Source organism: Saccharicrinis sp. GN24d3 (genome assembly GCF_052400645.1).
GTDB lineage: Bacteria > Bacteroidota > Bacteroidia > Bacteroidales > Marinilabiliaceae > Saccharicrinis.
In genome coordinates this window covers 1-50326 of sequence record NZ_JBQTGI010000028.1, presented here as the reverse complement: position 1 = coordinate 50326, position 50326 = coordinate 1, and the positions used below count along the sequence as shown (strand labels likewise).

The following is a 50326-nucleotide window of genomic DNA, read 5'->3' as shown; positions in this document are numbered from 1 at the left end:
GGGTTAACCTCGATAAATATTTTTAGATTATTTTCCCGAAGCCACGCCCGGGGTTTTCCCACAGCCGGGGAACGCCCCGCACCTCCATAAGGTTACGGATTGGCCGGACCGGGCCATGCCTCCCGGGTATTTTTTCGCAACAGGCTGACAGGATGCGCCTTGCGGCCTCCGCAAGGGGAATGCCCCTGGGAGCGGAACGGTGGAAAAAAGAAATTTGGATACTGAAAGATCGCTGTTTTAATTTTCGGAAATTAGAAGAGCCCCTATTTGCTTTGTGACTCTATCTTCTACATTCACCTTGTTTTTTAAATATTCTTCAACAGATCTTCTCCAGGCTTTTACCGTGTTCTTGGATTCTATATAATAATCGAAGGCTTCATTGGCAATATCCTCGGTATGTACGCCAAAACACCGGAACACATTCCGAAAATCTTTTACTGAAATATTAGTATGCTTGTACTGATCGTATATTAAATCGATGAAGTCAATTAGCTCTCCTTCGCTATAGGAATGCCCCAACTTATCTTTTAAATAGGCGGTTGTTGAATTTAATGCAGGTTTTTCCGGATTTTGACGCTGACGATTTTCCTCCAAATGAATTAGTAATTGCAGTATTAAACTTAAATTTTCGCATGCATATGAATCCAGCACTATTTCATTTGTGGAAGTGATGCTGAATTTTATTCCTGCCCATTTCAGTTTTATGCTATTAACAAATGTCGCCTTATACTTTGTAGTTATTTTAATTGGAACGAACAAAGCGGGGAAAAGCGATTTCCAATATTTTTGAAATTTCAACTCTGTTTTTAGTTCTGAAACTTTTAAAGTAACCGGATAAACTAATTCAATACGCTCAATTGCTCGGACATCACCCAGAAATTGCTTTAAATATGTCTGGCATTCGTTTGGTGAAGCGCCTAACATATTTAAAAGATGATGAACCTCGATTTTAATTGAATGAACAGGTTTTTCCATAGGCCACCAATCATTAACAGCAGTTATGAATTTTCTTTGATTCGTTTAAATAGCTCCGACGCAAAAACAAAATCGTTTAATTGCTCTTCCTTGGCTACCAGAATATCATCTTTATTTCCCTCCCAAAGTTTCTGGCCTTGATATATATAGATTATTTTTTCGCCAATAGCCATCACGGAATTCATATCGTGTGTATTTACGATGGTTGTAATGCCATACTCTTTGGTGATTTCATAAATAAGTTCGTCAATAACAATAGCAGTCTTGGGATCCAGTCCCGAGTTGGGTTCGTCACAAAACAGGTATTTGGGATTTAAGGCTATGGCTCTGGCTATGGCCACACGCTTTTGCATTCCCCCGCTAATTTCAGATGGATAAAGATGGTTCACATTTTCGAGATTCACTCTATTTAAGCAGAAATTTACTCTGTCCAGCTTTTCTTCCGGGGAATCATTGGAAAACATATCCAACGGGAACTGCACATTTTCTTCCACAGTTAAAGAATCGAAGAGTGCTGAACCCTGAAAAAGCATCCCAATTTTTTTTCGAATTGACTTTTGTTCGCTTAGCGACATTTGGGAAAATACCTCGTCGCCATAAATAATCTGGCCCGAATCAATTTGATGCAGTCCGACAATTGATTTTAGCAATACTGTTTTTCCGTGACCACTCTGTCCGATAATCAGATTTGTCTGCCCTGCTTCGAACCTGGCCGAAATATCAAACAGTACCTGTTTTCCATTAAAGGCTTTATTTACATTCTTAACTTCTATCATGCCAATAGCAATTGTGTTAATAAAAGGTTGAATAATAAGATCTGGATACTACTAACAACAACAGCCCTTGTACTGGCTACCCCAACTTCAAGAGAACCGCCCTCGACATGATACCCTTGATAGGCAGAGATCGATGAAATTAAAAAAGCAAAAACAACTGATTTGATCATCGCATACACTACATGAAACGGAACAAAATCGAGCCTTGCTCCATAAATAAAATCTGCTGAAATAATTTCACCTGACAAAACGCCAGATAGCCATCCGCCTATGATTCCGACCCCCATACTAATGATGGTGATGAAGGGTATCATAATTACCATCCCTATTATTTTGGGAAGCACCAAATGACAGGAAGAATTAATGCCCATGATTTCAATGGCATCAATTTGCTCGGTTACCCGCATACTGCCAATCTCCGATGCTATATTGGAACCCACCTTTCCGGCTAGTATAAGACCCACAATGGTAGATGAGAATTCCAATACCACCGATTGTCGAGCAGCATAACCTATGGTATATTTAGGAATAAAAGCCGAATCTAAATTATAAGCCGTTTGCAGTGTAATTACAGCGCCCATAAATACAGAAATAATGGACACAATGCCCAGCGAGTTAACGCCCAAACTTTCCGCCTCTTTTATTGTCTGTTTCAGAAAAATACCAATTTTTTCGGGTCTGGCGAATACTCTTTTTAAAAATACGATATACCTTCCGAAATGAAATAGAAATCCCATATATTTTGATTTGCGATAAAAATACTAACTTAATTCAGGGTAAAAAAATTTTTAATTCTAAACCACAATGGTTTTTATTGTGGCGCTTTTTAGGTATTTTCACCAACATAATATAAATGCTATTGAAATATTAATAATAATATACGATGACTAACAACACCTACTGTGTAATTATGGCAGGCGGGATCGGCAGCCGTTTTTGGCCGATCAGCAGAGAGGAAACCCCTAAACAATTTCTTGACATTCTTGGAACCGGGAAAACCCTGATTCAGCAAACTTTTGACAGGTTTACCCCGATTTGTCCGGCAGAAAACTTTTTGGTGGTTACCAGTATTGAATATAAGAAAATTGTGCTTGAACAGCTGCCTGAACTCACGCCTGACCAAGTACTCACGGAACCTTACCGGAGAAACACTGCTCCTTGTATTGCCTACGCCAACGCATGGATAAAAAAACGCAACCCGGAAGCTTCTATCGTAGTGACTCCAGCCGATCATCTTATTCTAAAACCGGAAGAGTTTGTAAGGGTTATTTCAAAAGGCGTAGACTTTGTTCAGAATTTTGATGCACTGCTAACATTGGGCATTAAGCCTCACCGACCAGAAACCGGTTACGGATATATTCAAGTTAGTGATGATTCGCCTAGTGAACTTGGTGTTATTGAGCCCGTGAAGACTTTTACGGAAAAACCAAACTTGGAGTTGGCCAAAGTGTTTTTTGAAAGTGGGGAATTTTTCTGGAACTCGGGCATTTTTATTTGGACATTGAAAGCAATTGAGGTTGCTTTCAACACACATTTACCTGATGTAAAAATATTGTTTGATAGTATAGAGGACAAAATAGGCACTCAACATCAAGAGGAAGCCATTAAAGATATTTACCACGATTGCGATAACATTTCTATTGACTACGGTATTATGGAAAAAGCGAGCAATGTATTTGTACTTACAGCGGATTTCGGATGGAGTGATTTAGGTACATGGTCGTCGCTATATGAGCACTCGGCTAAAGATGACAACCTAAATGCGATAAACACGGGTAAAGTGCTTGCTTACAACTCTAAAAACTGCGTAGTAAACCTACCTGCCCATAAGATGGCAGTTATTCAAGGATTAGACAATTATATTATTGCCGAGTCACACGATTGCCTTTTGATATGCCCAAAATCAAACGAACAACAGATACGTCAGTTTTCGGCGGATATCATTGCCGAATACGGGCAAGAAAAAAAATAATCCCAGTAATATCAAAATATTATTAAACAAAAAAAGGAGTGCAATAGCACTCCTTTTTTATATGGTTCATTTTTTTGTTCTTCTTCATCCAAATTATTTACAACAAATATTACTTTTTGCTACCCTTCCGCGCCACATCCAATTATAATCCTTTACAATTGGGTCACACTAAACCGGGCATCGCCTGCGGCAACCGGGCGATTAACCCACATGAACATTCGTTATAAATCAATATATGAACATTGTAGGCTTTAAAACTCCCACAAGTCGTGTTCGAAATTGAAGATATCCATCTTAATTCTTTCCGATTCCAACATGGCTTCCATGCCAACCGCATACTGGTCGATTGTTCGGTTATTGTACACGTTTGACTCGCGAACAATGTAACTACCGAAATACCTTTTCATAAAAATATCGTCAAAAGTTCTGCGTTGGGCATCATTTTTTGTATTAAACACCTCGTTTCGAGCAAACAAATCTCTCGCTTGCGGGAAATAAATCCAGAACGTTTGTTTTTTGGCTATTTGCTCTTCCCCTCCACCGGAACTTTTTGAATACTCACGGATCGGACAAAGCCCAATGATACGAACATCCAACCTGGAATAATTTCTGTCGAAGAACCATACCTCTTTAACCAATATTTGTTTTACTTCTTCAGGTCTTAATTCACCAGCCACTACTTTTTCAACAAAGGTACCGTCATCCTGGCGTACTTCCATTGTATCACCTACAGCTCCCATTTCATACATTACCTGGTCTAGTGTCATTTCAACTTTAAACTCATCTTCATATTTAGTTGAGTATGCTGATAATCCCTCATACTGTATGCCGTGCATCAATAACTGAATTAAACTAAACCTGTTGTCCATGGTATTGATTGGATAGTACAGCGGCAAGTTAATTTTTTCTCTTAAATCCACAATCCTCCACACTTTTTTGGCCCACATTACATCGGCTTCTCTCACATGTGGATAAGGAATTGGTTTACGGTTTTGAACATGCTCCGGTGGATATATTCCATCCAGCACATTTTGGGCTTTCACAGCAGAATTACCTACCAAGGCCACCAACATAATTAATAAGAAGAACAACTTTTTCATTATCGTATTTTTATTTTATCTAACTCGTATCCGAATATTTTTTTAATCTAACACAAATGTTATTGTACCTAAATCGCGCGTTCCACTGGGCCCTTTGGCACGTATGCCTTCGATTGACACCTTAGAACCCCTGGCCATTCCCTTTATTAGTTCTAATTGCTGCGGAGTGAACTTGCTACTCTTAGAGGGTTCGTCCACAATATAACCACCTTTCAATACAGAAACGGTAAATCGTGTGACCTTATACTCCAATTCAAAATCGAAATCTTTCATTTCGGCAAAAACACCTGACTGAGCAAGCAATACGTTCTTGCGTATTTTACCACTTGATTTTCCCGCAACTTCCGGAACCGGGTCTGGCACCCTTTTTATCCTGAATTCCTGTTTGCCAATGAATTTTGTTTTCCCTTCAATTTCTGCACTTACACTAACCACAGACTCTTTACCGGCGGTACCCGGTTTCGGTTTCACAATATAATTGGTCCCATCACCTCGGCGTGTCACATTAGTCATGGTTATTCTTAACGCATTACTGGCAACTCCTGGTACAGAAATGGCTACCGGGTTATCCACTCCCTCATAAAAAACGTTCATTTTTGTGGGGGATATGACCGCACTTGGTTTTACCACCTGAAATTCTCCTTTTACAGGGTAAGGTATTTCTGTTGAACCATCCGGTGAAGGCATTTTTATAAAACCGGACCACTCATGCTCACCAACCGGTTTTTTAAGTTCAAGTATTCCTTTTCCTTTTTTGATATTACCCAGCTTATTACCGTTAATTTCAATCTTAGGAACAATGGTGGGGTCATATGCTGCCATGAAAAGCTCGGCCCTGTAGGTCTCGCCTTCCAGAATAGTTGTTTTGAAAGGTTTAACTACTTGCATCAATTGGTCAAACTTGTATGAATCTTTATCAATATCACTCATTAAATTTGCCACCATATCGGCTTCCGCATTTCTAATATCCCCTTGTATTTTACTTAGCATGGCCATAGAGGCTGCCAAAGGCACGTGCTCAAACTTGGTGGATTCCCAAGGTTTTTTTACGTCTTCTTCTTTTACATCTTCCGTATTAAAAACTTCTTTGTAGGCTTGGATATAAGTGGTATCCTTTTCGTCATTTTCGTCAAGCATACCCAGCAACAGATCCTTAAATTCACCCATTCTTTTTTTAAGCTCTTTACTCTTGGCACCTGCCTTCTCCACAATCATAACCTGAGCCGCAATGTCCTGGTTATCGATTCCGGTGTAATTCTCCGGTGTCGCTTCCGGGCCTGACACTTTTTGTGCCAAAATAACCTTAAGGCCCTGAATATGATTTACCAACGAATCGGAAGCTCCCTGTATTTCCCGTGCTTTATCCCATTCATCCTGCGCTTTGACTGGATTATTACTCCACGCTGACTCAAATTGGTTATAAAGCGCTTCGTTTTTACGCTCTACTGTTTCTCTTGTTTGGTTAAAACCTTCGTCCAGCGAAACAAATGCTAACAGTAACTCTCCAGACACGTTCAATGCGAGCATTGCTGTCAAAAAGAGGTACATCATACCTATCATTTTCTGCCGGGGGGTTTCGGGACAATTTCCGCCACTCATACTTTATTCTTCTAAAGATTAATATAAAAAGTAAATTAACGGCCTCCAACATTCATGGCACTCAACATATTTCCGTAGATCGTATTTAACTCCCCAACGGTTTTATTTAAGTTAGCCACCTGGTCCCTATAATTTTTAGCGCCCTCAACAGACTGCTTTAAATACTCGCTTATTTCGCCCAATCCGCTGTTCACATTATCGGTAGCTTCAACTTGGGCTTTAGATCCTTTTAACTGCATCTCATAAATTGAATTAATCGAAGCCAGGTTTCCGTTTAATGCCGATAACTGATCGTTATATTTTTTGTTGTTATCAGCGATTCCCCCCATTTCCTGTTCAATGCTATTTGACATCTTAGCATAGGTATCGATCAACTGCTTACCTGAATTTGACATGTCATTGGCTACTTTATTACCGGCTTCGGAAATGGCACTTGCAGTAGCACTATACGATTGTGTTAATGCTTTTGTTGACTCTTCGATGGCCTTTGCTGTTTTATCTTGTACGTTCCCGAACTTACCCACCGACTCTGATGCATTTTGTATATTTTGCAAGTAGCTTTGTGTTGCCAATGATGCATCACTTAAATCGGCTAGCTGAGATGAGGTAGAACTTAACTTTTTAATACCCTCCGATAGTTCTGTGACCGTCTTTTCATCAATGTTTCCTGTTTGGATAAGTGCCTGAAGCTCTCCCCCTCCACCACTTCCACCTTTGCCATGGTGAGTTGCATTAGGTTCAAGACCTACCAACTCGGGATATACCAGGCTCCAGTCCGGCATTTCATGAGGAGGTTCAAAAGCTGATAGCGAAAAAATTATAATCTCAGTACCCATACCAACCAGCAACATAAGCTCTGCTCCCGGGTAGTGCATTATTTTAAACAAAGCTCCTGCCAGAACGATTGCAGCACCAAAACCGTATACCTTGGCCATGATCTTTTTGTACGCCGGGCTTTCAACAAATTCGGTAATAGTCATAATTCAATTGTGTTAATCTGTTATTTTACTCAATAGTTTAAGGACATTTGTTTTCATCTTATATACTTAGTCCCCAATATAATCTCTAACGCAACGGAACCCGATAAACGATTTTGCCGAATCCTGGTATTCGTACGTCCTGGTACCGCACTGTAGGAAATAACCTACATCCTTCCATGATCCACCACGAATCACTTTTCTTTTCATTACGTGCGGATCGTCCGGTAAGGCGTTGTACTTGTAAGTTGGGTTAAAATCGTGAGTGAAACTATAAGCTGACTCATCAAAAGCGCTTGAGGTCCACTCTGCCACATTACCTGACATGTCGTATAAACCAAAATCGTTTGGCGCATACGAAGCAACCGCCATAGCTGTGTTACCACCATCATCGGCATAACGACCTCTTAAAGGTTTAAAGTTAGCCAGAAAACATCCTTTATCGTTACGCGTATACATTCCACCCCAAGGATACATTTGATTTTCCAATCCACCTCTTGAAGCGTATTCCCACTCCGTTTCTGTTGGAAGTCTGTATTCCATTACTTCCGGTTCTCCCTTACTCACAAGATAATTGTTCATAAAACGAGATCTCCAAATAGTAAATGCTGTAGCTTGTTGGTGCGTTATACCTACAACTGGATATTCAAAGAAACCAACGTGCCAGAAATACTTCTCGGTCCAGGGTTCGTTGAATGAATAGGTAAAGTCGGCTATCCAACATAATGTATCCGGATAAACATTCACATTATCTTTCATTATAAACGCAGAACGGTCCCTAATATTTTCCTCTTCGCCAAGCTGATTATAAACCGAGCCTTCATATTGCTTTGTTTCAAAGTTATAACGGTTGGTTTTTTTTGCGGCCTGTTGCATATCCACCCACTCGTACTCGTAGATTAATTTTCTTGAATCGATTTCCTTTCTACGGAAGAATCTTTCGTTTTCAGGCAAGAACATCTCGTCAAGAATCTCGGCATACTCTTCGTTATCCCACTCAATAGGTTCGTCCCAGTTTAAGAAAGGCGGGTCTATTTCGTTTCCGTACTCATCCTCCGCAATCACAAACTCATCGAACTGATCCCCCAAAAGCATTCTTGCTATCGAATCCCTGACCCAATTGATATACTGACGGTATTCGGTATTGGTAATTTCAGTTTCGTCCATCCAGAAAGAACGGATAGACACGGTTTTTGACTGCGCTGTTAACGACCAGGCAGCATCCTGATCGTTCGGGCCCATGTTAAAACTTCCCTGCGGAATAAATAACATTCCATACGGGTCCGGTTCATAAAAGGTACCCTTTTGAGCTACTCCGGTAAGTTCGCCTCCTCCGGAGTTACTGCATCCGCTTAAGATAGCGACTATAACGACACTAAGAGCTAGTACTTTCTTCATAATATTTAAGACTATCGGTATTTTAAATTTTTATTTGCCTACTATAAATATCTAACGCTTTTATAGCGTTTTGTTCGTTTGTCAAAATCAATATCCAAATTATATCCCACCATCAGCTCATGCGTTCCTCCGTAGCCCGTTGAAGCCATGGCCGATGTAGTTATGTCATAACTGTAACCAAACCTTACTCCGTTTTTCATTTCAATCCCCGCTAACAATACAATTGCATCTTGAAAACGATAGGTGATTCCTCCCCAATATCTTCTTTTATATCTCACCAATGTGTTTACATCTACCTGAAAACTTTTGCCATCCGTTTTGTAAAAAAGTGAAGGCAGCAATTCATACGATGTATCCTCAATTTTATGGTTATACCCTCCTAAGAGGTAAAATGTTCCAGTTGTTTTAAAATTAAATTCTTCCTTAAAGTTGGCTTCCGGGCTATTAAGGTGTGATAATGAGGCTCCCAGATAATATTTATTTTCTTTATAATATACGCCAATTCCCATATCAAAAGCCGAACCGCTAACATCTGCGGCCGGAACATTAGGATCACTCGGGTTATAGTAGTCACCTTCAATAGCATCCAGTGTCCACAACGCTTTTAGACTTTGATTTAACAAACCAAAATTTAAGCCGACCGATAATGTTCCTTTATCCAATTCAAACTTTAAGGCATAATTCAAATTCATGGTAAGGTTGGTGAAATTTCCGATTTCATCGTTGATGAAATTTAAACCTATCCCGGAATTTAAATTAAAAAACTTGACCGGCATGTCACCGCTAAAAACCGTTGTTTTTATGGCTAGGTTTCCGGTCCACTGATTCCTGTTTAATGCTATCAGATTCATACTTTCGCTAGTTCCTGCAAATCCCGGGTTAACGGCCAGTTTATTAAACATATTCTGGCTAAACTGCGGATCATATTGCGCATGAACATTTTTTGCAATTGCACAAAATATAACAAAAATCAGAATTCTCCTAAACATTTATTCCAGTTATAAAAAACTCAAAGAACTCCTGTTTTCACCGCCTCCTATATCTTACTATAAAACTGAAGTTTACCTTTTAAACCCCATGCATTTTGCGATTAAAAACCGAGTTCGTATACTTTATTTCAATTATAAAGGTTTCGTTTTTATGCGTTAATCATGTTATTTTTTTGTATAGCCAACTTATTGCTAAATATCATTTTGAAAGAATCTCCACCATTTATCGGGCAATTCTCCATTCTTAGCCAAAAGGTATTCTTTTTCATCGCAAGCCAACATTTTAACCCCGTTCTTCCATGGCACTTCAATCCACCATCGGTTATTAACTCTGTTTGAATAGAAACGTATGTCTATGTCAAAATCTTGTAAATGAACCACAGAAATTTTACACCCGCCTACTCCTTCCATAGTCAAACCGCTCATATTCTGCGATATACCGTCTAATAAATGCCAAATTATTTCTGCACAAAGCATGGCTCCTTTGCCCGATTTGTCCAATTTTGGGTTATATTCCTGAAGGCAAAACACCTTTAAGCTGTCTCCAACACCAGCATACCATGCCAATCGACAAGCATCATACCCCGTAAGGCCGTTGACGTTTATATTTGAAAAGTACGGCATATATTCTTTTTGTATAGCCCCAACATCAAAGCTAACCAAATCAGCATCCCTCAATAATGGCTCCGCCGCAGCCATATTTTCATTCCTGATATCCCTAAGGCGTGTACATTCCCAATGTAGATCTGCTAGCTTCGCGTCCTGACTTTCACCTATCAAATATTTTTGTCCGCCAATCAGGTTTAACTCGTAAATATTTTCATTATAGTCTTTGGCCAGTTTTGTCAGAAAAGTTTGGCCGCTAAAGTCGGAACCTGTTATATTAAAATCTAACCTGGCATCAATAATAGAAATGGCCAGCTCCTTTTGATGCGCAACTATACCTTTCACCAAAGGCAAAACATAATCCTGACCTCCTCCTACAATCACCACTACAATGCCTAACGAAGAAAGTATTTCAAGCACTTCGCAAATGGCAAAGTACCGGTCGTTTATCGTTTTTCCTTTTATATTGCCCAGATCAATTATCCGCAACGATTTTGGAATACTCCTTAATCCCACCAGATTACCCCGAATTACGCTGCCGGCATCTTCACCTCCCTTGTTCCCGGAAGGCCTTTTCCCGTCTTGAATCCCTATTATGGCAACTTCGAAATTTAAAAGCACTTCCTCGCAATAATCCCCGACAACACCATATTTAATTTGATGTTTCAGACTATCTTCTTCGGGCATATATATATTATGTGCCTGTGGTTCAGGAATTGGGTCAAAAAAATCGCTCAGCTGCACTTCTATGTTTTTTCCGAATTATTTTTTAGTTGTTTTTTTGGTCGTAGTCTTTTTAGCAGCTGTCTTTTTTGCAGCTGTTTTTGTTGTTGTCTTCTTGGCCGCAGCTTTTTTGGCAGGTTTCTTACCGCCATCTTTTATCAGCTTTTGGCAATCGTCAAACGTTAGTTTTTGAGGATCGGTGTTCTTTGGAATTTTATAGTTCTTTTTTTGGTAAGATATGTATGGTCCCCATCGGCCGTTCAATATCTGTATTTCCGGATCTTCGTCGAAACTCTTGATAAACTTCTCTCTATCTGCTTTTCTTTTTTCCTCAATAAGAGTAATGGCTCGATCCAATTCTATTTCCAAAGGATCGTCTATCCCCTTTTTAAGGGAAACAAATTTGCCGTCGTGACGTACATACGGACCAAACCGACCAATTCCGACCACCACTTTTTTATCCTCGTAAAGTCCTAAATCGCGCGGGAGATCAAATAGTTTAAGCGCCTCTTCCAAGGTTATCGTTTCCAAATGCTGCCCTCTTTGCAAAGATGCAAACTTTGGCTTTTCCACATCTTCGTCTTCACTGCTCTCGCCCAATTGCGCCATTGGACCATATCGCCCAATTTTCACGATGACCGGTTTACCCGTTTTAGGATCTTCACCCAGCTGGCGTTCCCCTGTATTTCGTTCAGATGTTTCCAAGGTTTCTTCAACCTGCCGATGGAAACTTTTGTAGAATTCGTCGATAGATTCGTTCCACACTATTTTACCCAGGGAAATCTCGTCGAATTCCATCTCCACCTTTGCCGTAAAGTCGTAGCTTACGATATTCGGGAAATACTTCATCAAGAAATCGTTCACCACCATTCCCACATCCGTAGGAAACAATTTATTTCTTTCGGCACCCGTAATTTCTGTCTTTTGCTCGGAAACCACCTCGTTATTTTTTAAAGCCAGGTATTGGTAAGGCCGTTCTTTACCCTCTCGCTCCTCTTTAACAACGTATCCCCTATTTTGTACCGTAGAAATAGTTGGCGCATAAGTGGAAGGACGACCGATGCCGAGATCTTCCAGTTTTTTCACCAAGGAAGCTTCCGAGTAGCGAGCCGGCTTCTGGCTCCACCTTTCCCGGGCCTCAATGACCTCATAAGCCAACGCATCACCTACTTTCATTGGCGGCAACAGGCCCGAATCTTCATCTCCTTCATTTTCCCCCTCATTTTCCGTTGACTGCATGTACACCTTTAAGAAACCATCGAATTTGATGACCTCCCCGGTAGCCACAAAATGTTCAGCTACACCATCCGCCTTAATTTGAACCGTTGTTTTCTCCAACTGGGCATCACTCATCTGCGAAGCAATGGTGCGTTTCCAAATAAGCTCATACAACTTTTGCTCTTGTTGAGAACCCGAAACCGTTGGCTTGTCCAGGTAAGTAGGACGGATAGCTTCGTGAGCCTCTTGCGCCCCCTTACTCTTGGTTTGATATTTTCTGATTTTTAGGTACTCCTCACCCATTACCCCTGTAATTTGGTCACTCGCCATTTTAAGTGCTGTATCAGCCAAATTCACGGAGTCGGTACGCATGTAGGTTATCTTCCCCGCTTCGTACAACTTTTGAGCCACCGACATGGTATGCCCTACCGAGAATCCAAGTTTCCTGCTCGCTTCCTGTTGTAATGTTGATGTAGTAAACGGAGCAGCCGGCGTTTTCTTTAGCGGCTTTTTGGTAATATCGGACACTTTAAAGTGAGCCTTGTTACATTTATTGAGGAATGCCTCAGTTTCTTCAAACGTGGCAAAACGCTTCGACAGGTCTGCTTTCATCTCCGAAACTTTTCCGTCAGCGTCGGTTACGATAAACACGGCTGTAACGCGATATGACGATTCCGGCTTAAAGGCAAATATTTCCCTTTCGCGCTCAACAATCAATCGCACCGTTACGGATTGCACGCGACCAGCAGACAAGGAAGGCTTTACTTTTTTCCAAAGAACCGGAGAAAGTTCAAACCCCACTAACCTGTCCAACACCCTTCGTGCTTGCTGGGCATTTACCAGGTTAATATTTATGTCTCTGGGATTTTCAACTGCATTTAAAATGGCAGATTTTGTTATCTCATGAAAAACAATTCTTTTAGTATTTTCAGGTGTTAAGCCCAATTCATCATACAGATGCCATGCAATAGCTTCCCCTTCTCGGTCCTCATCCGAGGCGAGCCAAACTGTTTTAACATCCTTCGCCAACTTCTTCAACTCTTTGACCACCTCTTTTTTATCATCCGAAACTACATAGGTGGGTAAGTAGTTATTGGCTATATCGATACCGAAATCCTTTTTAGCCAAGTCGCGAATATGCCCGTAGCTTGACTTCACAAGGAAATTCTTGCCCAAAAATTTTTCAATGGTTTTTGCTTTGGCAGGAGACTCGACAATCACCAAGTTCTCTTCACTAATACTACTTTTTTTTGCCATCTACTATAATATATTAACGCTCAATTATATCTACACATCACTCTAAACAAGGCAATTAGCAATAACACATTAAAGCATGGGATTTAATCCATGCCCGCCATACCGTTGTTAAAGGCGTCAAATTTAAAAAATTATCCTTACAATACTAAAATAGGTTCCCTTTATAAAGTAATATTAATGTTTAACATAGAAACAAGAAATCTACTCTTGATCATAACTTTCGACAACTATTCTGCGTTTATGAATATTAAAATGGCATTAAAAATGCAGGTATTACTAAAATTGCTAATTTTACCGCAAATTTTCAACAAACAACAATTATGCGCACTAACAACAAAGGAATCAAAAGACTGCTTAAATGGTTTTGGGGAAGCATATTGGCAGGCTTACTTTTAATATTTCTTTTATTTTTTTTAATAGCTCTGGGCTATTTAGGCGTAATGCCTTCGTTTGAAGAATTGGAGAATCCCAAAAACAGTCTGGCCACCGAAATCATTTCGGAGGACCATAAAGTATTGGGTAACTTTGCCATAGAAAACAGGACCTTTGTCGATTTCGAAGAACTTTCGCCATATATTGTCAACGCTCTTATTGCCACCGAGGATTTACGTTTTTACGATCACTCCGGGGTTGACCCGAGAGGGTTGGCAAGGGTTGCTGTTAGAACCGTTATTATGGGCGACAAAGGATCAGGTGGTGGCAGTACTATCACGCAACAGTTGGCGAAACTTCTGTTTCATGAACCCGCAAAAAATATTTGGGAACGAGGATTACAAAAACTAAACGAATGGGTTATTGCGGTAAAACTGGAACGCAGTTACACCAAGAACGAGATATTAACCATGTACCTCAACAAGGTAGGTTACATATATGATGCCTATGGAATTCAGTCGGCTGCCCAAACTTTTTTCGGTGCCACAACGGATTCCATTAAAATTGAAGAGGCCGCAGTACTGGTCGGAATGCTTAAAAACCCTGCCCTTTTCAACCCCATCAGAAGAAAAGATACCACAGAATTTAGACGCAATGTGGTTTTAGATCAGATGCGCAAGGCGCAGTTTATCAGCGAAGTGGAATACGATTCACTGAGGAACATTCCGCTAACCTTAAAATTCAGAAGACGAGACCATAAGGAGGGTGTCGCCCCGTATTTTCGCGAATACATCCGTTTAACCTTAAACGCCCACAAACCGGAAAGGGCAAATTATCCATCGTATTTAAACAATAAATTTATTGCCGATAGTATTGAGTGGGAAAACAATCCGATGTACGGCTTTACCAACAAGAACTTAAAACCCGACGGAACCAAATATAATATTTACAGAGATGGTTTAAAAATTTACACTACCGTAAATTATAAAATGCAAACCTATGCCGAGAATGCTTTAAAAGACCATCTGGCCAACAATCTGCAAAAAGCTTTCTTCCAGGAAAAGAAAGGAAGGTCCAGGGCTCCCTTTACCCATGAAATTACTGATGAGCAATACGAAAGCATCATCAACAAGGCTATCCGAAATTCGGAAAGGTACCGGATTATGAGAAAAGCAGGCATTAAAAGAGATTCGATTATGAAAGCTTTTAAAACACCTGTTGACATGCAGATATTCACCTGGGAAGGCGAAAAAGATACGGTATTGACCCCACTGGATTCAATAATACATATCAAACACTATTTGCGTGCCAGCCTTTTCTCCATCGATCCGCGTAACGGTCATGTGAAAGCTTATGTTGGCGGCCCCAACTTTAAATATTTCATGTACGACATGGCCACCAAAGGTAAACGCCAGGTGGGTTCAACCATTAAACCTCTTGTGTATACCCTGGCCATGCAGGAAGGGCACACCCCCTGCGACCTGGTACCGAATATACCTCAAACCTTTGTTTTACCTGATGGAAAAACCTGGACTCCCCGCGATGGAGGTAAGCGTCGAAAAGGAGAGATGGTTACCTTAAAATGGGGCTTGGCCAATTCAAACAACAATATATCGGCCTGGGTAATGAAGCAATACAATCCGGAGGCGGTTAGGGACATGATTCATGAATTGGGAATACTAAGCCCTATGGACGCAGTACCTTCGCTCTGCCTGGGAATTCCAGACTTCTCGTTAAACGAGATGGTGAGTGCCTACAGCACGTTTGCCAACAAAGGTGTACGCATTGAACCGATGATGATTTCGAGAATCGTAGATCGATACGGCAACGTCATTGGGCAATTTACACCTAAAAAGAAAGAAGTAATCAGCGAGCATACGGCATTTTTGATGCTTAACCTGTTACAGGGAGTTGTCAACGGTGGTACCGGCACAAGACTGCGTTACACCTACGAGTTTACGGGACAAATTGCCGGAAAAACAGGTACCACACAAAACCATTCCGACGGTTGGTTTATCGGAGTTACCCCAAATCTTGCCACCGGAATTTGGGTGGGTGGCGAAGACAGGGATATTCACTTTGACGGTATCAGACTGGGACAGGGAGCCAACATGGCTCTGCCTATCTGGGCATTGTATATGAAACAGGTATACGCCGACGAATCATTGAACATAACCGAGGAAGATGTTTTTGAGGAGCCTATGAACTTTAACCTGGTATTGGATTGTGACGAAGACAATAAACCTTTGACGGAAGAAGAAGAGGAGGAAGAAACGTATACCAATGGCGACGAGTCGGAATTCTTTTAACCCGGATTATGGATTGGAGGTTCGTCATGAGCATTGCAAGTACCATAAAACAAGGCATTACTAAAACGAGGCATAACTTGTCCCGATTACTTTTGGGAGTATTGTTCTGGTGAGTTGAAGTGATGCAACGAAGTGTCTTGTTTTAAAGTATTTTCAATGTGTAATAGAATTTCTAATGTATATGGCGGGTTTAATGTTGGAGTGATAATGGATAATGAACCGTGCGACGTCGGCAGGGAAACATGATATATAGGATATAACCGAGGGTTTTGTTTTGAAAGAATGCCCTCGGGTTATGCAAACAACAACTTAAAAGCTTCTTCCAACTTGCTTACTTGCGTTACCTGAATATCGTATTTTTCAATATCCAATCCCTTGGTAAATTTCGGTATGATGATTTGTTCAAAACCAAGCTTGGAGGCCTCACCTATTCGTTGCTCTATTCGTGTTACGGGACGAATCTCACCGGAAAGGCCCACTTCGCCAGCCATGCAAATATTGGGAGAAACCGGAATATCAATATTGGACGAAAGTATGGCAGATACTACCGCCAAGTCGATGGATGGATCATTCACTTTTATTCCTCCGGCAATATTTAGGAAGACATCTTTTACAGCCAATTTAAAGCCCGCTCTTTTTTCCAAAACAGCCAATAACATATTTAATCTTCGCAAGTCGAAACCAGTAGCAGAACGTTGTGGCGTTCCGTAGGCTGCGGTGCTCACCAAGGCCTGTGTTTCAATTAAGAATGGCCGCATCCCTTCTATGGCGGCAGAAATAGCCACGCCACTCAGATTATCGTGATGATGAGACAATAACAATTCGGAAGGGTTGGTTACTTCACGAAGCCCATTCCCCAGCATTTCAAAAATTCCGATCTCAGCGGTTGAACCGAAGCGGTTTTTAATCGACCTTAAAATTCGGTACATATGGTTACGGTCACCTTCAAATTGAAGCACCACATCTACCATATGTTCCAATACTTTTGGCCCCGCCAGATTCCCTTCTTTGTTGATATGCCCTATTAAAACTACGGGCAAATTTGTTTCCTTGGCCACCCTCAATATGGATCCTGTACATTCCCGTATTTGAGAAACACTTCCCGGTAATGACTCCATACTCCCACTGCTTAGTGTTTGAATGGAATCCACAACCAATAAATCCGGGTCCACATTTTTAATATGACCGAGTATCTTTTCCATCGAAGTTTCGCTAACCACCAAACAGTTCTCACTTCCCTGATGGATTCTATCCGCCCTTAACTTAATTTGCTGCGGACTTTCCTCCCCGGAAACATAAAGCACCTTTTTAGAACCAATTCGCAATGCCATCTGCAAAACCAAGGTTGATTTTCCAATACCCGGTTCTCCTCCTACCAATATCAACGACCCCGGCACCATACCGCCACCAAGCACTCTATCCAACTCAATATTTGAAGTGTTTATCCTTGGCAAGTCCGAAATAGGAACGTCTTTTATTAGTTCTGGCTTAGTGGCAACGGTCTCAAAGAAATTTTGCGTTGAAGCTGTTTTGGCATTGGATTTAACCACAACCTCTTCCACATAGGTGTTCCATTGCCCACATGCGTTACACTTACCTACCCATTTAGGCGATTCCGTTCCACAGTTTTGGCAGACAAATACAGATTTAGTTTTGGCCATGTAAATCAAACTTTTAGATTATAAATAATAGATCAGAAGATATTCGGGAATCGGCATTCCAGAAAGCAATTGACACTGTGTACGTCCATAAGAAATGTTGACGTATTTTTTTCTTCGATCCCCATTCCTCCGCATACATCCGGTTTCTTCTTCTGTTCAGGCAAAAAGGGAAGAACCTGTGCTACTGCAAACTGATTCCGGCAACGGCTTACCGCTCCTTTTTTTCCTGGGCGATCTTGTCGATAATATCGGTAGTTGAGAACCCATCCACAAAGGTGATGGTTTCAACCGATCCTCCTCTGCCACTGACTATATCGTACCCCACAATATCTTCCACTTTGTAATCGGCTCCTTTCACCAACACATCGGGCTGAACTGTTTTTATTAATTCGTAAGGCGTGTCTTCATCAAAAAACACAATTAAATCAATAAACTCGAACGCCGCAAGTACTATGGCCCTACTTTCCTGATCAACAATAGGGCGCGCTGGACCTTTGATCCTGCTCACAGAGCTATCGGTATTCAAACCTAACAATAACCGGTTTCCCTTTTCTGCCGCTTTAGCCAAATATTCTACATGGCCGCGATGCACGATATCGAAACAACCATTCGTAAACACCACTTTTTCGCTGTCCAACTGCCATTGGCGAACTATTTCGGCAGCCTTACCTGCATCTACAATTTTTGACTTAAATGAAACTTCTGACATACTTTTGTGAATCAGGGGTTGAAAATATGATGATTTCTCTTTTGCCCACAGATCCTGACGTAACAATCAGAATATTACAGCAAAGATGTTAAAGGTTTTCTTCTGGAAACCAATATTCTGCGTTAATTTTTTTAATCTGTGCCAAACAAAGGGAGTAATTACATTGTATTAACTTTCTATGGTTAGGTGATATTTTAGGGACTTCCTATAAATAGCAAACCCCGGAAGCACCGGGGTTTATCTGAAACAATCTTTTACACCAGCATGTTTGTTTCTGTGTGCGGAAATACAAACTTAGGTTTAAATCCTTTGGCTTCGTCGAGCTCCATCATGGCATAGGTAATAATAATGATCACATCACCTACCGCCACTTTTCTGGCCGCGGCTCCGTTCAAGCAAATCACACCAGAACCTCTCTCTCCTTTAATAACATAGGTTTCCAAACGTTCACCATTGTTATTGTTTACTACCTGTACTTTTTCGTTTTCAATTATGTTGGCTTCGTCCATCAAATCTTCATCAATGGTAATACTTCCCACGTAATTAAGGTTAGCCTCAGTAACGGAAACATTATGTAGCTTAGACTTTACAACTTCAACGTACATCCTGAAAATTTTTGTAAATCAAATTATCAATCAATCTTACTTTATCTGCAAATACGGCAATACAACCTACAATATACTCACTTTCGTTCCAATCATCAACAGGTTGTAATGTATTTCCATCTACAATATTAAAATACTCCAATTTCAATATTGCAGAGTTGTTTATCTTATCGACCACAAAATTAATAACTTCTTTTATATTTTTTGTGCTCATTTGTTCTTTTGATTCAAATAATGTTTTGGAAATCAATACCGATTCCTTGCGCTGTTCAAGATTTAACCTCACATTACGGGAGCTCATCGCCAATCCATCCTTTTCACGAACTATTTTTCCAGGAATTATATCGACAGGGTAATTTAACATTTTGGTCATGGCTTTTATAACGGCCAACTGTTGAAAATCCTTCTGGCCAAAAAAAGCTTTGTGCGGCTGCACCAAATCAAAAAAGCGACTTACTACCTGTGCTACACCATTAAAGTGACCAGGGCGACACGCTCCCTCCATCACCTTATCCAACGTCCCAAAATCAAACACCCTGTTATCCTCTTCGGGATATACCTCCTCAACGGTAGGATGATAAAGAATATCGCAACCCGTACCACTTAATAACGCTATATCGTTGTCAATAGTTCTGGGATAATTCAATAAATCATCGGGATTGTTAAATTGGTTTGGATTCACAAAAACACTGACGACAACAACATCGGTACATTCCCCTGCCATTTTAACCAAACTTAAATGACCCTGATGCAAGGCGCCCATGGTAGGCACAAACCCAATCTTTTTCCCGGAAGATTTATGTTTCTCAATTAATCTTTTAAGTTCCTCAGACTTAGCAACAATATCCATATCAATTTTTCAAAAAACGCCGCAAAGTAAATAATAAATTCTTAACTATAAAAGCATAAAACCCACAACTTGATCTAACAACCAATTCCAGACACCATTCAATTAATAAATCTTCTTGTTTTCTGCTGACATACAGCACTTACAACATATGAATTGTTGACAATAAAATTCCATGTCTTTGTTTGAGAACTTTATTTTTGTTAATTTTGCAGCCTGTTACAATTTTCATAAAGCAATTATCACCAACAAATAAGATGGAAAAAACAAAGGTTTTATTTATTTCCCAAGAAATCACACCCTATCTTCCCGAATCAGAAATGTCCAAAATAGGCCGCTATTTACCGCAAGGCATACAGGAAAAAGGAAAAGAAATCAGAACATTTATGCCTCGTTTTGGCTGTATCAATGAGCGGAGGAACCAGCTACATGAGGTAATCCGTTTATCAGGGATGAATTTAATCATTGATGACACGGACCATCCTTTGATTATTAAGGTAGCTTCCATTCAAGCTGCACGCATGCAGGTATATTTTATTGATAACGAAGATTATTTCCACCGAAAGGCCACTTTGGTCAGCAAAGACGGCAAGGAGTTTGAGGATAACGATGAAAGGGCTATCTTTTTTGCCCGAGGTGTTTTAGAGACTACAAAAAAGTTGCGTTGGGCTCCGGATATTATTCATTGTCATGGTTGGTTTACCGGACTGGTTCCTCTATACATTAAAAAGGCCATGAATGAAGATCCGCACTTTGCCAACTCAAAATTGGTTTACAGCATCTATAACGACGGATTTACAAGCACTTTTCCTGACACATTCCCTGGAAAGTTTTTACTTGAAGGAATAGAAAATGATGATTTTTCAGGATTAACTCCATTTGATTTCGAAAACCTCAGTAAATTAGCCATCAATTTCAGCGACGGCATTATACAAGGTAACCCCGAAGCAAATCAGAATATCATAGACTATGCAAAGGCCTCTGGAAAACCGTTCCTTGAATTCCATAATGAGGAAACATATGTGGATGCCTATGACAAGTTTTATGATGATTTGATGGACAATTAACCTGGAAAATTCTTAGAATTTTTCACCTTTGGCTGACGTTTTATGAAATGTTGTTTTGTAAGCCAGCGTATACAAATCACGAGAGTTGTTTTTTAATCAAGGATATCCCTGATAAGGGTGAAATAATCTTATAAAAATCAGGGTTAACCCTGGCACAACCTCAGGTTGTTGTCATTCATTTGAACAAAACGGGTAATCCTTTAAAATTAAAGAAGTGCAGACACAAAATATTTTTCAATTGCGAGTGCTTCAGACACTCACATTTGCCGTTGCGGTTCTATTTTTGTCATCGTGTAACGATGACCCGGCAGAAATTGCGGCCAATCTCTTTGGGGACAACTTGATTGATACGGAATTTTCGGTATCTTCCGGCACCGAATTAACCGCTAGCAATTTTATCCTTAACGTTGAATCGCAGAACCCAGTCCAAAGCTTTATTATCGGGGAATACTCCGATTCCATATATGGACAAACCGCAGCAGGCTTTCTGGCGCAATTCGCTAATGTTACCTCCGGTTTTACCGAAGAGGCCTCTTACGATTCTACTCAGCTAAAAATTGCATATACCAGAAACAAATGGCTCGGAGATCCATATTCTAAAAATAAAATTACCATTTACGAACTCACCAGTAAGGTCCCTTCCCAAAACCTTGTGAGCACTCAATTTAACCCAAGCGGATTATTTGACGAAGCAAACCCAATAGGTGCGCTTGAGTTTATGTACGAATTAACAGATGCAGAGAGAGATAGCCTGCTGACAGAAGAAGAGAGGGAATCCACATTAGAAGATGACGAAAAGCTGGATCTGGCCTGGTCCAAAATAAATAATACACGTACCTTAACCATTGACATCGATGACGCAATTGGAGCAAAGATATTCAATGCCGGCGAAGATGTCATTACCGACGACGAAAGTCTGGAACAAGTTATTAAAGGCATATATGTTAGATCTGAATCTGTTGATGGTAACAGGGGAAACCTGGGTTTTGCAAACAGCACCTCATTATACGTTCATGGCTCTTATACCTATATTCCGGATAGTAACCAAATGGATGTAATAGACACTGCCATCGTTACTAAGTCTTTCGGTTTTGGTCAGGAGAACAAAAAAATACAATTTTACAACAATGACTACACGGAGTCGGTAATAGACTTTAACAGTGCAAACGTAGATAAAATGTACTTGCAAGGCTTAGGAGGCACTATGGCTAAGGTAAATATTAGTGATGAATTTATTGAAAAATGGCGCAGTATTCTTCCCGATCCCGACGAGGAGATAGATGAAAATGATCCCATAACCAGCCTTGCATCGGTAGAGCTCTCCTTTTACATTGACATAGATACAACCATTACAGACTATAACGACAACCTACCACAGACCATTTATTTATACATCAAAAATAGCGAAGGCGAGTTTGAAAGCCCGGTTTTTAATTTAAATGCAAGTATCGAATCGGCAGCATTCTCAAATGCCGTGTTTAGCGAAACAGAAGAAGGCGCTTATAAATATACATTTACTCTTGAAAGTGGATTTTTTGAGACCTTAATTGATGATACGCCCAAATACCCTATTAACGGAGAAAGAAATTACAAAGAACTATACCTAAGTGTTGCTGATGTTATTTCTGATAACGTACACTACACATTTGACAGGGTTGCCCTTCACGGCATGTCAATTACACCAAGTGAGCAAGATGTTACCATTCAACCATCAAACATTACAATAAAGTATGTTGAGATTGAATAATAAACCCAAAATCGTTATTACGCTTCATCTAAATGCCAATCCGATGATCCAAATCTAAGCAATCTAATATTTTCTATACCGATAGCATCGGTAAGGCTGAAGCCTTTTGATATAAAGGAATTTTTAAAATTCCTAATGATAGGACTCGGGTAAATATTTCTTAAAATAAACATTAGCTGCTATCCGAATTATTGGATGGCAGTTTTTTTTATGCGATTACCTAAAATTCGTAATGGATTCCCCGGAAAATTAAATGCATCGTTTGCAGATTCTACTAAGTGCATCATCTTCATTATTCAAATATCCCCCCAAATAGCGATAAAACCTTTACACCGGATAATACACCAAGTAAACTTTATATTGGCTGTGGATATATGGGTTTACCCGAACGGAGATGACAATTCCATGTTTTCACTTTTTCGGTGATACAATACGCCACTAATTTTCTTATTTTAGCCCCGTAACAACAACTGATACTAAAGCCATGTCGTACAGAAACCTAACAAAAGATGAAACCAAAGCACTTGAAAGCCAGAACTGCATAGCCATTGATGGCTGGGATAAGGTACAGGTAACAACGGACTTCGTTTGCACTAACATAAAAAATGTCACTTTCTCAGGCAAAAATTACCTGGGTGCGTTTTATGATAAAATTCCACTGCCATCCAAAACATATGACTTTAGCGGTATATACAACGCTCGTTTACACAATTGCACCATTAAAAACAGATGTTACATTAAAAATATTGGAACTGCCATTTCCAATTACATTATCCAGGAGGATTGTATCATCCAGCATGTAGGTACATTGATGGCTGAAGGAGAATCCTCTTTTGGAAATGGAACTGAAGTTAATCCGGTAAACGAAGCCGGGGGAAGAGAAGTTATCATTTATGATGAGCTTTCCGCTCACACAGCATACCTAATGGCATTTTATCGCCATAAACCAAAATTAATAGAAAACCTGGAAAAAACTATTTTAAGCAAGGTCCAAAGCATAACCTCAAAAACAGGATACATAGGCAAAAACACCGCTATACTAAATTGTGGGATGCTTAAAAACATTAAAACAGGATCCGATGCTATTCTGGAGGGTGTTCCATATTTAAGCAATGGCTCCATCAACAGCACATCCGATGCTCCAACTTATATTGGGACAGGAGTAAATGCTGCCGATTTTATTGTCTCATCGGGATCCACCGTTAGCGACAACGCATATCTAAGGCACTGTTTTGTTGGACAAGGCTGTGAGATTGCCAATTCGTATACTGCAGAAAATTCTTTGTTCTTTGCCAACAGCCAATGTTTGCAGGGTGAAGCCTGCAGCATATTTGCGGGGCCTTTCACGGTAACACACCATAAATCAACCCTGCTGATTGCCGGATACTATTCTTTTTTTAACGCCGGCAGCGGAACAAACCAGAGCAACCACATGTACAAATTGGGTCCGGTTCATCAAGGTATCATTGAAAGAGGCGGGAAAACAGGCAGTGACTCGTACGTTATGTGGCCAGCCCAAATCGGGGCCTTCACCATGATATTAGGACGCCATTACAGCAATCCTGACATTTCCTCCCTTCCCTTTTCTTATTTGATTGAAAATGACGGGAAGAGCATTCTAATGCCCGCCCAAAACATTTTTAACGTTGGGGTTACGCGCGACGCTCAAAAATGGCCCAAGAGGGATAAACGAAAAGGTAAAAACCCGCTGGATTATGTTATTAGCGAGGCCTTAAACCCACATACAATCAACAAGATATTAGATGGCATTGAGATACTCAAGCAACTTCAGCAAAAAGCATCGCCTCAGGGTAAAAACCTGATGTACAAAAACACACAGCTTTCTTTAATCTCTATAATTCGGGGAATTAAATTGTACGAGCAAGCGTTGGTCAAATATGTAGGAGATGAATTGATTTATGCCATAAAAAGAGCGAATTTTGATAGTATTAAAAAGTCATTTGTTTATCCCGAAAACAACCAATGGGTCGATTTGGCGGGGTTACTTTGTAAAACATCTATTCTTGATGTGTTTATAGAAGAAATGGAGACCAACAAACCAAACACCGGAGATTGGAATACGTTTTACAACAAACAATTCAATGCATACAACAAGCTTAAACAAGCACACGCATTCAACGTTTTAAAACAGTATTTCAATATCGATATAGTTTCTTGCACAAACGAAGAAATATCGAACTTTGTTAAAAACTGGATGGATAATAACACAAAGGTGAAGAACTCCATTCTAATGGATGCGAAAAAAGAGTTTAACACAAAAAGCAAGATAGGATTTGGAATTGATGGCGATATTGAATGCAGAGATATTGATTTCAGTCTGGTCAGGGGAAAGGTGGAAGACAATTCCTTTGTGAAGGGATTAGAATTAGAATACGACAATATAAACAAAGAAGCAGAGTTATTAATTAATCAACTCACTAAATAAGAGTACGTGTTAAAAGCCTTTGCTTTGTCACATTACATAACGAAACAAAACAACCAAATAATATGTGTGGAATAGTTGCCTACGTAGGTGATAAAGTAGCCTACCCAATTTTAATAAAAGGATTACAACGATTAGAATACAGAGGATATGATTCAGCAGGTGTAGCTTTGGTCAACGCAGGCACGCACACCTACAAATGCTTAGGGAAAGTAAAAGACCTTGAGAATCATGCTAAAGGAAAACACTTATCCGGAACTATTGGGATAGGACATACACGTTGGGCTACACACGGAGAACCCAATGATATAAACGCCCACCCGCATACTTCCATGAACGGAAAATTCACCTTGGTTCACAACGGGATTATTGAAAACTACGCTCACTTAAAAAAGGAATTGATTGCCAGGGGATATGAATTCCAGAGCGAGACGGACACCGAGGTATTGGTGAACCTGATAGAAAATATTTATCAGGAACAAAAGGTAAACGCAGAAATCGCAGTAAGATTAGCGCTTTCTAAGGTAATTGGAGCCTACGGACTGGTAATATCCTGTGAAGATGAAAAAGACCAATTAATTGCAGCTCGTAAAGGTAGCCCTTTGGTAATTGGCGTTGGCGATAAGGAATATTTCCTGGCATCAGATGCCTCCCCTATTGTTGAATATACCGATCAGGTTATTTACATGAATGATGAAGATGTTGCCATTATAACCAAAGACGATTTAGTATTAAAAAACATTCAGAACGATGCTCAAAAGCCTAAAATACAAAAAGTAGAGCTAACCATCGACGAAATCGACAAAGGTGATTACGAGCATTATATGCTGAAAGAAATTCATGAACAACCTTCATCCATCGGAGATACTTTCAGAGGTAGAATCTCCATTGATAAAACCAAAATATTCCTAGGTGGCATCATCGATGTAATGCCTAAACTTACACAGGCCAAAAGAATAATCATTGTAGCTTGCGGAACTTCCTGGCACGCAGCCATGGTTGGGGAGTACCTATTTGAAGAATACGCCCGCATTCCCGTCGAAGTGGAATATGCTTCGGAATTTAGATATAGAAATCCGGTGATTAATGCCGATGATGTTTTAATCGCTATTTCGCAAAGCGGTGAAACTGCTGATACACTGGCGGCAATTAAAATGGCCAAGGAACATGGCGCTACCATACTGGGCATATGCAATGTAGTGGGATCATCCATTCCTCGCGAGACGGATGCCGGAGTATATACGCACGCAGGACCTGAAATTGGGGTTGCTTCCACAAAGGCATTTACTTCACAAGTTACTGTTTTAACCATGATGGCCTTTATGTTAGGAAGAAAACGAGGTTCTCTTTACGATGAATTATACAAGCAGCTGATTCATGAATTAACACTCGTTCCTGAAAAAATAAAGATCATTTTAAAGTCGGAACAATATATCAAAAGCATTGCCGAATTATACAAAGACGCCACCAACTCGCTTTATTTAGGCAGAGGGTTTTTATTCCCTGTGGCTTTGGAAGGTGCACTTAAACTCAAGGAAATATCTTACATCCATGCAGAGGGATACCCTGCTGCCGAAATGAAACACGGTCCCATTGCACTCATCGACGAAAACATGCCGGTATTTGTGTTGGCCACCAAGGATAAATCGTACGAAAAAATTGTAAGCAACATCCAAGAGGTAAAAGCACGTAACGGTAAGGTGATAGCCATTGTAACCGAGGGGGATGAAACCATTAAAAAACTGGCAGACCACGTTATCGAGGTGCCTGATTCGCACGAGGCTGTTGCACCACTTTTAACCGTGGTTCCATTGCAAATAGTATCGTACCATATCGCGGTGATGAGAGGTTGTAACGTTGACCAACCCAGGAACCTGGCCAAGTCGGTAACCGTTGAATAGACTAACAATAAAAAATCCTGTGCTTTTGCACAGGATTCACAAGATAAAAATGGTTTAGCAGTTTTTATCTTTCTTCGTATTGTTTCTGATAATACTTTTCATAAGTGCCATCTGTAATATTTGTCATCCACTCTTCGTTGGCCAAATACCAGTCAATGGTTCTTTCTATTCCCTCTTCGAACTGAAGCGATGGTTCCCAACCCAATTCATTCATTAACTTGGACGAATCGATGGCGTAACGCATATCGTGACCTGCCCTATCCTTTACATAGGTTATTAAGCCAGCACACGTTCCTTCCGGTCGATCCAATTTACGATCCAGCACTTCACACATCTTTCGGATCAAATCTATATTGGTCCACTCATTGATACCCCCGATATTATACGTCTCCCCGTTTTTTCCTTTATGATAAATCATATCAATGGCACGAGCGTGATCAATCACAAAAAGCCAATCCCTGACATTTTCCCCTTTACCATAAATAGGAATCGGTCTCATGTTTTTTATATTGTTGATGGCCAGTGGAATTAATTTTTCGGGAAACTGATTCGGCCCATAATTATTTGAACAATTTGAAATCACAACCGGCATTCCATAGGTATGGTGATAAGCACGCACCAAATGGTCGCTGCTTGCCTTTGATGAAGAATAAGGGCTGCGGGGGTCGTAAGCTGTAGTTTCGGTAAACAGTCCGGTTTCTCCCAACGAACCATACACTTCATCAGTGGAAATATGATAAAACAGTTTTCCTTCGTAATTATCTTTCCAAATATTTTTAGCCGCATTTAGTAAGTTTACCGTACCTAAAATATTGGTCTTAATAAAAGAAAGTGGATCGGAAATCGAACGGTCTACATGGGACTCAGCCGCTAAATGTATAACACCATCAAAATGGTGCTCCGCAAACAGATTGTTCATTAATTCCTCCGACACGATGTCCCCTTTGACAAAAGTATAGTTCGGCTCGTTTTCAATATCTTTCAAGTTCTCCAGGTTACCCGCATAAGTTAAAGCATCCAAATTAAAAATATGGTACTGCGGATATTGCTGAACAAACAAACGTACCACATGCGAGCCAATAAATCCGGCCCCTCCGGTAATTAGAATTTTCTTCATAGAACAATGGTATCTTTAAAATTTATAGCGTCGAATTCATTTATTCTGCAATATATCACTTCGACGGATAAAAAAAAAGGTTGTTCCCAGCGAACAACCTTCCTATTTGACGAAAACTTTGTTAAGCTCGCCTAACAAGCTATATTTTATATCCTTCTCTTAATTAATGCCTCTCACATTTTTTTCCCATTTCCAAGCCGAAGCCAAGGTTTCCTCCAGGGTTTTTTCCGATTTCCAGCCCAGTTCGCTGTTACCGTAGGAAGTATCCGCCCAAATTTTTTCAATATCACCGGCTCTCCTGCCAACCACTTTATATTTTAAGTCAACGCCGTTTACTTTAATAAATGCTTTGACCAATTGCATGACAGAATATCCTTCGCCGGTTCCTACGTTGAAAAATTCGTAGTTGGCTTTCTTTTTACCTTCAATTAATCTGTTGATGGCTACAACATGTGCCTTCGACAAATCAACCACATTGATGTAATCCCTCACCGCAGTTCCATCAGGTGTATCATAATCATCTCCAAATACACTTAATTCCTCCCGAAGGCCTGCAGCTGTTTGTGTGATAAATGGTACCAAATTATTAGGAACACCCACCGGAAACTCTCCAATCAAACCTGATTCATGTGCACCTATCGGATTAAAATAACGTAAAGCAATGCAGTTGACATCCTCATTGACCTTACAGAAATCGCGCATTATATCCTCACAAATTGCCTTTGTGTTTCCGTATGGGGATTCTGCTTCTTTACGTGGTGTTGCTTCGGTAACAGGCAATACATCAGGCTGACCGTAAACGGTACAAGAAGAAGAAAACACCAAATGCGCAATGCCATATTTTTTCATCCCTGCCAACAAATTCATTAACGAATTTAGGTTGTTACGGTAATATTCCAAAGGTTTCTGAACCGATTCGCCCACTGCTTTAAAAGCGGCAAAATGAATAATCGCTTCAATATTACGGTACTTTTGAAAGAACTCATCTGTCAAAACACTATCCGACAAATCGAATTGCTCAAAAGCAGGTCGAACACCTGTAATTTTTTCGATGTTATCCAATACCTCAATCTGAGAATTAGACAAGTCATCAACGACAACTACCTCAAATCCAGAATTCTGTAATTCCACCACAGTGTGTGAACCAATATAACCGGTTCCGCCTGTAACCAATATTTGCTTACCCATATCCTTTATTAAATAATTATAACTTCTATCGTTTGAGTTCGTAAAAATAACAAATAAACCGTCAAATCAAACATTTATTTTTATCAAATTATTGTTAAAAGCCTGTACTTAAATTATTTAAACTAGTGGGTACTTGTCGGTTTTTTCTAATTCTCAATAAGTTATTAACAGATGTTCATAACAGGACTGTACATCCATGCTTTTTTTTATTATTTTTGCATTATGCTTCATCTAGAAAAACATATCAACGACTTACTTTATTTATACGATTGTGTAATAGTTCCTGGACTGGGTGGTTTTGTTGCAAACAAACAGAATGCAGTGCTAAATGAAAAAACCGGAGTGTTCAGTCCTCCTTGCCGAAAAATAGGTTTTAACAAAAGCCTGTCACATAACGACGGTTTATTAATAAAACACATTGCCAATGCCGAGGGAATCAGCTACGAAGAATGCTACAACAAATTGACTAAGCATATCAGCATTCTTAAATTTCAACTAGGAAAAGGTGAGAGCATTGAAATTGGTTCCGCAGGTGAACTTAAAAACGATGCTATGGGCAATACCCTATTTATTCCTTCACAGGAAGAATCGTTTTCGACAGATTCATTTGGTTTAACTACCTTCCATTTTAACACCTTAGCCCAACTCAAGGAGCAAAAAGAGCCAACACGAAGATTGGTTCGAAGGACACTCAATGCGAAAAGCACCCGTCAAATAGCGGCCAGTGCTGCATTAATAATAGGTTTTTTACTGGTTACGCCAGACTTTGGAAACCAAACGCAACAAAGTAACTTCACCGGTATGTTCCCCAAAATGGAACAAACAACCATTGTTGAAAATGTTGAAGTAGCAGAAAAACGGGAAGTTACCAATGAAGAAATCACTAATCCTATTGAAGCTGAACCTGTGACTATAGCAGAAACTGCACCAGTAACAGTAAAGAACCGATATTTTATTATTGCAGGCAGTTTTAAAGTTGAACAACCGGCCCGGGTATTCCTGGGTAAATTGAAACATAAGGGCATTCAAAATGCAGAGATCATATCTTCCAATGGTCGGTTTCGAGTTTCTTTGGAAGGATTCATGGATAAGCAAACCGCGATTGACGCTTTAAATAACTATCGGGAGACCAATGGGTATAGATCTGCCTGGCTCCTGTCGCAGAAGTAATTCTTTACAAAAAAAAGCTATCCAATAATTGGGCAGCTTTTTTTTATTTTCAGAAATCCTGATTTGAGCTCAATTCAACGGACGCTGAGTGCAAATAGGTATTTCCCGCTCCTATATTTTTATCGCCACTTTTTAAGGTGGCAACTCAAACAACGTAAACAATGTCTTTAGTTGAAATTATGCTCCGCTTTTTAAGGCGGAGTAATAGCATTAAAATTACTTTATGAGGCCTTCCGCTATCATATATTCGGCAATTTGAACTGCATTTAAGGCGGCTCCCTTCTTAATCTGGTCGCTTACGCACCAAAACGCGATTCCTTTAGGATTAGACAGGTCATTTCGTATCCTTCCCACAAAAACATCATCCTCCCCTGCCAGGTTAAACGGCATCGGATATTCATTTTCGGCAGGATTATCAATCACTGTAATTCCTTTCGTTTTTTCGCATTCGGCACGAAACTCCTCAGGAGTAACAGGTCTTTCTGTTTCTGCCCATATGGCTTCGGAATGCGCTCTCATCACAGGTACACGAACGGTTGTAGCACTCACCTCAACATCCGAATGCATAATTTTTTTCGTTTCATTATACATCTTCATCTCCTCTTTGGTGTACCCGTTGTCGGTGAACACATCGATATGAGGAATCACGTTGAACAACAGCTGATGTGCAAATTTTTCTACCGTCAGTTCTTTGTTCCCGGCAAACTCTTTCACCTGCTTTTCCAGCTCGGCCATTCCCGTTGCTCCTGCGCCACTGGCCGATTGATAGGAAGAAATATGAACCCTTTTTATATGCGAAATATTCTCCAATGCCTTTAAAGCAACCACCATTTGAATGGTTGTGCAATTAGGGTTGGCAATAATATTGCGAGGAGTATTCTTACAATCTTCGGCATTTACTTCCGGTACCACCAATGGTACATCCTCCTCCATACGAAAAGCACTGGAATTATCGATCATGATCGCACCGTGCTTGGTTATGGTTTCGGCATATTCTTTTGAAATACCACCTCCCGCTGAGGTTAGCGCAATATCGATATCTTTGAAATCATCATTGTGTTTTAATTCCTTAACCGTAATTTCTTTACCCTTAAAAGTGTACACTTTTCCTGCACTTCGTGCCGAACCAAATAAAACCAATTCACTTAAAGGAAAATCACGTTCCTCCAAAACCTTTAGGAACTCCTGCCCTACTGCGCCACTCGCACCAACGACTGCTACTTTCATTGAACTTTGTTTAAGAATTAATAAATATTTTACGCGTTAATAAAACAATTTAACTAAATTGTTGGTGATGATGATTTATCTCATGCAAAAATATTTAAATTCCTCCAAACCATGCACCATGAAGCATATTTTTTTTCTTTTCTTCCTGATATCTTCTGCCGTTTCTGCCCAATTGTTGGAAACCTGGAGCGACAGTGATTTTACCACACCTCCTACTTGGCAGGGGGATATGCCTAAATTCACGATTAATACAACAGAACAAAAGCTTAAACTCAGCGCAGAGGCTGTAAGTTCACAAGCATATCTATCTACACCTTGCACTGCCATCAACAACGCGACATGGGAATTTTCCGTGCAGATGGATTTTAATCCTTCCAGCTCAAATTATGCCCTCATTTATCTTACTTCGAACCAGGCCGGCTTTAGCAACAATATGGAAGGGTACTATGTAATGGTTGGTAACACGCAAGACGAGGTATCGTTATACAAGCAATCATCGGAGCGTATCACAAAAATAATTGATGGTACCGACAAAATATTGGATAGCTCTCCCTCTTCAGTTTCCGTGCGTGTTTTACGCGACGATTTGGGCAACTGGCAGTTATATACCAAACAAGGATCGGCCAATTACATTCTTGAAGGAGAGGTTTTTGACAATGATTTGGTGAGCTCTTCCTACTTTGGCATCTATTGCAAATACACTTCAACGCGAAGCGACAAATTTAGTTTTGGGCCAATCACTGTATCGGGAACCGGATTTATCGACACAGAAAAACCCAGGGTCATTTCGCATCAATTAATTGCAGGTAAGCAATTTGTCATTCAACTTAATAAAAACCCGAATCCTGCTTCCGTCTCTGAAAATGACTTTGAGATTGTTCCCAATTCCTTACAACCTAAATCTATTTCTGTTGATAACAGCATGATAACCCTTAATTTTAACGATTATCTGGTAGATACAGATGCAGGCCAACTCATTGTTAAAGACATTGAAGATGAGTCAGGGAATTTAATGAACGACACCGCCTTAAATTATAGTTTCGAGAGGATTAAGGTGTTAACGTCAAAAGTTACTGATGAATTTCAGCTACAACTGGCGTATAACAAAACGGTGGATGCAACTGTGATTGACACCAACCCTATTTCCAGTGCGCTTAACTTTGGAAACCCAACCTTGGTGAATGATTCCGCACTCCTGTTTAAAAGCGACAATCCAATGGCGGTGGACCAAACCTATCGTATATCCGTTTCTGGCATTTTGGCGGAATCAGGAGACATCATGAAAGACACGATCATTGACATCACTTATCGCAAACCGGGAAGGTACGATATTGTTTTTACGGAGATAATGCCGGATCCAACCCCAAACATTGGACTTTACGATTCGGAATACATCGAAATCCATAACCGAAGGGACTATCCTATCAACCTGGAAGGCATGTGGTTAACGATTAATGGCAAGAAATCGGTTTTGCCCAACCACGAACTCCCTCCGGACAGTTACGCGCTTATCATCAACCAAAACGAATTGGAAAACTGGCCGAACGATTTACCTTTAATTGGAATAAAGAGTCTGCCTGCGCTAAATAACAATTCAGGAACTCTGGTTTTATATTACGCCAACAATCTGGTTAGCGATGTACTTCAGTATCCACTGATGATGGAAGAAGGCGGATTTAAAACAGAGGGAGGGTGGTCCCTGGAACGCATTGACAATGAGAATCAACAACCCGAATTCAATTGGTCATATTCGACCCATTTAGACGGGGGTACTCCTGGTTTAGATAATTCGGTTATAAACTTTAACCCGGATATTACTGCTCCTTACCTTAAATATATTTCCTATATCAACCCAAGCACTTTTGCGTTTGTCTTTAGCGAAACTTTAAAAGGACTTGACAATTTTACCCCTTCAGGCATTCAAATTGAGGGAGCTGCCATCTCGGATATCGCATATGATTCCATATTTTTGAAAAGCTTTCAAATATATTTTTCCAATGAATTACAGTTACAACAGACCTTTACGGTTAATTTCGTTTCTTCCTTATCCGATTTTGCGGATAATAATTTGTCCAGCAACCATTCTTTAAGAATAGGCATACCCGAAGCATTGGACAGTTTCGATATCGTCATTAACGAGGTGCTGTTTGACCCGGCTCCCGATGGAATAGACTTTGTGGAGCTTTATAACCGTTCTGATAAGATTCTCAACCGCAGCGATATTTACCTTTCGTCGTTAACGGATCTAGTTGCGGATGAACTGGAACAAGTGAACGATAAAAACCAACTTTTATTCCCCAGCGATTATTTGGTTGTAACCGAAGATAGCTTTGTTTTGTCGCAATTCCATCCATCCGCTATTTCCGAATTTATCAATCAATCCCACCTCCCTTCCTTAAACGATGACGAAGGAAATATTGCAATTACCAAAAACACAGGCGAAATTATCGATCACTTTGAATACACTGACGATATGCACTTTGCGCTACTTAGAGACAAAGAAGGTGTTTCATTGGAAAGGATCAATCCGCATGCAACCACCAACAGTCCACATAACTGGCACTCAGCCTCAGAGCAAAGCGGGTATTCAACTCCCACACTTCAAAATTCACAATATGCTGAAAACCCCTTAAGAAGCAACACTAAATGGCTAAGTATCGACAAGGAAGAATTTAGTCCCAACGCCGATGGCACCAGCGACAATTTGCATATAAATTACAGTTTGGACAAAGCTGGCTGGACAGGGACGGTTGCGGTTTACAACCGATACGGCCATGTCATAAAAACAATAGCTCATAATGAACTTTTAGGATTGAAAGGCTTTTTTACCTGGGACGGCACCACCGACAATCTTGAGAAAGCGCCAATAGGCATCTATATTGTTTATGGCGATATTTTTTCGTCAACTGGAAAAACAAAGAAGGAAAAAATTACTGTCGTTTTAACCGCTGGAGCGAAAAGGGAATAACTTTTCCAAAGTATAGAAGTTTGGAAAAGGTTAATCATTTCTACAAAGAAGCTACCAGTTCTTTAATCACCAAAGTCATCGTAGGTTCAGCTTTGGCCGCTACCTCTTGCACTTCTTCGTGTGAAACCTCCACTATTTCGCCTGGCACGCCCGAATCGGTGACAATGGAAACACCAAAGCAGGTCATATCCATGTGGCGCGCAACAATTACTTCAGGTACGGTTGACATTCCAACCACATCGGCACCTAAAATCCGAAACATCTTATATTCCGCAGGCGTTTCAAATGTTGGCCCCGGGGTACCCGCATAAACACCTCTTTTAAGGTTTATCTTGTTTTTGTTGGCAATATCAAATGCTTTTGCGACAAGCTCTTTGGCGTAACACTGGCTCATATCTGGAAACCGAGGCCCCAATTCATCAAAGTTCTTGCCCATTAACGGATTGTCGCCAAACATATTAATGTGGTCATCTATAATCATCACATCACCTACCACAAAATCGGGATTTAACCCTCCACTGGCATTACTCACCAACAGCGTTTCAATACCCATCAGCTTCATCACTCTAACAGGAAATGTTACCTCTTTCATAGTATAACCTTCGTAATAGTGGAAACGACCTTGCATGGCCATAACCTCTTTTCCGCCTATTGTTCCGAAGATTAACCTACCATGATGCCCTTCGACCGTAGAAATCGGGAAGTTTGGAATATCATCGTAGTCCAAAGTGTTTTTTATATCAATTTCTCCCACCAATCCACCTAAACCCGTACCCAGAATGATACCAATTTTAGCCTCTGTTTTGGATTGCTCCAATATAAAATCAGCGGTTTCTTTTATTTTGCTTAACATAGGTGATGATTTTATCTTTAAATTCTTCTTGCTTATTGTTTAATATCTTTATTTTTATTGGAATAAAATACAAATACTTGGCCAATAATGAGGTCTCCGGCAACACCTGACGAAACCTGACCGCATCTTTTTCTGTTGTTAAAACCAACTTGTTTTCGTTCTGTATCTTACTAAATTGAAGTTCCATTTTTTCAATATCACTCAGATTAAACTGATGATGATCAGGAAACCTCATACAACACACATCGCTGCTTATTGCTTTCATATAATTTTCGAAAGGAATTGGGTTGGCAATTCCACTTACTGAAAGCACTGATGTATCATTTAAACGATCTAAATATATTTCAGTTTGCCCCTCGAAAACGGGTTTTACTTTTTGATATCCAACCGTTGAGAAATAAACCTTCTGATTGCTTGAAGCATTAATTTTTTTTAGAAAATAGCTTTGCTGGGCTCCTGTCAAATTTTCCGGACATTTGCTGAACAGGATAATGTCAGCTCTCTTTTTTCCATTCATCGGCTCACGCAAATCTCCTGCAGGCAGCATCAAATCGCACCAAATAGGTCGGTTAAAATCAATAATCAATATATTTAATCCCGGTTTTACATACCGGTGTTGATAGGCATCATCTAGGACAATCGCATCAGGTGGACTGTCCATATCCAACAATTTTTTAATCCCGATGGCCCTTTTTTCAGCTACCGTTACCTTTACATCGGCAAATTTATCCAGGATTTGTTTAGGTTCATCGCCAATTTCCGCAGCCGTTGAAGAAGCAGATGCCATTACTACACCTTTGGTTTCCCTTTTATATCCCCTGCTCACAAAAGCAATTTTATAATCTTCTTTTAATATCCCGATGACAAACTCGGTAACCGGAGTTTTTCCTGTACCGCCAACCGTAATATTACCCACTGAAACAACTGGCAACGGAAAACTTTCCGATTTCAAAATATTTATGTTAAACATTAGATTACGGACACGAATAACCAATCCGTATAACAACGCTATAGGAAACAGCAACATCCGTATGTATTTTATCAATTTCATGTCCGAAAAAAAAGGCCGTCTTTTCTAGACCAGCCTTTCTATTTTGCAAAGATATACAAACTTTAATTCAGCTCCAATTCATAAGGCAATCTTGCTTGTACAGGATGTATTTCTTTCATTTGATTCAAATGCTCAATCTGCTCATAATCCACCCCAAGAAATGACTCCGCTATAAACGCTTTCGCTTCGCTTCTCATATCCCTAAGGATTTCTTCAATTGGAGATAACATTTCGGGCATTTCTTTAATCCTAGCCCTTTCAAGTCCAGCTTTTTCTTTGGCAATATCGATAGCAGTTTGCAAGCCTCCCATTACATCCACCAGGTTTCTGTCCATGGCATTTTCACCGCTCCAAACCCTACCTTGTCCTATTTTGTCAATCGCCTCTTTGCTCACACTTCTACCTTCGGCACATCTCCCGATAAATACATCATAAAATCGCTCAACATACCCTTGGAACAATGCTTTTTCATCTTTTGTAAAAGGTCGGGTGATAGACGGCACATCCGCGTATTTATTGGTTTTAACGCCATCAAAAGTGAATCCCCACCTATTGGCAACAGGTTTTACATTTGGCATCATGCCAAATACACCTATGGAACCGGTTAGCGTAACCGGGTTAGCCACAATAGTATCGGCCACACAGGCAATATAATAACCCCCCGACGCAGCCAAGTCGCCCATGGAAACAATCACAGGTTTTACTTCCTTACAAAGCTTTACCTCTCTCCAGATAATATCGGAACCTGCCCCGGAACCTCCCGGTGAATTAACTCTAAGCACTACAGCCTTGACTGACTCGTCCCTTCTGGCGTCCCTAATCGTCTTGCTCAGTTTCTCCGATTTAATTCCCTGATCACTTGTTCCATCAATCTCACCTTCTGCATAAATTACCGCAATCTTATCCTTCACTAATCCTTTGGTCTCACTTGGAACATAAACCGACTTATAGTCGGAAAACTTCACCTGCTCAATATCATCTTCCTGTTCAGTATTCGTAAGCTCCTTAAGTTCCGCAATCACCTCATCCTTGTATTTAAGGCCATCTATTATATTGCCTGTAACAAAAACATCGTTGCTGGAGAACATCCCGCCATTATCAGCCAAAGCATTAATGTCCTCCGGGGAAACACCTCTGGTTTCCGAAATTCCATCGACAATAAAATTCCATATTGAATTAACATAGGTAATGGTTTGCTCCTTGGCAGGATCGCTCATATGGTCCAACATAAATGGTTCCACGGCAGATTTAAACTTACCATGTTTAAATATCTGCATTTCTACACCGAGTTTCTCCAATGCTCCTTTAAAAAATGTACGCTCCGAGCTCAAACCTTTAAACTCCATCATTCCATGAGGCGGCAAATAAACCTTTGACGCAGCCGAAGCCAGATAATATCCTTTTTGCGAATACATAGGTGCAAAGGCATAAATAAATTTACCCGAATCTTTAAAAGCGATCAGCTCATCCCTAATCTCGCTCAAAGTGGCATATCCTGTATTCGGATTACCGCATTGCAAATAAATGCCAACTATATTCTTGTCGCGCTGTGCTTTTTTAATATTCTTAAGCACGGCGTTTAATCCTATCTGAGATTGGGAAAAGGGGGAGTCTCCCAGTAAATTGGCGAAGGGGTCATCCACACTTCTATCTTTTATAACCTTATCCAGGTCGATGGTCAATAAAGTCCCTTCTTTTATTTTAGTTTCTTTTTCTCCCGAAGACGCAATAGAGGCTATGACTCCAATAAATATCAGAACAATAAAAATCGCTGTTACTATTGAACCTATAACGGTAAGAAGTAACGATTTGAAAAATTTTGCCATAATTTGAGTTATTTTTGTGAACTATAGTAAAACAAATATATTAAAACAAATGTTATCAATACGATTTTACTCGGTAACATTTTCAACGAACTTGATTTATGCACAAGGCCATATTGCTTATTGGAGGAAACGAGGGTGACAGGCTTGGGATTATTCAAGAAGCCAGAAACTTAATCCGAGATAAGATTGGAACTATCGTTAAGGCTTCTTCTAATTACGAAAGTGAACCCTGGGGCTTTAAACACCATCAGAATTTTATTAACCAAGTAATAGAAGTGTTTACGCCACTTTCTCCGAACGAAGTGTTATTTCAAGGACAAGTTATTGAAAAGCAACTAGGTAGAAGGACCAAAACACAAGTTGGTTACGAGGCCAGAACCATGGATATTGACATCTTGTTCTATGATGATTTAATCATAGAATCATTGGAACTGGCGATTCCTCACCCAAAACTACAGGATCGAATGTTTACGGTGTTGCCACTTATCGAAGAATGGGGAAATCACATTCATCCGGTATTGAATAAGCCATTGAAACAATTACTGGAAGAATGTGATGATGATGGTTGGGTGAAAAAACTGGAATAGCCTTTACAACTTGCTACCAAATGCCAAATCACCCGCATCTCCCAAACCAGGGATTATATATTTTTTGTCGTTTAATTCCTTGTCTACCGCCCCAATCCACAAGGAAATGTTATCTGAAGCCATATTATTTCTAACATATTCCACACCTTCTTCACTGGCAATGATTGAAGCAATATGAATATGTTTTGGCGTGCCCTTTGTTAAAATTGCTTTATACGCCAATTCCATCGAAGCACCACTTGCCAACATCGGGTCGGTAACAATAACTATCTTATCGTCTAACGAAGGCGATGAAATATATTCGATATGAATATCAAAATCACCTTTTTCGTTATACTTTCTATAAGCCGAAACAAAGCAACTTTCTGCACTATCGAAATAATTAAGCACGCCCTGGTGCAATGGCAAACCAGCCCTTAAAATAGTGGCTATCACAACATTCTCGTCGTGAACAAACTCGTGTGATGTGCCGAGCGGGGTCTGGATATCAATGCTCCTGTAGTTGAGCTCCTTACTAATTTCATAAGCCAGAATCTCGCCCATACGCTCAATGTTTCTGCGGAATCTTAGGGGGTCGGTTTGAATTTCCTTGTCTCGGATTTCGGCAATAAATTGGTTAAACAAAGAATTTTGCTTGTTGAAAACGTGCGTATTCATTCTTCCTGATTTAAATATTCAACGGGTAAATAAAATAATGTATATATTTGAGTGTCGGCAAATATAAAAAAACCATGTGTTATAACGAGGTTAAAGAGATAGAACTTCACAGTATTATTAACAAATGACTAATAAGCGTACATCAGTTCACATTGGCTAATTTCAAACAATCTACATGTAATCAACAAACCCGCATTTCTTTCTACATTAGGCTAACACTAATATCCTTTATATATCAACCACTTTAAAGGCCTACAAGCAACAATCAATATTTTACTTGCCATAATTATTCTCATAAGCCAAATTCGCCTGGGTATATCATGTATTTTTTTGAATTTTTCCATAAATTCTACTTTGTTTTCCTTTAAATAAGCTACGCGACTATCTTCTATTGCCTCCTGTTGCCGGACCCATATTTCTGTATCCGCACTTACCGGATATTGACTCATATAATGCCAACGAACTTTTCTCTTTTCAAGGTTATACTGGCTTATTTTTTCCGTTGATTTTGGTTTACTAACAGACCCTTTTTTTAACCTATATAGCGAAGTGCTATTTTCTAAATAACCAATTTTTTTATTTTGAGCTATTTCTAACCACATTGGAGTATCTTCATGCGAAAAAAATTCAGTTTCAAAATCCTCTATCAAAGAACGGACTAAATCCACTCTATAACAGGCTGTTATCGAACAGATAGTATTGCTCTTAAGAATCTTTTCATACAGCTCCTGACCTTCTCCAATTATTGGATTCTTTAAATAATTCTCAATCCGAATGCCCTTCTCTTCGAGATATACATCAAATTGCGTATGAACCATTCCAAAATCAGGATGACTTTCTAAAAAATCTACCTCCTTCTGCAATTTTAATTGATCCAACCAGATATCATCTCCTCCAATATCGGCAATATACTTACCTTTAGCTAAGCGCATACACTGAGCATAATTTTTGATCAACCCTAAATTCTCACGGTTTTTAATAAAAGTAACATTACTTTTTCCTTCAATTATTTTGTTAATAATTTCTACCGTTTTATCAGTCGAACAATCATCAGCAACAATATACTCCAGTTCAAAGCTCGTTCTTTGCTTCATAACGGAGCATAATGTTTGAGCTATATATTTTTCTTGGTTATAAGCCAATACTATTACAGTAAGTATCATCCCTCCTTATATTATTTACTTTTTCCATAATGAAATACTTTCGTTATGTACCATCTCGGAATAATCTTTTCGAATATGTTCATAACCATAATCGCCAATTTCCAAATCACCAGTGTGAACAATTATAAAATCAATTCGATGCAAATTTAATATTTCTGGAACACCAAGGGGTAATTTTTGCATAACTCTATATGCTTTTTTGCCATCCAATCATAGGAGTATTGTATCCACACCTTGCTATAATTAATACTTTACTATTGCTATCGACACAACTATTAATAATATGAATTATTTTCTATAAAATCTACAATAACCTTATTTCCATCTACTATTTGTGCAATTTCTGGATATTTCTATAATTGATGTTGTAAAACAACAGCAAATGAGCCAATAACAAACAATTTATTTTGCAGAAAATAATGGCTAATAGTTTTAAAAATAAAATAAAAAAGTAGGAAAGTCACAAAAGGCAACCAGGTATCTAACACATAATAATCGAGCGCTGCAATATGACTGCTCATTACAATGGAAAAGAGAAGGTTGCCAATAGAAGAGAAGACAACTAATAATGTAAAGTTATTCAATAGAGGCGTTTTAGATTTTCAATTTAGAACACTCCAAAACACCATGACTCCTATTGCTAACATGCCGAGAAACGGGATAAATCCTTTAGTGAAGTTAATAGTAGTTTTAACTATATACCTGCAAAGGCTATGCAAAGATCTTGGTAAAATAGGATCAGATAAAAAACGGAACAGTAGTGCTGTCTTAAAATACGCATTGTACAAAAAAATACGCTCCAACCAATGCTATTTCATAACTAATAATCCATATATTATTGTTAATTTTTTTACGCTTATATGAATCGATGAGATATACACACATCAACGCAATAAGCGTAATCTCGCGGGTAAAACGCATGAGTGAAACAAGTGTTATGCAAACTACTGACAACAATAGCAACTTAAATGAATTATTGTAATTGTATAGAATAAAATAGCTAATCCCAATGAGGAAAATATTAGTTGCAACTTAGACTTTATAATTTACATTATAATAATTACAATAAATTGTCTGTAAAATTATAATGGAACTAACAAATAGTGCTTTTGTTAATTCACGAAAATTAATTAGAGATCGAAACAATTTTACAATTGCAATAAGACAATCCAATAAAGTTATGGTCCTAAAAATCCAGGGAGATGTATCTCCAAATAGATACATAGCACCCATACTATATAATGTAAGACAGGAAAATCTACCGCCGTTATCACTTGAGGATTATCTTATGGAATTTTAGGTGAAAATTACTTATTAAGGATAAATGTTTCGGGATGAAAATAATCAAAATTATTGTCTACAAAACCCAAAATACTAGCGCATAATGATCTGTTTGAGCTCGGATGTGAAGCCTTTCTGGATATTTATTAATACTTTTAACATGATTAAAAACTACAGTAACAATAAAAAATAAGACAAAATGAAATGTATACGCAGAAGAAGATATTTCCTTTCTTACTTTTGGACTAAAGTACATTATACTGAATTTGCAACAATATTATATTCGAAAAAATAACATGACCAAAGATAAAAAAATAAAAATCTGCATACTAACCATCTCTCTTAAAAACGGAGGGCTTGAACGATCATGCGTCAATTTGTTCGAACTTCTTAACAAAGTTGGATACGATACACATATGATTTGCTTATCTCCTGAAATTGATTATAAAATTACAGGTAGGTTATTTATTGTAAAGAAAAAAACAAAAAGTAATAACATCTTTGAATACGCCTTAAGCTTTTACAAACTCCGCAGATATATCATTAAACACAAGATTGATTACATTATTGATAATCGAACAAGAACAAACTCACTTAAGGAACTCTTCTATCTTTACTATATATTTAACAATGTTAAAGTAATATACATGGTTCATAACTCACAAATTAACAAATACTTTCCAAAACATAGACTTATAGCTCAAATGATGATTTCAAAATCCGAACAGGTAATTACTGTATCCAATGGTATTCAATCTTTAATAGAATACCAATTTCATACTACCAATTGTACTACTATATTTAACTATATCCCTAATAAAACAATTGATCATACCTTAATATCTAACGACAGAAAAAAATATATTTTATTTCTTGGAAGAATTGATAATGAGCATAAAAATCTGTCCCTGCTTATAAAAAGTTATCAAATTTCACAACTCTACCCGGAACTGAAACTATACATTGTTGGCTCCGGACCTGATTCCGACCTGATTTCCAATGAAATAAAAAACAATAGACTTGAAGAATATGTAAAAACATTTCCTTTCACTCCTCAAGTTAGTCAGTACATCTTACATGCGAAATTTCTGGTATTAAGTAGCAGATATGAAGGTCTTCCAATGGTATTGGGCGAATCATTATCTCTAGGAACTCCTGTTGTATCTGTGGACTGTAAATTTGGTCCGAGCGAAATTATTCAACACGAAACAAATGGACTTTTAGTTGAAAACAACAATCCGAAAGCTCTAGCTAATGCCATGAAAAGAATGATTAATGATAGGGACTTATACGATCGGTGCACCAAAAACGCCATTTCAAGCATTAAACACCTAGGGAAAGAAGCAATTTCAAAAGAATGGCAGAAAGTATTACAATAAGTTCAGGTTGTATATTTAAACAACACTTTCTTTACCAATTGTTTTAATATAAAATACAGTCGCCAATTCACAGCTTTAAAATTAGCCAATTTAATATACAGACAGCTTTTCTCCAACTTATATTCTCCTAGTCCAAAATCTCTTAAGTCGGCACTTTTTAGAATGGGAGAACGTAAGCTTGTATCATTTAATTTATTCTTATCATGAACAAGTTCAATCCACATTGGAGCATCGCTATATGCAATTATACTTTGCGCATCTTTCCATTCAACGTGTCTTTTTGACAAAACTGTCTGTATGTTAGGCACTTTTTCTACTACGCTTACAAACGGATTAAACTTACCAGAATAAGCTCTTATTTCACTTTTTGCAGATTTAATATTTAACTGGTAACCCGTTGTTAGATCCACAACCAATCCATCCTTTTCCCTAGCCATTTCTTGAATGCGATTCACAAAGTTCGAGTTAAGAATATCATCGTTATCCAGTCTCGTCGTAATAACATATTGACCCAGTTCAGCAGTGTCGTTTATATGTTTAATCATTTCGCTATTAACACAATCCATATCCGCCACATAAAAGGGTATTATACGTCCATTCTTTTTTGAAAAAAAATTAATTCTATTCCTAAATTGAGCAGAAGTATTTACGTCGAAAAAAACACACCATTCAAAATTCTGATTGGTCTGTGCACATACGGATGGATAGCAATACTTACTAAACAATTTAAATCTATGCTTTAACCACTCTTCATCTAATACCGGCGAACCGTCCTTTGCCTTTTCCCACCCATACACTTTTACGTTAAAGCGAGTGATTATATAATGCTTCATTTTATTTGAATTTGTTATCCTGAACGTGGAACTCTAATCCTAGAGCCAGCATTTTCAATTTTGTTTTTTACGCAAACCAAAAATTTTAAAATTATCCCATGAGTATTCAGAAACATTTTTTGGGTTCGAGTCAATTGTTCGGTATCAATTGTATTCCTATATTTCAAATACAAATCTTTTAGTCCGGCCATCTTAAATTTAATGGCGTATGAAAAACGTATAAGATCTAGATATCGTCTTAAAGGCAAATTCTCTTTCTCAATTCCAACAAAAGAATTAACTTCCATGTGCCTCTTCAACTTTGTAGGTTTATTGGTAAGTCTATTTGATGCGGTTAATTTATATCTTGCACTTATTTTATTAGAATAATAGAGAGCCGAAGACAGAGCCGCCCTTATCCATAAATCTACATCTTGACCGGTGTCGTAATTTAGGTTAAATCCATTTAATTCAATAAAAAAATCTTTGCGCATACATACTGCAGAAGTCCACGCCAGACAATCATTCATACTTGAAGAGAAAAAATTAATTACCTCACCTTGCCAATTATTACCTTTATCCATAATCGGACTCTTCATTGGTAAGGTTAGTCGTTTATTATGTAATATCTCATAAGCCGTTGCATACCATTTACCTTCCGGAAACTTTTCTATTAAAGATCTATGATTATCTAAGTGATGTGGATACCAATAATCATCCGCATCTAAAAATGCAATATATTCTCCTTTAGAGTTTTCAACTCCATAATTTCTTGCTGCAGCAGCGCCACCATTTTCCGTTTCAAATAACTTTATTCGACTATCCCTTATTGCTTTTACAATATCAAATCCTTTATCAGTAGAGCCATCGTTTACAACAACTATCTCAAAATTACGATATGATTGATCCAATACGCTTTGGATTGTATCTGCAATATCTTTTTCCTTATTAAAAAGAGGAATGACGACTGAAAAGAATATTTCCATTGACCTTGAAAATTATTTAAGCCCAAATATAATTAAAAGAAATGACCTTGAACCTTTCTTAAATCTCCCCTTCATCGGCAAAGCTATAATATCCGTTATCGGTGACTATTACATGATCCAGAATAGGGATTTCCATAACCTTTCCTGCCTCAACCAGCTTTTTAGTGTTGGTTTTGTCGTGACTACTGGGCCTCAGGTTACCCGACGGATGATTATGACATAAAATTATTGACGAAGCCAACTGATCGATAGCACTTTTCATAATCAGCTTTGAGTCAATTACGGTACCCGAAATGCCGCCTTGACTTATTTTTTGTGTGGAGATAACTTTATTGGCGCGATTCAGAAGTACAATCCAAAACTCTTCGTGTGGCAGGTCCGCTAAAATTGGATGCATCAAATCGTAAATATCAAGGCTGCCAGATATTTTAGGCTTTTCCTTTGCATCACTCAGCTTTCTGCGCCTGCCGAGTTCCATGGCTGCTACAATGGAAATTGCCTTCGCTTCTCCAATCCCACTGTAATCCCGTTTAAGTTTGTCGATGGTTAGCTTTCCTAACTCATTCAAATTATTGTTTACATCGTTTAAAATCCGTTTGGAGACATCAACGGCCGACTCATTTCTATTGCCCGACCCAATTAATATGGCGATTAATTCTGCGTTGGACAAACTGGATATTCCTTTGGAAAGTAACTTTTCTCTGGGCCTATCTTCTACTGCCCAATTTTTGATACTTAGTTTTTGGTAAGTCATGGTCATCGATTATACTTTTATAAAACCAACTGAAACCTTATAACCAGTGCAAATTAAAACATTTGCTCTGGCCAGTCCCGTTTAGCTAAAAGATAATAAATATCTTGTTGCGAACAAACCATGGGATACAAAAAAACCTTCATGAAAAAGCATGAAGGTTCTTTCGAGTACTCCGTAGGGGAATCGAACCCCTGTTACCAGGATGAAAACCTGGCGTCCTAACCCCTAGACGAACGGAGCAAACTAAGCTTTTATTAAAGCTTATTAATATGCTTGGCTAACTTAGATTTTAAGTTAGACGCCTTATTCTTATGAATAATGTTTCTTTTGGCCAATTTATCAAGCATTCCTGCAACTTTTGGAAACATTTCCGAAGCAGCTTCTTTTTCACCTGTATCACGCAACTTTTTTACAGCATTACGAGCTGTTTTTGCAAAATACTTATTGTGCACTCTTTTTTTCTCTGCTTGACGAATTCTTTTTAACGCCGACTTATGATTTGCCATCTTATATAACCTAAAATTATCGAATCTTCAAAATGTACTCCGTAGGGGAATCGAACCCCTGTTACCAGGATGAAAACCTGGCGTCCTAACCCCTAGACGAACGGAGCATCAAAGCATTTGAACGTCTCTTTGTTTCCAAATGCGGATGCAAAGATATATCAAAATGCATTCACTCCAAATATTTTTTAAAAAAAAATAAAAATATTTTCCTACTCCATTAAAACACAACAAGCTGCATGCCTACAAACGCCTAATTAAAACGCAATATTATTATCTGAAAGAAAAAAGATGACAGTTATTTTGTATTATAAACGTAAACTTCTTTACATTTGCAGCTACATATTTTAAGGATAGTGGATGGATTTGACTGATTGCAACCACTCTAAAAAAGTGCTAAAACGCATAATTCCTTTCCTTTTTTTAGCTATCCAAACATTTTATTTAAAAATAAATTATAAATATAATGGGATATTTATTTACATCAGAGTCTGTTTCCGAAGGCCATCCTGATAAAGTAGCAGATCAAATTTCAGATGCATTGTTAGATGAATTCTTACGTCAGGATTCTGAATCGAAGGTAGCTGCGGAAACATTGGTTACCACAGGATTGGTAGTTTTAAGCGGCGAAGTTAAAACCACAGGTTACGTACCAGCCCAAAACATTGCCCGCCAGGTCATTGACCGGATCGGATATACCAAGTCGGAATATATGTTCGATTCCGGTTCTTGCGGCGTAATATCGGCCATTCACGAGCAGAGCGAGGACATCAACCGCGGTGTTGAGAGAGCAGAGGAGGAAAACCAGGGAGCGGGAGACCAGGGAATGATGTTTGGCTATGCCTGTAAGGAAACCGAAGAATACATGCCGTTTCCATTACAGCTCTCTCATCAATTATTAATTGAACTGGCTGCCATACGCAGGGAAGGAAAAGAAATGACTTACTTACGTCCCGATTCCAAGTCGCAAGTAACCATGGAATACGGCGACGACAACAAGCCTGTGCGGGTTCATACGATTGTCATCTCTACCCAACACGATGACTTTGATGAAGAAACGGCCATGCTTGCAAAGATCAAACAGGATGTCAAGAACATATTGATCCCAAGGGTGAAAAAGTCTCTTAACATTGACGCACAAAATATAATAAACGACAATTTTATATTACACGTTAACCCAACCGGCAAATTCGTAATCGGAGGACCTCATGGAGATACCGGGTTAACAGGACGTAAAATTATTGTAGATACTTATGGGGGAAAAGGCGCACATGGCGGCGGTGCTTTCTCGGGAAAAGACAGCTCCAAAGTGGATAGGTCTGCTGCTTATGCCACTCGTCATATTGCGAAAAACATGGTAGCTGCCGGCATTTCGGAAGAGGTATTAGTTCAGGTAGCTTATGCTATTGGTGTTGCAGAGCCGGTAGGATTGTACATCAACACCTACGGATCTTCAAACGTTGATTTAACAGACGGTGAAATCGCCGAAAAAATCAATGCTATCTTTGATATGCGCCCAGCGGCCATCGTAAAAAGATTTGGACTTAAAAACCCCATATTTGAACCAACTGCTGCATATGGTCACGTAGGCAGAAAACCATATACCCAAACCGTGACCGTAAAACACAATGGTTCGGACATTGAGAAAGAGGTTGAATTCTTCACATGGGAAAAACTTGATTATGTAGATAAGATTAAAGAATCTTTCGGCATTTAATAGTAGATTAAACACTAAATATATACTGGCTATTCGATGATTCGGATAGCCTTTCTTTTTTTATGTTTTAACCCGGATTATGTATTGGAGGTTCGTTATGAGCACTGCAAGTACAATAAAACAAGGCATTACTGAAACGAGGCATCACTTGTCCCGATTACTTTCGGGAGCATCGTTCCGGTGAGTTGAAGTGATGCAACGAAGTGTCTTGTTTTAAAGTAATTTCAATGTGCAATAGAATTTCTAATGCAAATTGCGGGTTTAAATTAAAAATAATTTCTAACGACAGCAGGCTTTTTACGTATCCGGGAAGTCCCGACTAAGAAATTCTTATAATTCAGTTTTGCTGAAATATTCAGATTTTATTAGTCGAATTACTTATCAGGTATTTTCTAATGACAATTTTGGGATTATTTTTTTTTGTTTCCCCAGGGTATCTGATAACCCAGCACATACGAAAAACCCAGGTTAAAGTCATTAGATCCGTTACCAAAACCCGGTACGGTATACGCCTCAAGGATTTCACTGTTTCCAGAACTTATTTTCGCCTTTATACGAATCATCCAGCTCATATAAAAGTTATTGAGCACCTCGCTTCGCAACCCAAACACTGCCTCAACCCAGTGCGTATTTAAAGTATAGGGGGAAATAGAAGAAGTGTAATCCCCCCAATAGTCTTCGTCGATGGTTAAAGAACCAGCTTCATGCTCTTGCAAGGCATATCCATACCTCAATCCAATCAGAATATTGTCATTATTACCCTTTTCATCAACAACAAAAATATCGTAATCGATACCTGCCCGAACAAAAAAACCGGTGGACTCATAGGTATACGACTTATCATCAAACGAAACAGTTTCCGAACCCAAAGTACCTGCAAAGAAAGTACGCTTACCCAAATTTGATCTGACACCCGCCTCCAATGCAAATCTATCTTCATCGAACACAGGAATAAGAAACCTTGAGATATCAATTCCCAATTCGGTTCCCTTCTTCTTATCGGGATAAGGGATCTTCTCTTTCTTCTTTAGGGGAGTTCCTTCCTTACCTTCTATATTTTGTCGCTCGCGCTCACTTCCGGACTGTGTATAATCTTGCCCGAAAGCAGTCCACGATAGGGCAAAAAGCAATAAACTAGTACAGATATATCTTAACATTCTCTAAATTTTCGTTGTAAATAACCTCATCGTAATCAATTGCTACTGAATCAATAAAAGAAACATCAGAGAATAAAACGGTATCCAGATAAAAAGAAAAAACAAAGCCGCACTCTCCCGAAACAAAGTTTAATTCTTTCTGGTGTACAAACGAAACCGTGTCCTTTAATTCATTTATTTCGATGATAAACCGGGAGGTATCTTTATGCATATTTAAAGGTAAATACACATCGCTTACCGTAACCGTATCATAGGGAATACTATCCACACCAATGCTGTATATTACAACATCGCTCACCGAAGAATCCGTATCTGTGGATTGGTATGAAGAATAAAACCCGGCTTGTACGGATTGCTGGTTCGATAAACAGAAGTCGCTACTTTCATCTTCACAAGCATATATTAAAATTATAAATATCAGCGCAAACGCATGAACAAATACCTTCATTTAATATCATATTAATTAAATTGCGAATGCAATATTAGTAAAAATAGAGGCAAACGGACAACCCTTACGCAATAATCCTTCCAAACAAGCTACCCGAATCAATTAAAATAAAATGTTACCTTATATAAGAGCTGACCATTAATATCATTAAATAAAAATAATAGATAATTTCCACGAAGCAAACAGACGTGCTTCCGCAATCCTCCTTTCAAAATTGGTTGGATAAGCAAA

At 39.0% G+C, this 50326-nt stretch carries 40 protein-coding genes and 2 tRNA genes; 11 read left to right on the top strand and 31 right to left on the bottom strand.

The window, feature by feature from the left end; all coding sequences use genetic code 11:
* Positions 1-237: 237 nt before the first annotated feature.
* The 3 genes from ACT29I_RS22540 to ACT29I_RS22530 are packed head-to-tail and all read right to left on the bottom strand — an operon-like array spanning position 238 to position 2488.
* A complete protein-coding gene (locus ACT29I_RS22540; RefSeq protein WP_430934899.1) occupies positions 238-975 on the bottom strand; it encodes a hypothetical protein in 738 nt (245 codons plus the stop codon).
* A 23-nt stretch (positions 976-998) separates the two neighbouring features.
* Complete coding sequence (locus tag ACT29I_RS22535; RefSeq protein ID WP_430934900.1) at positions 999-1751, bottom strand: ABC transporter ATP-binding protein; 753 nt, start codon at positions 1749-1751, stop codon at positions 999-1001.
* The gene (locus tag ACT29I_RS22530) at positions 1748-2488 is read right to left on the bottom strand and encodes an MlaE family ABC transporter permease (protein WP_430934901.1); all 741 of its coding nucleotides are present in this window, start codon (positions 2486-2488) and stop codon (positions 1748-1750) included. Before ACT29I_RS22530 ends, ACT29I_RS22535 begins: the two co-directional genes overlap by 4 nt.
* A gap of 146 nt (positions 2489-2634) precedes the next feature.
* On the opposite strand from ACT29I_RS22530, the gene ACT29I_RS22525 reads away from it, so the two are divergent.
* Complete coding sequence (locus ACT29I_RS22525; RefSeq protein WP_430934902.1) at positions 2635-3723, top strand: mannose-1-phosphate guanylyltransferase; 1089 nt, start codon at positions 2635-2637, stop codon at positions 3721-3723.
* A 251-nt stretch (positions 3724-3974) separates the two neighbouring features.
* Here the strand turns inward: ACT29I_RS22525 and porN are convergent, their stop codons facing one another.
* The 7 genes from porN to topA all read right to left on the bottom strand — a co-directional run bounded on the left by porN (position 3975) and on the right by topA (position 13590).
* Complete coding sequence (gene porN / locus ACT29I_RS22520; RefSeq protein ID WP_430934903.1) at positions 3975-4823, bottom strand: type IX secretion system ring protein PorN/GldN; 849 nt, start codon at positions 4821-4823, stop codon at positions 3975-3977.
* 42 nt (positions 4824-4865) lie between these two features.
* The gene (gene porM, locus ACT29I_RS22515) at positions 4866-6422 is read right to left on the bottom strand and encodes a type IX secretion system motor protein PorM/GldM (RefSeq protein ID WP_430934904.1); all 1557 of its coding nucleotides are present in this window, start codon (positions 6420-6422) and stop codon (positions 4866-4868) included.
* Positions 6423-6457: 35 nt separating this feature from the next.
* Positions 6458-7402, bottom strand: coding sequence for a type IX secretion system motor protein PorL/GldL (gene porL, locus ACT29I_RS22510; protein WP_430934905.1), 945 nt, complete (start codon positions 7400-7402; stop codon positions 6458-6460).
* Between the two features lie 66 nt (positions 7403-7468).
* Positions 7469-8797: a type IX secretion system lipoprotein PorK/GldK gene (gene porK / locus ACT29I_RS22505; RefSeq protein WP_430934906.1), complete on the bottom strand. Its 1329-nt coding sequence runs from the start codon at positions 8795-8797 to the stop codon at positions 7469-7471.
* Positions 8798-8838: 41 nt separating this feature from the next.
* On the bottom strand, positions 8839-9786 hold the full coding sequence (locus tag ACT29I_RS22500) for a PorP/SprF family type IX secretion system membrane protein (RefSeq protein WP_444794478.1): 948 nt from the start codon (positions 9784-9786) through the stop codon (positions 8839-8841).
* A 192-nt stretch (positions 9787-9978) separates the two neighbouring features.
* Positions 9979-11136: an arginase family protein gene (locus tag ACT29I_RS22495; protein ID WP_444794477.1), complete on the bottom strand. Its 1158-nt coding sequence runs from the start codon at positions 11134-11136 to the stop codon at positions 9979-9981.
* An 18-nt stretch (positions 11137-11154) separates the two neighbouring features.
* Positions 11155-13590: a type I DNA topoisomerase gene (gene topA / locus ACT29I_RS22490; protein WP_430934909.1), complete on the bottom strand. Its 2436-nt coding sequence runs from the start codon at positions 13588-13590 to the stop codon at positions 11155-11157.
* Between the two features lie 320 nt (positions 13591-13910).
* Here topA and ACT29I_RS22485 point away from each other — a divergent pair, with 320 nt between their 5' ends.
* Positions 13911-16271, top strand: a complete 2361-nt coding sequence (locus ACT29I_RS22485) for a transglycosylase domain-containing protein (protein ID WP_444794476.1) — start codon at positions 13911-13913, stop codon at positions 16269-16271.
* Positions 16272-16564: 293 nt separating this feature from the next.
* Here ACT29I_RS22485 and radA read toward each other — a convergent pair whose 3' ends face one another.
* The 4 genes from radA to panC all read right to left on the bottom strand — a co-directional run bounded on the left by radA (position 16565) and on the right by panC (position 20096).
* Positions 16565-17932, bottom strand: a complete 1368-nt coding sequence (gene radA / locus ACT29I_RS22480; RefSeq protein ID WP_444794475.1) for a DNA repair protein RadA — start codon at positions 17930-17932, stop codon at positions 16565-16567.
* A gap of 208 nt (positions 17933-18140) precedes the next feature.
* The gene (gene rfaE2, locus ACT29I_RS22475; protein ID WP_444794474.1) at positions 18141-18641 is read right to left on the bottom strand and encodes a D-glycero-beta-D-manno-heptose 1-phosphate adenylyltransferase; all 501 of its coding nucleotides are present in this window, start codon (positions 18639-18641) and stop codon (positions 18141-18143) included.
* Positions 18642-18895: 254 nt separating this feature from the next.
* Entirely contained in the window at positions 18896-19246 is a 351-nt protein-coding gene (panD, locus tag ACT29I_RS22470) for an aspartate 1-decarboxylase (protein ID WP_430934913.1), read from the bottom strand.
* A complete protein-coding gene (gene panC, locus ACT29I_RS22465; protein WP_430934914.1) occupies positions 19236-20096 on the bottom strand; it encodes a pantoate--beta-alanine ligase in 861 nt (286 codons plus the stop codon). The genes panD and panC overlap by 11 nt, the downstream gene beginning before the upstream one ends.
* 254 nt (positions 20097-20350) lie before the next feature.
* Between panC and ACT29I_RS22460 the strand changes: the two genes are divergently transcribed.
* The 4 genes from ACT29I_RS22460 to glmS all read left to right on the top strand — a co-directional run bounded on the left by ACT29I_RS22460 (position 20351) and on the right by glmS (position 27251).
* A complete protein-coding gene (locus ACT29I_RS22460) occupies positions 20351-21160 on the top strand; it encodes a glycogen/starch synthase (RefSeq protein WP_430934915.1) in 810 nt (269 codons plus the stop codon).
* A 214-nt stretch (positions 21161-21374) separates the two neighbouring features.
* On the top strand, positions 21375-22907 hold the full coding sequence (locus tag ACT29I_RS22455; protein ID WP_430934916.1) for a DUF4270 family protein: 1533 nt from the start codon (positions 21375-21377) through the stop codon (positions 22905-22907).
* Positions 22908-23391: 484 nt separating this feature from the next.
* On the top strand, positions 23392-25353 hold the full coding sequence (locus ACT29I_RS22450; RefSeq protein ID WP_444794473.1) for a DUF4954 family protein: 1962 nt from the start codon (positions 23392-23394) through the stop codon (positions 25351-25353).
* Positions 25354-25415: 62 nt separating this feature from the next.
* Entirely contained in the window at positions 25416-27251 is a 1836-nt protein-coding gene (glmS, locus tag ACT29I_RS22445; protein WP_430934918.1) for a glutamine--fructose-6-phosphate transaminase (isomerizing), read from the top strand.
* Between the two features lie 64 nt (positions 27252-27315).
* Here glmS and rfbB read toward each other — a convergent pair whose 3' ends face one another.
* Together rfbB and galE are read right to left on the bottom strand one after the other, a co-directional pair.
* Positions 27316-28368 (bottom strand): dTDP-glucose 4,6-dehydratase, encoded by a 1053-nt coding sequence (gene rfbB, locus ACT29I_RS22440; protein ID WP_444794472.1) that lies wholly within the window; start codon positions 28366-28368, stop codon positions 27316-27318.
* A 159-nt stretch (positions 28369-28527) separates the two neighbouring features.
* The gene (gene galE, locus ACT29I_RS22435; RefSeq protein ID WP_444794471.1) at positions 28528-29556 is read right to left on the bottom strand and encodes a UDP-glucose 4-epimerase GalE; all 1029 of its coding nucleotides are present in this window, start codon (positions 29554-29556) and stop codon (positions 28528-28530) included.
* 222 nt (positions 29557-29778) lie between these two features.
* Between galE and ACT29I_RS22430 the strand changes: the two genes are divergently transcribed.
* Positions 29779-30726 (top strand): HU domain-containing protein, encoded by a 948-nt coding sequence (locus ACT29I_RS22430; protein ID WP_444794470.1) that lies wholly within the window; start codon positions 29779-29781, stop codon positions 30724-30726.
* 216 nt (positions 30727-30942) lie between these two features.
* Here the strand turns inward: ACT29I_RS22430 and ACT29I_RS22425 are convergent, their stop codons facing one another.
* Complete coding sequence (locus ACT29I_RS22425; protein WP_430934922.1) at positions 30943-31953, bottom strand: aspartate-semialdehyde dehydrogenase; 1011 nt, start codon at positions 31951-31953, stop codon at positions 30943-30945.
* 118 nt (positions 31954-32071) lie between these two features.
* Here ACT29I_RS22425 and ACT29I_RS22420 point away from each other — a divergent pair, with 118 nt between their 5' ends.
* On the top strand, positions 32072-34921 hold the full coding sequence (locus ACT29I_RS22420; protein WP_444794469.1) for a T9SS type B sorting domain-containing protein: 2850 nt from the start codon (positions 32072-32074) through the stop codon (positions 34919-34921).
* Positions 34922-34961: 40 nt separating this feature from the next.
* Here ACT29I_RS22420 and ACT29I_RS22415 read toward each other — a convergent pair whose 3' ends face one another.
* The 3 genes from ACT29I_RS22415 to sppA all read right to left on the bottom strand — a co-directional run bounded on the left by ACT29I_RS22415 (position 34962) and on the right by sppA (position 38651).
* Positions 34962-35774: a purine-nucleoside phosphorylase gene (locus ACT29I_RS22415; RefSeq protein ID WP_430934924.1), complete on the bottom strand. Its 813-nt coding sequence runs from the start codon at positions 35772-35774 to the stop codon at positions 34962-34964.
* A complete protein-coding gene (lpxK, locus tag ACT29I_RS22410; protein WP_430934925.1) occupies positions 35746-36801 on the bottom strand; it encodes a tetraacyldisaccharide 4'-kinase in 1056 nt (351 codons plus the stop codon). Before lpxK ends, ACT29I_RS22415 begins: the two co-directional genes overlap by 29 nt.
* Before the next feature lie 86 nt (positions 36802-36887).
* Entirely contained in the window at positions 36888-38651 is a 1764-nt protein-coding gene (gene sppA, locus ACT29I_RS22405; RefSeq protein WP_444794468.1) for a signal peptide peptidase SppA, read from the bottom strand.
* 98 nt (positions 38652-38749) lie between these two features.
* On the opposite strand from sppA, the gene folK reads away from it, so the two are divergent.
* On the top strand, positions 38750-39238 hold the full coding sequence (gene folK / locus ACT29I_RS22400; RefSeq protein ID WP_430934927.1) for a 2-amino-4-hydroxy-6-hydroxymethyldihydropteridine diphosphokinase: 489 nt from the start codon (positions 38750-38752) through the stop codon (positions 39236-39238).
* 3 nt (positions 39239-39241) lie between these two features.
* Here folK and upp read toward each other — a convergent pair whose 3' ends face one another.
* The 3 genes from upp to ACT29I_RS22385 form a co-directional block, all read right to left on the bottom strand.
* A complete protein-coding gene (gene upp / locus ACT29I_RS22395) occupies positions 39242-39895 on the bottom strand; it encodes a uracil phosphoribosyltransferase (RefSeq protein WP_430934928.1) in 654 nt (217 codons plus the stop codon).
* Between the two features lie 218 nt (positions 39896-40113).
* The gene (locus ACT29I_RS22390) at positions 40114-41058 is read right to left on the bottom strand and encodes a glycosyltransferase family 2 protein (RefSeq protein ID WP_444794467.1); all 945 of its coding nucleotides are present in this window, start codon (positions 41056-41058) and stop codon (positions 40114-40116) included.
* 15 nt (positions 41059-41073) lie between these two features.
* Positions 41074-41241 carry a hypothetical protein gene (locus tag ACT29I_RS22385; RefSeq protein WP_444794466.1) on the bottom strand — a complete coding sequence of 56 codons (168 nt, stop codon included), beginning with the start codon at positions 41239-41241 and terminating at the stop codon, positions 41074-41076.
* Between the two features lie 1394 nt (positions 41242-42635).
* On the opposite strand from ACT29I_RS22385, the gene ACT29I_RS22380 reads away from it, so the two are divergent.
* Entirely contained in the window at positions 42636-43718 is a 1083-nt protein-coding gene (locus ACT29I_RS22380; protein ID WP_444794465.1) for a glycosyltransferase, read from the top strand.
* A gap of 2 nt (positions 43719-43720) precedes the next feature.
* On the opposite strand, the gene ACT29I_RS22375 is transcribed toward ACT29I_RS22380, so the two are convergent.
* The 6 genes from ACT29I_RS22375 to ACT29I_RS22350 all read right to left on the bottom strand — a co-directional run bounded on the left by ACT29I_RS22375 (position 43721) and on the right by ACT29I_RS22350 (position 46883).
* Positions 43721-44551: a glycosyltransferase gene (locus ACT29I_RS22375; protein WP_444794464.1), complete on the bottom strand. Its 831-nt coding sequence runs from the start codon at positions 44549-44551 to the stop codon at positions 43721-43723.
* A gap of 14 nt (positions 44552-44565) precedes the next feature.
* A complete protein-coding gene (locus ACT29I_RS22370; protein WP_444794463.1) occupies positions 44566-45516 on the bottom strand; it encodes a glycosyltransferase family 2 protein in 951 nt (316 codons plus the stop codon).
* Between the two features lie 58 nt (positions 45517-45574).
* Complete coding sequence (radC, locus tag ACT29I_RS22365) at positions 45575-46276, bottom strand: RadC family protein (RefSeq protein WP_444794462.1); 702 nt, start codon at positions 46274-46276, stop codon at positions 45575-45577.
* Between the two features lie 162 nt (positions 46277-46438).
* Positions 46439-46510: transfer RNA gene (locus tag ACT29I_RS22360), tRNA-Glu, on the bottom strand.
* Between the two features lie 14 nt (positions 46511-46524).
* Positions 46525-46776 (bottom strand): 30S ribosomal protein S20, encoded by a 252-nt coding sequence (gene rpsT, locus ACT29I_RS22355; protein ID WP_430934939.1) that lies wholly within the window; start codon positions 46774-46776, stop codon positions 46525-46527.
* Positions 46777-46811: 35 nt separating this feature from the next.
* Positions 46812-46883 (bottom strand) — tRNA-Glu (locus ACT29I_RS22350).
* A gap of 356 nt (positions 46884-47239) precedes the next feature.
* Between ACT29I_RS22350 and metK the strand changes: the two genes are divergently transcribed.
* Positions 47240-48490: a methionine adenosyltransferase gene (metK, locus tag ACT29I_RS22345; protein WP_444794461.1), complete on the top strand. Its 1251-nt coding sequence runs from the start codon at positions 47240-47242 to the stop codon at positions 48488-48490.
* A 410-nt stretch (positions 48491-48900) separates the two neighbouring features.
* Here metK and ACT29I_RS22340 read toward each other — a convergent pair whose 3' ends face one another.
* Positions 48901-49647, bottom strand: coding sequence for a DUF6048 family protein (locus ACT29I_RS22340; protein ID WP_444794460.1), 747 nt, complete (start codon positions 49645-49647; stop codon positions 48901-48903).
* Positions 49625-50095: a DUF6452 family protein gene (locus ACT29I_RS22335; RefSeq protein ID WP_430934942.1), complete on the bottom strand. Its 471-nt coding sequence runs from the start codon at positions 50093-50095 to the stop codon at positions 49625-49627. Before ACT29I_RS22335 ends, ACT29I_RS22340 begins: the two co-directional genes overlap by 23 nt.
* Between the last annotated feature and the right edge of the window lie 231 nt (positions 50096-50326).

Excerpts from the sequence above, each read along its gene's own strand:
- ACT29I_RS22535 (WP_430934900.1), bottom strand. The coding sequence starts at position 1,751 with ATGATAGAAGTTAAGAATGTAAATAAAGCCTTTAATGGAAAACAGGTA.
- rpsT (WP_430934939.1), bottom strand. The coding sequence starts at position 46,776 with ATGGCAAATCATAAGTCGGCGTTAAAAAGAATTCGTCAAGCAGAGAAA.
- ACT29I_RS22375 (WP_444794464.1), bottom strand. The coding sequence starts at position 44,551 with ATGAAGCATTATATAATCACTCGCTTTAACGTAAAAGTGTATGGGTGG.
- radA (WP_444794475.1), bottom strand. The coding sequence starts at position 17,932 with ATGGCCAAAACTAAATCTGTATTTGTCTGCCAAAACTGTGGAACGGAA.
- rfbB (WP_444794472.1), bottom strand. The coding sequence starts at position 28,368 with ATGAAGAAAATTCTAATTACCGGAGGGGCCGGATTTATTGGCTCGCAT.
- ACT29I_RS22500 (WP_444794478.1), bottom strand. The coding sequence starts at position 9,786 with ATGTTTAGGAGAATTCTGATTTTTGTTATATTTTGTGCAATTGCAAAA.
- sppA (WP_444794468.1), bottom strand. The coding sequence starts at position 38,651 with ATGGCAAAATTTTTCAAATCGTTACTTCTTACCGTTATAGGTTCAATA.
- ACT29I_RS22450 (WP_444794473.1), top strand. The coding sequence starts at position 23,392 with ATGTCGTACAGAAACCTAACAAAAGATGAAACCAAAGCACTTGAAAGC.
- ACT29I_RS22420 (WP_444794469.1), top strand. The coding sequence starts at position 32,072 with ATGAAGCATATTTTTTTTCTTTTCTTCCTGATATCTTCTGCCGTTTCT.
- porM (WP_430934904.1), bottom strand. The coding sequence starts at position 6,422 with ATGAGTGGCGGAAATTGTCCCGAAACCCCCCGGCAGAAAATGATAGGT.
- upp (WP_430934928.1), bottom strand. The coding sequence starts at position 39,895 with ATGAATACGCACGTTTTCAACAAGCAAAATTCTTTGTTTAACCAATTT.
- ACT29I_RS22530 (WP_430934901.1), bottom strand. The coding sequence starts at position 2,488 with ATGGGATTTCTATTTCATTTCGGAAGGTATATCGTATTTTTAAAAAGA.
- ACT29I_RS22385 (WP_444794466.1), bottom strand. The coding sequence starts at position 41,241 with ATGCAAAAATTACCCCTTGGTGTTCCAGAAATATTAAATTTGCATCGA.
- ACT29I_RS22425 (WP_430934922.1), bottom strand. The coding sequence starts at position 31,953 with ATGAAAGTAGCAGTCGTTGGTGCGAGTGGCGCAGTAGGGCAGGAGTTC.
- glmS (WP_430934918.1), top strand. The coding sequence starts at position 25,416 with ATGTGTGGAATAGTTGCCTACGTAGGTGATAAAGTAGCCTACCCAATT.
- ACT29I_RS22370 (WP_444794463.1), bottom strand. The coding sequence starts at position 45,516 with ATGGAAATATTCTTTTCAGTCGTCATTCCTCTTTTTAATAAGGAAAAA.
- ACT29I_RS22335 (WP_430934942.1), bottom strand. The coding sequence starts at position 50,095 with ATGAAGGTATTTGTTCATGCGTTTGCGCTGATATTTATAATTTTAATA.
- lpxK (WP_430934925.1), bottom strand. The coding sequence starts at position 36,801 with ATGTTGCTGTTTCCTATAGCGTTGTTATACGGATTGGTTATTCGTGTC.
- porK (WP_430934906.1), bottom strand. The coding sequence starts at position 8,797 with ATGAAGAAAGTACTAGCTCTTAGTGTCGTTATAGTCGCTATCTTAAGC.
- ACT29I_RS22485 (WP_444794476.1), top strand. The coding sequence starts at position 13,911 with ATGCGCACTAACAACAAAGGAATCAAAAGACTGCTTAAATGGTTTTGG.
- metK (WP_444794461.1), top strand. The coding sequence starts at position 47,240 with ATGGGATATTTATTTACATCAGAGTCTGTTTCCGAAGGCCATCCTGAT.
- ACT29I_RS22415 (WP_430934924.1), bottom strand. The coding sequence starts at position 35,774 with ATGTTAAGCAAAATAAAAGAAACCGCTGATTTTATATTGGAGCAATCC.
- rfaE2 (WP_444794474.1), bottom strand. The coding sequence starts at position 18,641 with ATGTCAGAAGTTTCATTTAAGTCAAAAATTGTAGATGCAGGTAAGGCT.
- panD (WP_430934913.1), bottom strand. The coding sequence starts at position 19,246 with ATGTACGTTGAAGTTGTAAAGTCTAAGCTACATAATGTTTCCGTTACT.
- ACT29I_RS22525 (WP_430934902.1), top strand. The coding sequence starts at position 2,635 with ATGACTAACAACACCTACTGTGTAATTATGGCAGGCGGGATCGGCAGC.
- porN (WP_430934903.1), bottom strand. The coding sequence starts at position 4,823 with ATGAAAAAGTTGTTCTTCTTATTAATTATGTTGGTGGCCTTGGTAGGT.
- ACT29I_RS22380 (WP_444794465.1), top strand. The coding sequence starts at position 42,636 with ATGACCAAAGATAAAAAAATAAAAATCTGCATACTAACCATCTCTCTT.
- porL (WP_430934905.1), bottom strand. The coding sequence starts at position 7,402 with ATGACTATTACCGAATTTGTTGAAAGCCCGGCGTACAAAAAGATCATG.
- topA (WP_430934909.1), bottom strand. The coding sequence starts at position 13,590 with ATGGCAAAAAAAAGTAGTATTAGTGAAGAGAACTTGGTGATTGTCGAG.
- ACT29I_RS22460 (WP_430934915.1), top strand. The coding sequence starts at position 20,351 with ATGGAAAAAACAAAGGTTTTATTTATTTCCCAAGAAATCACACCCTAT.
- folK (WP_430934927.1), top strand. The coding sequence starts at position 38,750 with ATGCACAAGGCCATATTGCTTATTGGAGGAAACGAGGGTGACAGGCTT.
- ACT29I_RS22390 (WP_444794467.1), bottom strand. The coding sequence starts at position 41,058 with ATGATACTTACTGTAATAGTATTGGCTTATAACCAAGAAAAATATATA.
- ACT29I_RS22540 (WP_430934899.1), bottom strand. The coding sequence starts at position 975 with ATGGAAAAACCTGTTCATTCAATTAAAATCGAGGTTCATCATCTTTTA.
- panC (WP_430934914.1), bottom strand. The coding sequence starts at position 20,096 with ATGGATATTGTTGCTAAGTCTGAGGAACTTAAAAGATTAATTGAGAAA.
- ACT29I_RS22430 (WP_444794470.1), top strand. The coding sequence starts at position 29,779 with ATGCTTCATCTAGAAAAACATATCAACGACTTACTTTATTTATACGAT.
- radC (WP_444794462.1), bottom strand. The coding sequence starts at position 46,276 with ATGACCATGACTTACCAAAAACTAAGTATCAAAAATTGGGCAGTAGAA.
- galE (WP_444794471.1), bottom strand. The coding sequence starts at position 29,556 with ATGGGTAAGCAAATATTGGTTACAGGCGGAACCGGTTATATTGGTTCA.
- ACT29I_RS22340 (WP_444794460.1), bottom strand. The coding sequence starts at position 49,647 with ATGTTAAGATATATCTGTACTAGTTTATTGCTTTTTGCCCTATCGTGG.